Genomic DNA, 47,308 nt, shown 5'->3' with positions numbered 1-47,308 from the left:
CATTTCAGTAAAAGTGCAAGGTTTTGTTTAACATCCTATAAAAAACCCTTGCATCTATTATATCAATCATTAGTTGTAAAAGGCAGCAGAATAAGCATAGTTTATTATTCAGTAGACATTATTTATTTTTTAGTTTAGCTGAGATATTTCCCTTAAAAATAAACAGACCTACAAATTCTTTCTTTAGACAATTTGTAAATGTACCCGTATGACTTGAATTGAACAATTGTATCTTTGAAAATAATCAGAATCCTAAATCAACATAGTGATTATGCTATACTAAACAAACAACAACCACCAAAGGAGTTCTAACATGAAAAGTTTAGTTTTAGCAGAGAAGCCGTCTGTGGGGCGCGATATTGCTCGTGTGCTTGGCAGTACCAAGAAAGGGAAAGGCTACTTTGAAGGAGATCAATACATTGTTACTTGGGCACTGGGACATCTAGTGACATTAGCTGACCCCGAGACCTATGACCAAAAATACAAAACCTGGAATTTGAATGATTTGCCTATGTTGCCTGATGATATGAAATTGACCGTCATTCGCAATTCCGGCAGCCAGTTCAATGCCGTCAAATCACAACTGAAGCGTAAAGACGTATCTGAAGTTATCATTGCGACGGATGCTGGTCGTGAAGGAGAATTGGTTGCTCGTTGGATTATTGAAAAAGCCAATGTCCACAAACCGATGAAGCGCCTGTGGATATCTTCCATTACTGATAAAGCCATCAAAGAAGGCTTTAAAAACCTGAAGCCCGCTAAAAATTACGAGACGCTTTTTCAAGCTGCCGTGGCTCGTTCCCAAGCAGACTGGTATATCGGATTGAACGCCAGCCGTGCATTGACGACCAAATACAATGCCCAATTGAATTGCGGTAGAGTTCAGACACCAGTGGTTCAAATCATTGCGCAACGCGAAGAAGAGATTAACCAGTTCAAACCAAAAACGTTTTACGGAGCAGATGCTACTACAGACTTATCCTTAAAACTGGGCTGGCAAGATCAAAAAACAAAAGACACAAAAACATTTGATCAACAGAAAATCAGCCAATTGGTCCACACGCTTGATGGCAAAAACGCTGTCGTGACCAACGTGGTAAAGAAACCTAAAAAGACGTTCTCTCCTGCTTTGTACGATTTAACGGAACTGCAGAGAGATGCTTATCAAGCATACGGTTATTCAGCTAAAGAGACACTGAACCTGATGCAAACACTTTATGAGCAGCACAAAGTGTTGACTTATCCACGGACAGATTCTCGTTATTTGACGACAGATATCGTACCGACTCTGAAAGACCGTATCAAAGTGAGTGCTCACGGAGAATACAAAGCGATTGCTAAAAAATTATTGAACCAACCGACTAAAGCACAAGCTTCCTACGTCAACGATCAAAAAGTTTCTGACCACCATGCCATTATTCCGACAGAACAAGTCGTGCCTATGCAACAGTTATCAGCTAAAGAACGCCATATCTATAATCTGGTTGTGAAGCGATTCTTCGCTGTCCTATTACCTGCACACGAATACGAACAGTTTACGTTGACCGCTACTATTGGTTCAGAATCTTTTACTGCCAAAGGCAAAACCGTCACCAAATTAGGTTGGAAAGAAGTCAACACTGGTGCAAATGCCAAAGAAGATATTTCAGGTAAGTCTCTTTCTTCTATTAAAGTTGGCGATACGTTAAATGTTTCGTATATTAACGAGACTTCGGGACAAACAAAAGCTCCAGCATACTTCAATGAAGCTACTTTGCTGACAGCGATGGAGAACCCTGGTCAATACATGGCTCAAAAAGATCAAGCCTTATCTAAAACGCTGAAAGCTACCGGTGGGCTTGGAACAGTAGCCACTCGAGCAGATATCATCGACAAATTGTTCAAGTCTTTCTTACTCGAGAAAAAAGGCAACAATATTCATGTAACATCAAAAGGGAAACAGCTCTTAGAATTGGTTCCTGCCGACTTGAAGTCCCCTGAACTAACGGCTGAATGGGAACAACAACTGGAGTCAATCGCTAAGGGAAAACTGACAAAAGAACGATTCGTAGGAGATATCAAGAAATTCACCAAAGAATTAGTGACTGAAATCAAACAAACAGACGGAAAATTCCGCCACGAAAACTTGTCGACCAAAACTTGTCCAGACTGTGGCAAACCGATGTTGGAAGTGAACGGTAAAAAAGGCAAAATGCTGGTCTGCCAAGACCGCGAATGCGGCTACCGCAAAAACGTTTCTCGTCAATCGAATGCACGCTGCCCGAATTGCAAGAAAAAGATGTCTCTTAGCGGTGAAGGAGACGGTCAAATCTTTACGTGTACGTGCGGTTACCGAGAAAAATTGTCCGCGTTCAAAAAACGTCGTGAACAATCCGGATCTGGTAAAGCAGATAAACGAACCGTTCAGAAGTTTATTAAGCAGCAAAAACAAGAAGAACCGGAAGACAATGGATTGTTTGATGCGTTGAAAGGTTTAACATTTGATGAATAAGCAACTATAGCTAATAGTAAAAATCCCTCTTTGAGACAGCCTTGTTGTTCTCAAAGAGGGATTTTTTCGATTGCAAAAGACTATAACATGGGTAAGTGTAAAGAATAAAAACGGTTCTACAATATTTGATGGTGGTAAGTAAAAACTACATTTCTATTTCATTCAAAACCTTTTAAAAACTCAGTCCTAGACATTTATGGAGGAATATGGGGGTTGCTTATAGCCGAGCCATGAGATGTGATTTTCGACTCAAGGCTGGGCCTATAAGCAACCCAAAAAATCAGAGTAAAATCTAGTTTTTTGGGTCGTTTTTTATAGCAACGTCTAGGGAATAACTTAAGCTACAAGTGGTTCAAGAATAACTAATAGGTCTTTTGGGCGATCACTTATTCACGAAAAAACAGGGTATTTCTCCTCACTCTATCTTTAAACACTGCCGAAATAGTAAAAAAATGAGCCTGATATAGCCAGCGGGACTGTTGTTTTAGTTTATTGATCAAGTGAGCCTTAATTTAATGTTCACTTGATCAATAACTCTACTTTATTAGTCAAGTGAGAACTTAATTTAATGTCACTTGAAGAATAAACTCACTTTATTCTTCAAGTGAGAGCTGTTTCAATACTCACTTGATCAATAACCGTTGTTCACTCACCAAACGAACGTCTCTTTCGCATTGAATAGAGCATTCCATCGGAAGAAACATATCGACATGATTAAGAAACACGCCATGATTCGTTTCACCATTTATTCTGCTACAAACACAAACCCAAACCCCAAGTCCGGTTGAATACCGAACTTAGGCTTAAGCATAATAAAAACTCGAATAAAAGAGTTTCCTCTCCCATTCGAGTCTCGAGTATCCTAAAAGCTCTTCATTTTGCGTTTAACCTAACTATCGCCCTACTAGATGATTTCAATGATCTCTTTCTTGCTGGCTGCATTAGCCGGTGCATAACTGAAAATCAGACCAACCAAGGAAGAAACGCCTAATGAAATCAGAACAGTAACCAGGTCCACTCCGACAGAAAACGGCAATAGCGCTGCTGCGATAGAAGAAAATAACAGACCCAACAAGTAACCGATCACTCCACCGATACTTGTCATCAATACCCCTTCTAGTACAAACTGTGCGCGGATGCTGCTTTGAGACGCCCCTAAGGCACGGCGAATACCGATTTCTTTTGTTCGTTCCGAAACGGAGATGTACATCATATTCATCACACCAATTCCTGCAATAAACAGAGATATTCCGGCTACACTGGCAATAAATAGGGTAATTCCTCCTAACACTTCTGAAATGCCGTCGTCTAAAGCAGACATATCAAAGTGCTCATAGGTTCCCATTGTCCGCATCGATCCGTCTTCTTCAAGTACAGCGATGGCTTCTGCTGCTACATCTGAAGGCAGTGAGCCTCTTGCGACAGTCACTGTTACAGTATCTTCAATTGTGTCTGCATCATGGTATCGCAGGTAACTGCTTTTAGGAAGTTCAATCTCTTCCGGCATAAAACCGGCTAATAAGCCAGATGAATCCAAATCACTTTCGTAGACTCCGACAATCGTATAAAGTTGATCACCTAATGTAATCCCTCTTCCAACGGCATCATCTTCGGTCTCAAATCGATCTTCTACAACAGAAAATGGAACGACAGCTACACGACTTTCATTCCCGTTATCCAACATATCGATCGGTCTGCCCGCAATAACGGGTCTGCCTTTATCCTCAGTCATGACCACATCCAAGTAAGTTTCTTCACCCTCTACCAGGGTAGTTACGGAAGCATAGTCAGAACTCGCTTGATAGATTTCTGCCCCTTGAACACCGGGAATATTTCGAATCATCTGCAAGTCCATTTCAGAAAAGAACGGATCATTTGTCTCATACATCCATTCCATATCCTCTGCCATGAACTGAACATCAACTGTTAATAGTTCTCCTTCGTCTGGATTCAACGATTCCATGACGTAATTTTCAAATCCGCGTCCAATAGACATAATCGTACTGACAGCCGCGATTCCGATAACGATACCAACCATCGTCAAAAAGCTTCGTTTTTTATTTTTCCATAAGGCGTTCCAAGCACCTTTAAAAAAAACTGATGGATTCATACGCTCACCTCACTTCTTCGGTCAATACGCCGTCATGCATATGGACTACTCGATTGCAAAAGCTTACGGTTCCTGGATCATGTGTAACCAGAATGATCGTAACACCTTCTTCTTCATTTAACTGCTTAAAGACATTCATGATATCATCAGACGTTTTCGTATCTAACGCACCTGTCGGCTCATCTGCGATAATGAAATCAGGATTGTTGATGATGGCTCTGGCGATAGCCGCTCTTTGCTGCTGCCCGCCGGATAATTGCTTTGGAAGTTTATTTCCTTTATCTCCAATACCCAATTTCTCCAATAATTCTGCTACTCTTGCTTTTGTTTGACGGTAATTCCAGCCGTCATAAAGCAGCGGCAGTTCAATATTTTCTCGAATCGTCAAGGTTTCGATCAAATTAAAATGCTGAAATACGAATCCTACTCGCTGATTTCTCAATTTAGATAAATCATTATCTGCTTTAGAAGTCACTATCTCATCTTCTAAATAATAATTGCCCAAGTAATTCCGATCAATGAATCCGATCAAATTCAACAAGGTGGATTTCCCTGATCCAGACGGTCCCATAATGGCCAAAAAATCCCCTTTATGGACTTCAAGATCGACGTTTTTCAACACAGGAAACCACTCATCATCTGCTTTATAGGCTTTTCTGATTTTCTCCAGCTTAATCATACATCACCATAACTTCATCACCATCTGCAAGAGCCGTATCTGGATCTAATAACACTTCTTCCTCTACTGCCAATCCCGATTCAATGACATAAAAGTTGCTTTCTTTTGAGACTGTTACTTCTCGTTTTTCTACGATACCCTCTTTATTGACGTAAACAACTTTTGTGCCATCTTCCTCTTCGATTACTGCATTTTGTGGAAGATACATCACGCCTTCACTGTATCCGATTTGGACAGAAAAGCCGTATTGAATCGCTTCTTCCGGAAGAACGGTAAATGGATAGCGAGAAGAAGTAGCTCCTTCTGCTGCCGCTTGCATTGGCAATGAATCGATTTTCGCAATCGTTCCTTTTAATTGGCGGTCAGAGTTCATTAAATAAATATCGACAGGACTATCTACTGAAAGCTTATTGTAGTCATACTCTGATACGGACGATTCAATTTTTAAATCATGCGACATCAGGCGTACAATAGGCTGTTCGCTTAATTGCAAGCTGGCAGGATCAGCTTCATTCAGTTCCACCACCCCTTTAAAATCGGATTGAATCGTTGTGGTAACCCCTTGTCTTAGTTTTTCGATTTCATATGTGATGTCTTCCATCTGATCCGCTAATTCATTCAGCGACATCTCTGCACTTTCAATCGTTGCTTCCGCCTCTGCTTTGCTTGCTTCAGCTTCCATCAGCTTATTTTGAGCGGCTTCAGCTTCAGGGTCAATCATCATCTCTGCTTCACTGTTTTCACCAGCAGCCTGAATTTGACGGTTGCTTTCTTCCATATTCGCATTTGCTGTATTCAATGCTTTTCTTGCATTCGCAAGATCCGTCTGCGCTTCAGCATACCGTTCTTCTAAGCGGCTATACTGGCGATTTTGTTCATCCAGCAACTGCTGATTTTCTTCATTTGTATAGGTAAATAAATCTGTTCCTTCTTCTACTTCCTGTCCATTCTCTACCAATACTTCAGCGATCACACCTTTTGAAGCATCGTAATACTCTTCTTGGACTTCCGCAGCTTGGACTTTCCCGTCAAATAAAATCGGATCTTCTTCTCTCACAATGTGGACTGAATACGCTTGCTCTGCTTCACTCTCAGCACCAGAATTTTGAAAGAACTGGGCAAACACTATAATGATGACCAGTAATCCGATGATGCCTAGCGCTAGAAGTCCTTTTCTATCTCCGACACGCTGTAAAAACGAACGATTGCTTTTTTCTTTAGTTGTTTTTTTCACTGTAGTTTATCCTGCTCTCTATTAAATTTCTAGACTGCTCACAAACATCCAGCCCGCTATAACGATAATAAGACCCAATACTAACCACACTACTTGCACAATAATCATGGCTTTTTTTACATGTCTTTCCTTTTCTTCACCTGAGAAATAAAAGAATAAAAATAGTCCCGTTGTTGCCACACTAAACAATATGCTCACAATTAAATTTTCTTGAAAGCTGAATTGTTGAATCAATACATTCAGTACTGTCGTAATCGCACTAGAATAAAAAATAGCCGACCAGATATCATACTTATAAACGTTTTTTTCTTTAGAAATCCATTGTGTTGGAAACATTGTAAATGCGTATTGCACTCCTGCAACAATAAAACCTGTTATCAGACTGCCAATTCCTCCGAAAATACTGACTCCAACTATCATATCTGACCCCAACTCTGCTTCCACTGTAAAAGCCGCATAAACTCCGAGCACGAAAGACACTACCGCAAAAATCACCACAGCTCCCCTAGGAAACTTCTTACTTTGATTCAGTTCAATTTCTTGATTCATCTTATACTCCTCCATTTATGTATTCTAAATTTAGATTAATTTCTTTTTAAATGATATGTAATGAGTTTTTCTAATTTCCTTCCTTTAAAATCAACCAAAATCTTCGCTACACTAGTTAAAATTGTAACAAACTACTTATAAAATAACAATGTAATTCCTGAAGATAATGAGTTATTTGATGCCTTGAAGTTTGAGAGAATAACATAGACTTCCATCTCTTTCTATCGAACACTAGAACGCGACTTAAACTGTTCCATTTGCTACAATTACTGTGACAGATTTAGCAAACTGGAGATAAGACAGATAAATTGGAGGCATTGTGAAAATGGCTAAATTAATCTACCCTATTAACGTATCATTGGACGGCTATATGGAAGATGAGAACGGCACTATCGAATGGTCGATTTCAGATGACGAGCTTTCTGCATTCTGGACTGACTTCCAACGACCAATCGGCACCTACCTATATGGGCGTGGAATGTACGAATCAATGGTGTATTGGGAGACAGATAAACCTCAGACATCAAGTAACTTTACCGGTGATCAATCAGACACTATGTCGGAGTTTGCACAGCTTTGGCAAAATGCTGAGAAAATTGTGTATTCCCGGACGCTTCAAGAAGTTTCAAGCGCTAGGACTAGGATTGCTCGCGAATTCAATCCTGATGCGATTCGGAAGTTGAAAGAGTCTTCAAGAGCCGATATTACGATTGGTGGACCCGATCTTGCCAAACAGGCTATGAGCATGGGTCTAGTTGACGAGTGTCATTTGCTTGTTCATCCAATCATCTTAGGTGGCGGTATGCGAGCCTTGCCGGATAACCTCCGCATGCAGTTGCAACTGCTCAGTGAGCGTAGCTTCGGAAATGGAGTTGTTCACCTTCACTACCGCATAGTGGTTTAAGTTTAGAAATGATTGATTGACGAATAGGTAATTGTTAAAGTCATTCTGAAAACAAGACAACTCTGTATAGAAAGGGCTATTTTTAACAAGATTTAATTGAAAATGTTATGTAACGTTATTTCTCAAAACAAGGTTGACCTATATACAATTATAAGTATCCTGTTTTATGCAGCTCAATAGTGAAGTCAGGTTTTTCGAGTAGATCGTGAAAAAATAGAAACTATTTTACGATGGCATGACACTGGCTTGTTTACTAACTTTCTCCCTCCTTACAAATCAAACATCTGCTTCCAGAACGCAGCCCAACATGCAGTCTAGTTTCCAAAAAAACACAAAATACCGAACAAGAAGATAACTTCTCATTCGGTATTTTTGCATATTGGAGTAGCGTTATAAATTTTTTGCTCTAGTATTTTCTTCCGCACCCAACTCAACAATCTTCAAGATAGTACTTGTAGCCTTCTCCATGGCTTCCAATGTGACAAATTCAAACTTGCCATGAAAGTTTTCTCCACCAACAAATATATTAGGCGTCGGTAAGCCTTTATACGTAATTTTCGAACCATCTGTCCCGCCACGGAAAGGTTCTACAATAGGCTCGATTCCTAATGCCTTCATTGCGTCCTCCGCTAAATGCACCGGCGTCATATCTTTTTTAATGATGTCGCCCATATTATAGTATTGGTCGTACATTTTATATGAAATCCGCGGATAATCGAATTGAGCATTCATCTGGTTTATCAAATCTTGGAAATGCTGCTTCCGCGATTGGAACTTCTCTGTATCGTGGTCCCGGATGATATAGGTCATCTCCACCTTATCGATGTTTCCTTTTTGTTGACCGAGCATATAAAAGCCCTCATAATCTTTGGTCTTTTCGGGTACTTCCTCTTCTGGCAGCAAGTTATGGAACTGAGCTGCAACAGACAAGGCATTCACCATCCGGTTATAAGCCGTACCGGGATGGACACTCGAACCTTGAATCGTCAACTCTGCTTGTGCCGCGTTAAACGTTTCGTATTCCATCCGGCCTACAGTTCCGCTGTCCAGCGTATACGCAAAATCAGCTGCAAAATGTTCTACATCAAACAAGTCAGCTCCCGTTCCGATTTCCTCATCCGGTCCAAATGCAACCCGGACAGTGCCATGCTTCATTTCGGGATGAGCCAATAAGTATTCCATTGCCGAAATAATCTCAGCCATTCCACTCTTATCGTCAGACCCCAGCAAGGTAGTACCGTCTGTCGTGATCAATGTTTCGCCAACATAATTTTTCAAATTGGGAAACTCGCTGACCGCCATCGTAATATCCAGCTCCTCATTCAATACCACATCTTGTCCATCATAGTTTTCATGAACTAAAGGCTGGATATTTTCGGCATTGAAATCAGCTGTATCGATGTGAGCGATAAACCCAATCGTTGGGATTTCCTTATCTGTATTCGCCGGTAAGGTCGCCGTGACAAAACCATTTGCATCAGTATAAGTCACGTCCGAAAGACCGATTTGTTTCAACTCTTCAACCAGCTTCAATGCAAAATCAACTTGTGATTGGGTAGTAGGTACTGTCTTGCTTGTTGCGTCCGAACGCGTATTCACTTTCGCATAACGGATAAAACGTTCTAATAAATTTTGGTACATGGGCATATTTACTCTTCCTTTTCTCTTTTATTCTGCTGTTACATAAGCATCTTTGAAATCATAACGGGCGCCTACAGAGTGCCGCACGATTCCTTGAATAGCGGGGTCCCATAAAAAGGCTTCCGAACTATGATAAAGTGGTGCGACAGCTACATCATTGACAAAAATCGTCTCCGCTGCCCGTAAATCTTCAAAACGCAGCACTTCGTCATTCGCATGCTCGCCTTCCGCTGCATCCAACAACGCATCAAACTCTGGATTAGCGTAGTGACCATGATTAAAAGTCGTCTCACTATGCCCTAGATCCAACATATTTACTGGATCGGGAATAATGGCATTCCAGCCGCCTAATATCACATCAAAATCTCCACTTCCACCTTTAGTGATGCGGTTGTTTTTTGGAATATTGACGATAGTAACTTCAACACCTTCCAAGTTATTCTGGATTACCCCTTGAATATATTGACTGACTTTTTTGCTCGTTTCGTCGTCATCACCAGTCAATTCAAACTCAATCGTATCGGTTCCTAATTCTTGTTTGGCAGCATCGAGGTATTCTTGAGCAGCGTCCAAATCAAACCCTTCATAATCGGGCTGACATGCAGTAAAATCTTCCCCGATTTCAGGGTCTACTGCAAAATTATCCGGCACAAAAGCTGTAGTAGGACGAGATCCGTTACCAAGAATAACGTTCACCAAGTCATCTCGATTGATAACAGCGTTGATTGCTTTGCGCAAATTCAAATTGGCAAGCGATTCATTTTCCATATTGAATTGTAAGAAACTGGTATTAGCAATATTTTCTGTTAAATAGTCTTCTCTTCCTTGCATTTGGAGAGCATATTCTCCTGAAAGCAAGACATTGTCCAATTGTCCAGATTCATATAAGTTTAAAGCCGTTCCTGTTTCTTTGGTAACTTGCATATTGATGGTCTCCAACGTTACATTCTCTGCATCCCAATAGTCTTCATTCTTCACATAAGACCACGATTGCGCGCCACTTTCCAAATTGATCAACTCAAATGCCCATTGGAAAGAGTCGTCTCAGCGGAAGTTCCATAGGCATCTCCTTGTTCTTCAACAAACGCTTCATTTAACGGGAAGAAGTACGGGTTCGTTAACATCTCCGGCAAGTAAGAAACCGGTACGTTCAACTGCACGACCAATTCGGTATCACTAGTGGCTTCTATCCCCAATTCAGCCGATTCCATTTCACCGCGGTTAATTTCAGCAGCATTTACAACGGGTTCAAACATATAGGCATAAGGAGCGGCTGTATCGGGATCGACTGCCTTCTGCCACCCATAAACAAAGTCATGCGCAGTTACGGGATCTCCATTGGACCATTTTGCATCCTCTTGTAATTGGAATGTATAGGTCAGACCATCTTGGGAAACTTGATAGTCCACAGCAAGTGCTGGCTGAGCCACATTTTTTTCATCCAGCCGGAACAATCCTTCGTAAAACTGATTACCGCCAGTTGTCGTTTGGATATCTTGCATAAACAACGGGTTAGCTGTAGCCAATTCATTGGTCACCGATAAATTAATCGTTTGATCCGCTGCAAGCGCTACAGAGCCCCGCCTGATTCGTCCGGAACAGCGGTTGTACTCTCTGAACCACCGTCATTACTGCAAGCTCCAAGCAACACCAAACTTGCGCTCAATAAAAACCAACTCTTTTTCTTCATTTATACGTTCCTCATTCCTGAAATTAGATTATGATTAAATTAACATGACAGATTTATAATGTCAATGGAGAAGAGAGTTTAATTGATGTCAAATTTTTCTCGGTCACCCTACTTTACGGCTTGATTAGGTCCTCTTTTTTTGTACACCTATTGCTACCTACCGTGCAGTTTCGGTACTTACTGGCCTGTCTGCTTAAAGAACATTCCCTGAACCAGGTACCTGCTCTAAACAGACTAGAAAAATGAGTTAAACTTAAAAATACTTGATGCATTCACGATTGATAACGGTTACAATATAATCATAATTAAGTTTATCACAAAATGAAAATGAAATGGAGTTGGAAGAATGGAAGAGGGTTTTGATCACAATCAGCATCGAGGGTATTACAATAACTGGAGAAAGGCTTATTATTTATCGCAAGCATACTTTTTACCAAAACAATCTATTCAGCATACGAATGAAATAAATGAATCAGATTATTATTACGAAACCACCTTTACTCGAAAAAGGCTTCAGCCTATGTTGATTACTGATACTAATCTTCCGACTCTATTAGCTGCTAGTTTGGAACAAGCGCATATCTTAGTCAACGCCGACACTTTCTATGTCAAAGACATTCGAGATAGGAAAGATACTCCTTATAACACAATTGTCTTCCAGATAAATGAACCACCATTAGTGTCCACAGAGGATTCGAAAACAATCATGGAACGCTATTTCAATCAAAAGCCGTTGGATTATAAATTTGTTCAATACATTGGCAAGACTGTAGGCATTCATCAAAAATGTCCTTTTATATCCGGTCTTGAAATATTTGTTCCCGAGAAAGGAACTGCTAAAGAACCTGCTAGCTGGTATGGATTGCACCACATTTGCGGAGAAGAAGAACATAAAAAAGGGAACTATATGCAAGTGCAATTCCAAAACCATCATGAACTGCAATTGATGATTTCTCCTCACAGCTACCGAGAACAAATCGAACGGGCTGGAGTTCTGAAATTGTTGCAAGACAAAATGGTCGCTCAACTAATGAGGCTGTCTCCTTACACTAGTGAACTGCAATATACTACAGTATTGAACCCTGTAGAAAAATACTTAAGTACTCATTCGATACAGTATAACTACTATCCATTGAAAAAAATTCTGATTTATATGGCGATGCATCAGGTAAATGAAATCATTGAAGAAATTTTCGGAGAAGATAACCCTTATATCGTCGAAGTTAAAAAAGCCTTTCTAAAAGACCTCAAAAATGAACCACCCACTGAATCCTAAAAACAAGAAGCAGCCCATGCCACTAGTCACTTGGCATAAGCTGCTTCTCCTTTTTAATTTTACGCTTTCAAGTTCTCTAAAAAGCAAGCCAATTTGACCGCTACTTTTTTCTTCCATTCATAAACCGTCTTTCGACTAACCCCTTGCTTTTGAGCAATTTCCGTCACTGACATCCGATTGACGACTGCATCCACTAAATAAGCTTGTTCCGTCGCTGTTAACAACGGCAACATGTTTTTCAGCAAATCCATTTCCTGATACCCTTGCTCAATCGATACATGCGTGTCTGGTTGCTGCCCTTCTAAGTCTTCAGGCCAAGCCATCTCACTTTCCCATTGGCGCTTGTGCTTCCGCATCAGGTCAATCATGTGCCAATACACTTTTTGGTACGCATAGCCGCCAAATTGCTTCAAACACTCCGCTTGCTCCAAATCATTTGGATAATTTTCGTAAGCGTCTACCAATTTCAACAGACCTTGCTGCACAAAGTCATCGTAATCTGGGTGCGTATGCCAAACACCCAATCGTTTTAATGCTCCATGAACCATCCCCGAATACTGATCAAAAAAATCCCGTTCATTCTCTTCCGCTAATTTTCTCAACATCTCTGTCATATCCTTCAAGTGGTGTTACAAGGCCTTGTACACTTGTAGAATACCGCTCTCGTACTAATCCGACAAAGAAGCAAACACACTAAAAAAGCCGCCAAAGATCCCTGTTACAGAAAGTTTAGCGGCAAAACAGCTTAAATGATTAATTTACACGAACCTATTCAAACCAGCACTTCTTCTCTTCAAATAGACAAATGAAATCCAAGATTCCTTATCTAGAAATCAGGAACAGCACAATAGTGCCATTTTGTCCGTCAATGGATTAAACTCCATCGTTTTCAGACCAAACTTGAAATAAGCTATAACTTCAGCTGTTTTCGATACATCTTTGGATAACCAAAAAACTACCGATTTATTCATGCAGCTAGTAAATCCTTCCTGATACAGAAAGAATCCATTTAACTTTACAACCATAAAATGGTACAGTTAACTCAACTATCAAAAAAGAAAGAGGTGCTTTTTTTGTTGGATAAATCAATCCCTTATGCAGAAATTTGGATGTCTCGAGAGCGCGAGCTTCCAGTGAAGGAACAAGCTTTACCTGAAGGATTTCAATTTACATTTTACCAGGAAGGCGATGAACGTGAATGGGCCGCTATTGAAACGGCTGTCGCAGAATTTGAGGATGAAACACAAGCATTGGATTATTTTGAAAGGTCGTTTGCTCCTTACACAGAAGAGTTGAAACAGCGCATGCTATTTATCACAGATCCGTCAGGAGAAAAAGTTGGAACGGCTTCAGCTTGGTGGAAAAAAGCTCCTAATGGTGATCGCTACCCGCTTGTCCATTGGGTTGCAGTAAAACCAGGCTATCAAGGAAAAGGACTAGCTAAGGCTATGATGACTCGCACACTTAAGACACTGCAAACTCTGGAGGACACCTCTCCTATTTATCTCCATACTCAAACTTGGAGCCACGCAGCCATTCGCTTGTACCAAAAGTTAGGGTTTGAGATCACAGATAAGAAATTAGATGGAAGTCCTAATTTAGAATATAAAAAAGCTATGGATATCCTAGCTGGTTTGGAGAATTCAAAAAAGGATTAAATCGTTCAATCGATTTAATCCTTTTATTCAATTTGTCCGCGGAGCTGAAACAATACGATAAAAGTAAAACAGGAGACTGTTTTGTGAGACGAAAAGTTATTTTCTTCAAACTTATTGCTGGATTGTTTCAACTTAGATAGAACATATTCATATGACGTATAAATTCTCCCCATTCGAGATTTGTTTCTTTTTCATGTTTTGTTAAGTAATATTGATATTTATACAAAAAACGAAGCGCTTTATTCTCTCCTAGACCTTTTGCATAAAGATAGTGTATAAGTTCATACATTTGAATAGCTTGTACATTATCCAGTCCAGTTGACCATTCTTCAGCCTTTTCTACAAGTTGGATAGCATTATAATCATGAGCTGCAAAATAAAGTAATCCTTTAGCTGCTATATAGGCAAGCGACTTTACTTCTCCACGATCATCTTTATTATCAATTACCGGGTCATAATTAGTAAGTTTATAAACTCTGGATTCAATTAACTTTCTTACGCCTTCTTCTACTGAAGTAAGGTCAGAGTCTTTATGAAGAATAATCTTGGCTGGTTTTTCTCCTAGTAAGTCTTTTACGTAGTTTTGAACAGAAGATTGGAGTAATTCTTCATAAACAGCTTCATGAATAGCTAAGTTTGGAAAAGCTGAGAAAATAGGATCTAGCCATACTTCTTTAAATTGAGAAAAACTAAATCCACGGTTAGCATGTTTGCGGTAGGGCGGAATTAAAAAATTAGCATCTAAAGTAATCATCTGATTAGGATCTTCAAAAATGCTAATAAGTGCGGGATTAGGCTTTTGGATATTAATCTTCATCATTATCCTCCACAGCAAAAAAAGCATTAAGCTCGTCTATATCTTCATCGGATATAGTGGTGCCGTAGCCAAATTCCTCTGGTTTTTTATTGAAAAGGCTTAGTGTATCAGCAAACTTTTCTTCATCAATAAGATTGTCTTCAAAGTTACGTAAAATAATTTCAATATTCTGAGCTGAGGTACCCGTATTTTTTGTGATGGTATTTAATTTGTTAAAAATTTCCTTATTGATAGCTAACCCGGTTTTAAAATACTCACTGTTTGCGGCTCTTTCATCAATAGCATAGAGTTGTTTACTTTGTCTTTGCGTGATAGCTTTTATTTCACTTAATCTTTTGATAAGAGAGTGGTAAGGAAGCCAATAGGTACAGTGCAAACGCGCAATAAAACGAAGAAGAGTTTTATCAGAAATATTTTTTAAAGAAGATACCTTAAATTCTTCAAGTACAATCCCTTTTAAATTTTCTTCTGACAATAAAAATTCTGCGGCAAAACGATTCGCTTTTGCTTCGTTTGCGTTACTTTCTTCGTCATCTAATCGACTAAGATGAGACCCCGTCTTTGTATAATAATGATACAACTCATGAGCAATGGCAAAGATTTGTTTGTCGTAATAATCAGCAGTATTTACCCCTATAAAAACAAGCTCTTTTCCACCTTCTTCTGAATACATAATGGCTGCTGAAAAAGCGGGCTTCCCTTTTTCAGATTCGATAGGGTATTCGAGCAACATAATGTCTAGCTGATCCAATATTGTAAAAATGTCATTTGCAATGGGAGCTTCCCCAACAAATCCAAGAGACTGACGACGCTCTCTAGCAAGTTTACGAATTTCCTCTAACTGTAGTTCATTAAGCTTAGTAGGTTCATTCATTCTCAATCTTTCTCCTTAGCAGCGTTTGTTGTCTCAGAGAGATCATCATTTTAAAGAGTTGTTCTACTCCTTCTTTTTCGTTATCGCTTAGCGCTTCGCTTCTTAGTGCGACAAAAGAGTTTTCCTTTTCTTTTTCAATAAATACATCTGCAATATCAAATTCAAGTATGTCCGCTAATTTTTCTAATTGCGTAACAGATGGAATAAAGTCTTCTCTTTCAATACGACTTATCATAATCCTATTGATACCAGTTAACTCCCCTAGATTTTCCTGAGTAAAATTTTTCTCTTTTCTTCTATTTGTTACTATAGTTGCTAATTTATCTATAGACAGCTTTTTCATCATAAAACCTCCTAGACAGAATAGTAAATCTATCTTCACCTATATGATACTACTAATGTCAAAAATAATCAATATTCGCAGAAATGTTATTTTTAATTTCATAAATTCATAAACTATGATGCTTAAAATTACATATTCATTAATTATTCTGTATCTTGGCTAAAAATTTCTTAAAGAATATGAAGTAACTGCAGGGATTTAGTTTATTGTTGTTTAATTAACACTCCTTATTCCATCCATTTTTAATGTAATTACGATATTTCTAAGATACTTGTTACTTTGATTTCAAGAATCTTCAGTTCTTACACTATAAAGTGTCGTTTCTATCTAAGGCATATCACAGATGCTTCAGGAGAAAAAATCGCGACTTCTTCAGCATGGTGGAAAGAAACACCCAACGGTAATCGTTACCCGCTTGTTCATTGGGTAGCAGTAAAACCGGGTTACCAAGGAAAAGGTCTCGCAAAAGCGATAATGACTCGCACACTTAAGACACTGCAAACTCTGGAAGACACGTCTCCTGTTTACTTGCATACTCAAACTTGGAGCCATGCAGCTATTGGATTGTATCAAAAGTTGGAATTTGAGATTACAGATAAAAATTTAGATGGAAGACCTAATCCAGAATACAAAAAAGTGATGGATATTCTAGCTGGTTTGGAGATTTAAAAACGTTTATATGTGATTGAGCATTAAATAAAAGCTCTTCATTCTCCTAACAGTTTAGCAAAGGAAAAAATATCGGGAACGATTTATGCAACAATCCCTAATTCAGCAGCCGCAGCTTTTTCGATAAAAGTTACGGCTCTTTCTTTTTCCATAAAATCAAATCCTTTTATTTACTCACCTTATTTTACCAAACCCCAATAGTAATTTATAACTTTCCCCTTCTGCTTTCAGTTGCATCTTAAACATCGTATAATAATCTTAAAAGAAACTTTATTCCGGTTGGCTGCTTTTTCAATGAGATGATTCAAAAGGAAGGACTACATAAACATATGGCACAAGCGATTTTTTTAGAAAAAGGCTTTTATATTGAAAACCCAACAACAGAATTTGAACGTGCATTACAAAAAGCTCCATTCCGCACTCTTTATGAACAAGTTTTTTCTTCAGAGACAGTAGAAACGGATGTCTCGATTGCCTATCTATTCAATGTAGCGCAAGAGTTTGTCTCCGCATTAAAAAATGACGGAGAAATTGAAGTCACTCGCACCTTTCAATTCCCTTCAGAAACGGTTTATCAAAGTCTTATGAATAAGGCACCTTTTGCCATCGGCCATGAATTTATTACTGTTCAATGGCTGAAAAACGTTCACCAAGAATTGGCAATGATTTTTAATGAGGAAATGAGCCGTTTTCAAGGCAGTGTCTCTGAATACATTCAATCAAAAAACAAGGAGATCATCATTGCGGGCAGGGTTTACTTTCATTTAGTTGAAAACAAACAAGACGGCTTTCCTTTCGCTTTTTTAGCTACCTATGCGACTAAGAATCAAGACAGAGTCAGTCATATGCCTCTAAAAAATGCACTTACAGAATTCAATGAGTCTTCTGAGATGCTCTCTTTACTGTCCGCTGTTGGACGAGTTGCTGATAAATCTGCTTTCATCTCTCAATTGGTTGAATCAGGGGAATTATTTTCACCTTTACGATTCAATGAAGACGAGGCCTATCAATTTTTAAAAGAAACAGCTCTTTATGAAGAGCAAGGAGTCATTTGCCGTATTCCTGATTTTTGGAAAAAAGAACGCAAGACGACCATCAAAGTAACCATTGGCGATACAAAACCAAGCAGAGTTGGAATGGATGCTCTTTTAGCTGGCAGACCAGAAATCTATTTAGGCGAAGACCGCTATTCAAAAGCAGAAATTGAAGCTTTATTGCAACAAAATGAAGGATTGGCTTTCTTGAAAGGCAAATGGGTGGAAATCAATCACCAAAAACTGCAGCAGTTATTAACGACTTACGATACGAAAGAAAACAGCGAATGGACTCTTTTTGATGCTTTGCGGCAGCAGCAAATTTCTGAGGAAGAAGAACAGTCTTTGATTGAAACAACGAATGGTCAATGGCTGCAAACTGTTTTTCAACAGATGACCACACCCACTCAAATCCAACAAGAGCAACCTGCAAAATCTTTTCAAGCTGACCTGCGCCCTTATCAGTTAGTAGGCTATAACTGGTTAAACTTTATGCAAGAACAGACCTTTGGTGCTTTATTAGCGGATGATATGGGTTTAGGAAAAACCGTGCAAATCTTGGCTTTACTCGATTCTCTGCGCCAAGAAAACAAACGTACTCTTTTAGTTATTCCAGCTTCTTTACTCGAAAACTGGAAGAAAGAAGCTGCCCGGTTTGCACCACATTTGCGGATCCAAGTCTTACATGGAAAGAATAACTTCATTCAAGACGCAGAAGCTGATTTGCTTATCACGACGTATGGTATGGTTGCCAGAATAGAGGCTCTTAAAGAAGAGCGGTTTGACCTTTTGATCTTAGACGAAGCGCAAGCCATTAAAAATCCAGGAACCAAACAGACTAAAAGTATCAAAGCCCTGAAAGCCCGCGCAAAAATTGCGATGACCGGGACCCCAATTGAAAACAGGCTATCTGATTTATGGAGTGTTTTTGATTTTTTAAATAGCGGACTGTTGGGTTCAAAAACGGAATTTGGAAAACAAATCAAAAAAGGCACTGACTATGGAGCTTTACGTCAAATGATCTCGCCTTTTATACTCAGACGGTTGAAAACCGATCACCGCATTATTTCTGATCTGCCGGAAAAAAACGAACAGAAAGAATACGTTTCCCTTTCCAAAAAACAGATTGCGTTGTATAAAGGTCTTCAACGAGATATTGAAAAATCGCTGGAAGCCACTGACGGCATTCAACGAAAAGGTTTAGTGTTAGCGGCGATTTCTAAATTCAAGCAAATTTGCAACCATCCTGACCAGTATTTAGGCAATCAAGAATTCAAACCTAAACTCAGCGGAAAATTTGAAGCGTTGCGAGACATTTGCGAAACGATTCGTGACAAGCACGAGCAAGTATTGATTTTTACGCAATTTAAAGAAATGTGCGAGCCTCTCAATGTCTTTTTAGCAGAAGTTTTTGGTCAATCGGGGTTGGTCTTACATGGCGGCGTTCCCGTAAAAAAACGCGGAGAGCTGGTTGAACAATTTAACGCTCCTGATACGTACACACCGTATATGGTCCTTTCCATAAAAGCCGGTGGTGTGGGCCTAAATTTAACGGCTGCAAATCACGTGATCCACTTTGACCGATGGTGGAATCCAGCCATTGAAAACCAAGCTACTGACCGAGCATTTCGAATTGGACAAGAAAAAAATGTCTTTGTGTATAAATTTGTGACCAGCGGAACGATCGAAGAAAAAATCGATGAACTGTTGGCTGAAAAAACACAACTTTCCAACGATTTGATCACTGAAACAAGCGGTGAGAATTGGTTGACCGAAATGAGCAACGATGACTTAAGGAATCTCTTTACATTGGAGGTGAATAACGGATGACGAGTTATGATTTTTACAGCTATGAAAGTATGGCTGAAAAAAAGCAAAAAGCTGCACGAAAACTGACAACCTATCAAAAAAAACATCCTGGTGCTCAACCTATCCTGATCAAAGGCACCAAAATCGCTGCTTCCTTTTGGGGAAAAGTGTGGTGCGATCATTTAAAACACTATGCCGATTATGATAACCGCATCGACCGCGGGCGTTCTTACATCAAAAACGGTTTTGTCTTTGACTTAACGATTGAAAAAGGAGTCATTCAAGGCGTTGTCTGCGGCAGCGGTTCAAAATTGTATCAAGTAGACATTGCAATCGATCCTATTACTGATCAACGGTTGGTCCAACAAATCGGCGGCCATATTGAGAGTTTAGAGGCTCTAGCGAATGGCCAATTCCCTAAAACACTCGCTGAAACTTTTTTGACCAGCGAGAACGGTTTGTTTCCTAATCTAAATGAAATCAACCTCTCTTGTAATTGTCCGGATTGGGCACATATGTGCAAGCATGTTTCTGCAGTTCTTTACGCTGTAGGCGCTAAATTGGATTTGGACCCGCTGCTTCTATTCGAATTGCGGGGAATCGATACGACCGCTTTAATCAAAAAATCCGTTGAAGAAAAAATGACGACATTATTAGAAAATGCGCATACTGCAACATCCAGTCGAATTATTGAAGACGATTCAATTATTGATCTTTTTGATTTGTAGAGATTGTCTCAGTGAGATGCACCCTATCAAATGCTGCTTTTGATAGGGTGGTGTCAAGCAAGTTTAAACACGTCCTACGAAAAAAGAGCGATGACGAATATTCTCCACTAGTTCACCACTATCGGGTCTTCCAATTAGGGTGTGTCTTAAAACTACTTTGACAAGAAATAAAAAATTTTGGTTCCTCATCGTAACGTTGGCTGAAAGTCAAAGTTGTCTAGTTATTTATTCTAGAGCAACAACGGCTTATTAATACAACGGCTTCAAAAAAAACTCCCTTTCTTCATCACCAGCAGGTTCACCTTGATGTTCAATCGCTATTCTTCATCACCAGCAGGTTCACCTTGATGTTCAATCGCTATTCTTCATCACCAGCAGGTTCACCTTGATGCTCAAACGCTATTCTTCATCACCGCGAGTTTCCCCTTGATGTTCAAACGGCTTTCTTCATCACCAGCTGATTCACCTTGATGTTCAAACGCTATTCTTCATCACTAGCTGATTCACCTTGATGTTCAATCGGCTTTCTTCATCACCAGATGGTTCACCTTGATGTTCAATCGGCTTTCTTCATCACCAGATGGTTCACCTTGATGTTCAAACGGCTTTCTTCATCACCAGATGGTTCACCTTGATGTTCAATCGCTATTCTTCATCACCAGCAGGTTCACCTTGATGTTCAATCGCTATTTTTCATCACCAGCAGGTTCACCTTGATGTTCAAACGCTATTCTTCATCACCGCGAGTTTCACCTTGATGTTCAATCGGCTTTCTTCATCACCAGATGGTTCACCTTGATGTTCAAACGGCTTTCTTCATCACCAGATGGTTCACCTTGATGCTCAAACGGCTTTCTTCATCACCAGCTGATTCACCTTGATGTTCAATCGGCTTTCTTCATCACCAGTTGATTCACCTTGATGTTCAAACGCTATTCTTCATCACCAGCAGGTTCACCTTGATGTTCAATCGCTATTCTTCATCACCAGCTGATTCACCTTGATGCTCAAACGGCTTTCTTCATCACCAGATGGTTCACCTTGATGTTCAATCGGCTTTCTTCATCACCGCGAGTTTCCCCTTGATGTTCAATCGGCTTTCTTCATCACCCATGTCAAATAATTCCTAACCATAGTTTTAAGACACACCCTAATCTGACAGCAGCCAGTCTGCAATGTAGATAATCGGAATGCCGTCTATTTGTTCTACATCATGATATCTACCTGTGACGACTATTTTTTTATAATTATCTTTTATGTTCAATAAGTTATCCGTTTCATGTGTGTTATTAGGTAGTTCATATGCTACTTGAACGTAAAGAGTTTCGTCTAACTTTCGTGCCACAAAATCTATTTCTTTACTATCCAGTCTGCCAACATCAACTGTATAACCTCTTCGCAGTAATTCTATATAGACTATATTTTCTAATCGATTACTATAATTGCCATCTTTTCTACCAATTGCATTTCTTCGTAACCCAGCATCTACAATAAAATACTTGCCATTGGTTCTAAGATATTCTCGTCCCCGTATGTCATATTGCTTTGCACGATAAAATAGATAGCCGTTCTCAAGTAAGTCTAAATAACGATTTACAGTATGTGTCGTTGTTTCAACACCCTCACTTTTTAAAGTGTTAACAATTTTTGAGGCATTGACTAATTGACCAACGTTATCTGCCAAAAAGCTGATAATGGATTTCAAGGCGGTAGGATCTTTTACACCCGATCTCAGCGCCACATCATTTAAAACAATGGTATCAAAAATTCCTGACAAAATGGTATCTTTAAGAGATTCTTCTGCAGTAACAACACTTGGAAATCCCCCGTATTTTTCGTATTCATTATAAGCGCTATCTACCTTCCGTGAATCCCTTTCAATTCCTTTTACGCTTAAAAATTCACGAAATGAAAGTGGGTAGATTGGAATTTCGATATAACGCCCACTTAAAAGCGTAGCTAACTCACCAGATAACATGTTTGCAATTGAACCTGTAATGATAATATCACTATCAAAACTTACTCGAACTCCGTTTACGACACGTTGCCATCCTTTTACGACTTGAATCTCATCAAATAATAAATAGATTTTTTTATTATCTTTGGGAAGCAGCTTATTTAACTGGTCACGAAACTTTTCTTCCGTTGTAATTGTCTGATATTCAAAGCTTTCAAAATTCATATAGATAATATGATCTTCGGATACTCCCTTCTGCTTTAGCTGCTCTTTAAAAAGCATTAAGAGAACTGTTTTTCCAGAGCGACGTACTCCTGTAATAACTTTTATAAAATCAGAGTCTTTAAATTTAATCAATTGATTAAGATAAGCTGGTCTTTGAAACATTACAGTCCCTCCGAAAACAATCTTCTATTTTTATTAAAAATTAACATTATTTGAAGTTAACTTCAAATTTTATGTAATTATTGCTAAATGTGAAGTGCGACTCCAGTGTAAAGGGATATAAGTGTCTATCAGAAATAGAAACTCCAGTTTTTGCAAAAATAAAAAAACTTCTATTTATTCTCACTAGTGTTGCATGAAACATAATATGCTTCACGAAGTTCTTCTCCTCATATTGAACAAGTGTTCGCATTTATGTATAATAGAAACGTCACAATGGTTAATAGAAGGAGGAAAAAATATGTTAAGTCAAACATTTTATGCAGTCACTCAGCATGAGGGCGTTGTTTCTATAACTTCATGGGGAAACGACGATAAACCCAACGTGCGGTGCACTTGGAATTCCTATTTACGCATTACAGAGGATGAACGCATTTTAGCTCCTATTGCAGGATTTACAAGTGTCCAAGGTGATGTTGCTAAGAATGACCGCATTATTTTAACATTAGGCAGCCGTGAAGTAGAAGGATTCAACAACTACCAAGGTACCGGCTTCTTAGTAGAAGGTCGAGCACATTTTACAGATTCTGGCGCTGAATTTGAACAAATGAAAGCAGAATTTCCTTTTATGAATAAATTACTTGAAGTAACTGTGGAGTCAGCTAAACAGCTCCTTTAACCTAAATGATTAAGTTATTTAGGCTATACATTTCACAAACTAAGAGATTGGACTATTCCAGCCTATAAAAAGACTCATTCCCGACGTTGATGATCCTATTCATCAATGTCAGGAATGAGTCTTATATTTTGTCCTTATTTCAATACACTTTATGCCGCTTTTACTGTTTCTGTTCGTGCCACAGTTTCTACTTGCTTCCTTCTGCCTTTCAATTTGAACTTCATCAATCTCATCGCGTTGAAGATAACTAATAAAATACTGCCTTCATGAACTAGCATTCCAATCGACATGTTCATCCATTCACTGAAGAAAACGCTCATCAGCAAGACCAACACAACTCCTATGGCAATCACAATATTCTGTTTCATGTTGTTTGCGGTGGCTTTTACTAATCCTAATGCATGAGGCAAGTGGTTGAAATCTGAGTTCATTAAGACGACGTCGGATGTCTCAATGGCTACATCTGTTCCACTTCCCATTGCGATACCGATATCGGCTAATGCTAAAGACGGACTATCGTTGACGCCATCACCAACAAAGGCCACAATTTGTCCTTGTTGTTGCAGTTTTCCGATGTAAGCTGATTTATCTTCCGGCAACATGTGCCCGTATGCTTCGCTCAATCCGAGTTCGCTGGCTACAACATCCACAGTTCCTTGGTTGTCTCCCGAAAGGACGACTAGATTTTTCACGCCTAAGTTTTTCAACTCTTGCAGATTGGCCTGGACGCCCGGACGGACTTGATCGCGAATGCCCATCAGTACTTTTAATTCACCATCGACCGCTGTCAATACTAGAGAATTTCCTTGTTGTTCAAACCGCTGGACATCTTTTTGGGCTTTTTTGTTGAGGGTGACGTTTTCTTTTTCCATCAGTGCCACATTCCCAACAGCCACTCTATGTCCATCTACACTTGCAACGATTCCGCCGCCTTTCACTACTTCTGTTTTTTCAACAGCAGAGATGTTCGTTTCCCCAATTTGTTCTAAGACCGCTTTTGCCAAAGGATGATCCGATTCCCGTTCCACACTGGCTAGGTAGCCTAGCATTTCAGCAGAATCTGTTTCATACAGTTCCGTCTCAGCAACAGTTGGGTTTCCAACAGTCAAGGTACCCGTCTTATCAAATACAATCGTGTCCACTTTGCTGAAGTCTTGGATGACTTCACTGCCTTTTAAAAGTACGCCGTTGCGAGCGCCATTTCCGATACCAGCAACATTTGAAACCGGAACCCCGATAACTAATGCACCTGGGCAGCCTAATACCAATATAGTAATTGCTAACTCAATGTCTTGACTAACCAGCCAAACAACAAATGCCAGCACCAAGACAGCGGGTGTATAGTATTTAGAAAAGCGGTCAATGAAGCGTTCGGCTTCCGATTTAGAATCTTGAGCTTCTTCTATCAACTCAATAATTTTTCCAAATGTGGTGTCTTCACCGACACGGTCTGCTTGAATTTGGATCGTGCCGTTTTCTAAAATGGTACCCGCAAAAACTTCGGAACCAGCAGCTTTATTGACGGGTACTGATTCGCCGGTAATGCTGGCTTCATTGATATGCCCTGCGCCTGAAATTACGGTACCGTCTACAGGTACTTTTGCGCCGGTTTTAACTAGCAAGGTGTCTCCTTCGTCGACATCCTCCACTTCCACTTCTTCAAAATCCCCATTGTCCATTTGTTTCAAGGCGCTTTCGGGTGCTATTTCCATCAACTCTTTGATAGCGGAGCGCGTTTGCTTCAATGTCCGTTGTTCCAAATAGTGTCCGAATAAGAATAAGAACGTGACAATAGCTGATTCTTCATAGTTTTGAATGAAGAGTGCGCCAATTGCTGCAATACTGACCAGAATATCAATGCTGACGACTTTGACTTTCATAGCTTGTAACGCTTGAATGGCTATCGGTGCGACCCCAAAGATAGATGCGATGATCAAAGACCATTCAAAAAGTGCGGTATTTTCTAATACAAAGTGACTGAAGAATCCTAATGCGATCAACAATCCACTGATAACGGTAATGACATTTTTCTTGCTTAATATATAATGTTGCATGTTTTTTCCCTCCAAATTCAGTAATGATGCTCTTGATACATGTAGTATAAGATAACCGCTTCAGTAACAACTTGACTGCCGTCAAGTTGTGAAAAAAGAATTCATTTTTTATTTTGAATGCAGCTCCCTCTTTACATTGATTACTATAAAGTCTTTCGATTGGATAAAAATTGACTACTGTCAAGTTTGGAAGTTTAACTTTATTTGATCCATCTTTGTTGAGATAAACCGCTTCTAAATGAAGGCAACAAAAAAGCAACCCTTAAAAAGATTTCTCTTCTTACAGGATTGCTTGTTTATGAAAGACATTTATTGATGGGTTAAGCTGTTTTTACTTTTGTATTCAACACCGGGTAGCCTACCTCTTCGATCGCTTTTTGAATATCTTCAACCGAAGTGACGGCTGAATCAAAATTGGTTTTGACTTTACTGGAGTTGAACAATACTTTGATACTATCTTTATCCACTCCATTAACCAATTTTAGTGCCCCCTCAATTTTTTGCATACAACTTGGACAAGACAACGTTTCTAATTGCAATGTAGCTTTTTCCATGACTCATTTCTCCTTCGTCTGTTCTTTATTTTATCGGCAACAATAGGCCTTTTTCTCTTTACATCTATAGTATAGCCCACTTTCGGCAAATGAAACTTGTCGCAGATCAAGTTTTGCGCTTCTTTTTCTGCTCAATTCATCATCTTAACAGCCTTTTTCCGCTCCTTATTGCCATCAGAATAATAAGGAATCGGCGGATAGTCTTGTCTGCGCAGAACCCATACTACAATCGCACTAATAAACAAGACCAGAGACAACGCTTGCGAAACCCGTATCCAATCGCCAATCCATAAACTGTCCGTTCTCATGCCTTCAATGAAGAACCGGCCCGCTGAGTACCACAAAACGTAACTCAAGGCAGCTTCCCCTCGGCGTAACAACTGTTTGCGGTTTCGCAGAGTCACGATTAAAACAAATCCCAACAAACTCCATAAGGACTCATACAAAAAGGTCGGGTGGTAGTAAGTACCGTTGATGTTCATTTGTTCAATGATAAATTCAGGTAAATAAAGTTTTTCCAAGAATTGACGGGTAACTGGTCCACCATGCGCCTCTTGATTCATAAAGTTCCCCCAGCGGCCAATAGATTGTGCTAACAACACATTAGGCGCTAAAATATCTAACATAAGTGCCAAAGAAAGGTCTCTTTTCTTTGCATACCTATATAGCGTAATCCCTCCTGCAATCAATCCCCCATAAATTGCAATGCCGCCATTCCAAATCGCAAAGATTTCACTCGGATTTTGCAGGTAATAATCAAGTTCAAATAACACATAGTAAAACCGAGCACCGATGAGACCAATCGGAATCGCCCATAAGGCCATATCGATGACGGTATCCTCTTCCAGTCCTCTTTTCGTTGCTTCCTTAGTGCTCAACTGGAGAGCCACATATATGGCTGCCGCAATAATCACTCCATACCAGTGGATCACAAATGAACCAATCTCCACTGCGTGGGGGTTCAAAATACCTAATACGTATTCCATTTTATTTGCTCCGTTTCCTCCTTTTTTCGCGTAATCCTGACCATGATAGTGATAAACAAAATACCTGCTGAATTCCAGGACAGCCAGCTTAAGAATGAATTTTCCTCCACCTTTTCATTCAGTTGGTAATACGTCACTTTTTCGTTTCCGATGACACCATCTCCTGTCAAAAGCTCCTCTGATTTATCCAATTGAGTGTTGTTTATGTAATACATGACTTGCTCTCTTTCCACAGCTGTACCTGTCTCAACAACGTTAAATCTCCTTATTTCGCCAGTTGTGTTCCCGGCTAAAGGACTGAACAAGAGAATCCCTGCTGTTAATAACGTAGTAGCAACCGTGATCCAAAAATGATGCACTCTAATTCACTCCTTATTTTCCCGATTTGCTTGATAACCTCGCTAGAAAGAAAAGCCACGGCACTGAGTTTTATCTCGTGGTTAATGAAGAGGGACGACAGAACTCAGACATGTAGAAGAACGTGTACCCGTTTATTCACTAAATCGGACATACTTTTTCTCAAAAGCCTTCCTTTTAGAGATCATTTCTTGGCTACTCACTGTAAAGCAATAAATCATCTACATCATGAATCTTAATTTTTTTCTCAGGTAGCTGTTGGATCAGTCCCTCTTCCTCCAATTCCGCAAATTTACGACTGATAGTCTCAGGAGTTGTGCCTAAATAGGAAGCGATGTCCTTTTTCGCCATCGGCAGAGTGATGATAGGAGAATTGTTCATTTCAGACTCTATATTTTCGACCAAAAATAAAATCAACCGGGTGACCACATGTTCTACTGCCACTTGAGCTGTCTGCCGTTCTGAATGTTCTAATCGTTGCGACATTTCTGCGAGCAGTTTTAACGAAATTGCCGGGTACTCTTCTAAAAACCCCTGTATATCTTTTTGTTGGATCATGCAAACAGAGGTATCTCGAGTAGCCTCTGCGTATTCCTCATGCAAAGCATAAGGATTGAATAAAGTCCATTCTCCAGTAAAGTCACCCGGATTCAGAATGCGAATCAGCTGTTCTTTGCCAGAGTCGGACAAGCGATAGATACGAACTTTCCCCCGATTCACAATATACAAGGCACCCTCTCTTTCTTGTGAGCGAAATAGAAATTCGCCTTTTCTATAATGATTCGTGCGGGCTTTTTCAGCAATACGATCCATCGAGCTGTCTTCCAAATGGTTGAATATCGAAACCAAGCGGATGCAAGCTGAGTGGTCTCCTAGTGCATGTGGTTGGTTGTGTTGAGTCAACTCATTCTTCCCCTTTATCTGTTTTATTTTCATTCCTGTATGTAGTATATAAGGTCTGCACCACAAAAAAATGACGCCCATCAAGAAAACTATTTTAACGGCAAAAAATAGGAGCTGGAAAGAATCCCAACTCCAAATTTTCCGTTTTTTAATGTGTGTTTATAAAAGACCTACTCTTCGTCTTCATCAAAAGCATCATCGTCTTCCAAAGCTTCTTTGCCAATAAACGCTTGCAGCATCCAAATATTTTTATCTACATCATTTTTAAAAGCAATCAAGGTGTCTTCTAAAGCATCATCGCCCTCATCTTGTGCTAAACGGATAGCGCGAACGGTTAGTTCACGGGTGCTTCTGAAATCGTCGACAATGTTCTCAACCATTTCTTCTGCTTCAGCGTATTTATTGACCGCATTTTCTGAAAGCATGGAGTATTTTTCAAATTCAGCCGTTGTGGAAGCAGGTTTGTGACCCGAAGTGATCAAGCGCTCCGCCAGTTTATCGAACCATTCTTCGTTTTGGTTATACAGTTCTTCAAATTTTTCATGTAACGTAAAGAAGTTTGGACCTTTTACGTACCAGTGGTATTGATGCAATTTCACATGTAACGAATGCATATTTCCTAAAAGGTGATCCGCGATAGCCGCTGCGTTGATTTTTGTATGATGGACATGTTCTTTGTGTTCTTGTTCGGCTTGCAACCTTTCTTGGGCTGTTTTTTCTTGAGTTGGTTTATTTTCAGTCATGATTCATTCCTCCTATAGTTTGTTTAAAATGATTTTTTGTTCCCTACAGCTTCGATCGATGCCTCCTTTTTCTTTGTTGAACTTAATATAGGACAAAATGTCTGCAAAAAAATTGATGCCCATCAAGAAAAAATTTTTTTCTCTTGATGTAGGATTTGAGATCACAGATAAGAATTTAGATGGAAGTCCAAATCTAGAATACCAAAAGCCATGGATATTTTAGCTGAGTTAGAGAATTCAAAAAAGCTTAAACTAAACAGTATCAAGAAGCTATTTGAATGCAAATTAACTAAACACAAAATAAAACTCAGAACCGAGATGTTTCATCTCTCAGTCCTGAGCTTTGTTCTGTATATACTATTTATTATTCTTCTGCCGCAAATTGAGCCTTGTAAAGCTTCTTGTAATAGCCATCTTGCGCCAGTAATTCATCATGGCTGCCGATCTCTAAAATATTCCCTTGATCCAACACGAGAATTTTATCCGCATTTCGAATCGTCGACAAACGATGCGCAATCACAAAGCTGGTGCGTCCTTCCATCATGTGTAAGAAAGCCGCTTGGATTTTTTGTTCTGTCAGCGTATCTACCGAACTGGTCGCTTCATCTAAAATCAGCATATCCGGTTCAGAAATCATCGTCCGCGCAATCGTCAGCAATTGACGCTGCCCATCCGAGATTTTGATTCCATTGTCGCCAATACGCGTATCCAAGCCTTCCGGAAGACGCGCTACGTAATCATACATATAGGTCATTTTCAACGCTTCGAAGATTTCCTCATCCGTCGCGCTTTTGCGACCATAACGCAAGTTCGCTCGCAAAGAACCTTCAAACAACCAAGTCTCTTGCAGCACCATTCCGAAACTTTTCCGCAAACTATCCCGAGTGATGTGTCGAATATCGGTTCCATCAATTAATATGCTCCCCTTATCGACATCATAAAACCGCATCAATAAGTTGATCAATGTTGATTTCCCAGCTCCTGTTTTCCCGACAATAGCAATCGTTTCTCCAGGCTCCACTTCCAAATTAAAATCCGTGATCAACGTTTGCCCTTCTTCATACGCAAATTCTACATCCCGAAAAGAGACCGCTCCTTTGGCTTGTGTCAGTACACGAGCCGCTTCTTCATCTGGTTCTTCGATCGGCTGTTGAATGATGTCATAAGCACGGTCCAAGCCAGCCAAAGCCAATTGAATCTGCGTAGTGATTCCTGAGATCTCAATAAAAGGTTTCGTAAATTGACTGGAGTAAATCGTGAAACTGGAAATGACTCCAATCGTTACCCCGTAATTCCCGCTCAATGCCAATAATCCACCGACTAATCCCACCGAAATGTAGGCTAAGTGATCCACCACACGTGACAGAGGGTTCGTCAATGAAGAAGAAAATTGAGCTTTTTGTCCATCTACATACAAGCGCTGATTGATTTCTTCAAACAGTTCTTGAGAATCCTGTTCTTGTTGGAAGGCTTTGACAATTTTCTGATTCCGAATGCGCTCATTGATAAAACCGGACAGTTCTCCCGTAATTTTCTGCTGGCTCCTGAAATTGTGTTGGGAAGCCCGGGCTACTAACCACATCACAGTAAAAATAATCGGCGTAGCAATCAGTACCACCACCGTCAACAACGGGCTCAAATACAGCATAAACGCTAAGGCTAGCACCAAGGTAGAAACTCCTGAAAACAATTGGATAAAGACAGCAGAAATCGCAACGGAGACATTGTCCATGTCATTGGTAAAACGACTGACAATATTTCCATGTGCCGTTTGGTCATAATACCTTAGTGGAAGGCGATTTAATTGTTCAAAGGTCTCTTTCCTGAGTTCGGCAACGGATCGATAAGCAATGCGGTTCCCTAAAATCTGGATCGCCCATTGACTGATCACCGTCAACAGTAAGATTCCGCCGAACAGCACTAAAATACGGAACAATCCTGCAAAATCTACTTGCCCCGCACCAATCAATAGATCAACGGAGACCCCTATATAATACGTCATCAATACGACTGTCACACCGTTGACGATGCCAAACACACTAGCCCCGATCAACTCTTTCGGATAAGCCAGCAAATAAGGCCAAAAATAACGAATCCCTGGGGAAGATAATTTTTTCATCTTAATTCTCCTCCTGTGACGCAACTAATGCTTGATAGTCCGGTGAGGTTTCTAGTAATTCTTCATGGGTTCCTTTAGTCAGTAATCGACCGCTATCCATCAATAAAATTTCCTCAGCTTTTTGTAAAGAACGGATCCGTTGCGAAATAATCATGACAGTACAATCCAAGTCCCGCTTCAATGCTTCCCGCAAATTCAAATCGGTTTGGTAATCTAAAGCAGACAACGAATCATCCAGTATCAGCAACATTGGTTTAGCGATTAAGGCTCTGGTGATGGTCAAACGTTGGCGTTGACCACCTGAAAAGTTTTTCCCGTTTTCCATTACAAGCGAATCGAGCTGATCTGGAAGATGCTTCACGAACTCGCTAGCTTGAGCCGTCTCTAAAGCTTGCCAGCATTCTTCATCACTGGCGTCATTTTTCCCCCATTGCAAGTTCTCTCGTATCGTTCCGCTAAACAGAACGGCCGTTTGAGGAACCATCGCGATTTTTTCACGCAATTCCGCCATATCCCATTTCCGGACATCCAGCCCTAGAAAACTGACACTCCCAGCACTGGCATCGTAAAAGCGTGGGATCAATTGAGTCAAAGTAGACTTTCCACTCCCGGTCGGACCGGTTATCCCGATCATCGCCTTATCAGAAACGGAAAAGGTGATGTTCTTTAAAGACAAGCCGGCTTCCTTGCTGTACCGGAAATCGACATCCTTAAATGCCACTAATGGCGCAGAAGTATCCTCACTCGTCTTTCCTTCTTTAGGAGAAACTAAACTGGGTGTCGTGTCCAACACTTCATTCACCCGTTGTGCAGAAGCAGCAGCGCGGGTAAAAACGATCACTAAATTGGAAACCACAATCAAGGCTAACAACATCTGGTTCATGTAATTGATTAGGGCTAGAACTTGTCCTGGTTGTAAAGACCCGTTGTTTACAGAGAAACCGCCTAAGTACAATAGAATAATGACTCCTATGTTCATGATCAGGGTCGTACTGGGCGAGAGGAACGCAGAGACATTCGCCACTTTTTCATTGACTCGTGCCAATTCATCCGTGCTGCTGGCAAACTGTTTCGTGTCACTCTTTTTTCTGGCAAATGCACGAATCACCCGAACGCCGCTTAAGTTTTGAGTCACCAGCTCATTTAACGTGTCCAGACGTTGTTGCACCTTTTTGTATAAAGGCACTGTATAGCGAATGATCAACACCAAAACAACGCAAAAGATAGGCAATAACAACAGATAAAGAAACCCCATCCTGATATCAATGATAAAGGCCATCAAGACGGCACCAACACTTAAAAACGGTGCTCGAACCACCAAACGGATCAACATGGCTAAAGCCAGCTGCAATTGATTGATGTCATTTGTCATCCGTGTAATCAATGTATCTGTCCCAAATTTGTTCAAATCATCGTGCGATAACGTATTGATTTTTTTCATCAACTGATTCCGCAATTCCGTACCAAATCCTTGGGAAGCAATCGAAGAAAAATACTGACAAATCAGCGCACATACTCCGCCGACTGCCGACATCAAGACCATTAATCCTGCCATTTGCCAAATCTTCAGACTATTGCCTTGCGCCACTCCTTCATCAATCAGCTTTGCCATCAATAAAGGCAATATCAATTCAAACACAGCTTCCAAAAACTTAAAAAACGGCCCTAAAATGACTTGGCGCTTGTAGTCCTTCACATAATGCAATAACCGTACCATTGATTCACTCCTCTTGTTACAATTCCTGTTTATTATAACCTAAAACAGGTTGGAACAAACTTATAAAAATTGAGTCAACAGTGGATTCCGTAAATAAATCACAAAAAAAAACGAAGCTTTTATAAAGACTCCGTTTTTTTCATGTCCCAACAGCACTAGTTTATCCGATTACAAAAAATAAAAGAGGTACTCTTAACTTTCCAATTTCAACTTTAACTTTGCTTTAAATGTCGTTTCAATATCCTCAAACTCTAGTTTCTTCTCCAAGTATTCCATCAAATCCATACAAACCTCATAAACGTCTAGTGTTTCTTTTTCCGTGGCATATTTATACGAGATTCCATTTAAAGGTTCACTCTTATAACGAATAACCACTTCCCTAGGGTACATAATAAACTTTGCTGCCTCGTAAGGCGCACTATAAATCATTTTCGATTGCATACTCATTTCTCCATATCATTATGATTTTTGAATACGCTTTATTTTACCATTTAAGCTTTACTTTGTATCTATTTATTTGGTGGATTTTATAATTGATAAGGTTTCTATAGCCATAGCCTACACGGTTAAGTACTTTAATTTTATTATTGATACCTTCAATTTTTCCGTTTGTGTACTTGTAGGTAAAGGTATCCTGAATGTATTTTATATTTTTTTAGACTTACCTTCATGGGTTCTGAAATATGTGAATCGTTCGTTTCTAAAATTTGTACGAGCATTTCATAGTCATTACTCTCAATAGCTCTTAGAATAGACTGTTACACCTCATTGGTGTTCTTTAGAAGAGTATCATAGCCTAGCATTTCATCGACAATAGCTGATTCTAAACGCATACCGAACATAGAATAGCTCTTATATTTGGTGTACGATAGTTGAGATGCTTTCTTCAGTATCTTCTTCCAATAGCGCTTTAATCTCCGGTATTTTTTCATATCCTCACCGTTCGATGTATGGAATTGGTTCATTATGGACACTCTGGTGCGATTCATTGAACGGTTAACCAGCTGAACAAGATGAAATCGATCAATGATAATTTTAGCGTTTGGAAATAGTTCAGGAATAAAACTGATGTATCCTGCATTCATGTCGACAGTAATAGTTTGGACTTTTTTTCTTGCCATTAGGCCAAAGCGATTAAGGAAATGGTCTTTAATCGTGCGACTATCCCTCGAAGGTAAAATATCAATAATCGTTCCTTTGTCTGCATCAATGTATTCAAATGCCAATGTACTATTTGCATATTTGAATTCATCAAAAGAAAGATGCTTAGGGAGCTGAAGGTAATGAGGTTTATACTTTTTAGCTTCTTCATTAATAAATCGCTGCGTCGTTGCAGAAGAGACATTAGCCTGAAAGGAAATATCTTTTACAGATTGAGCCGTAGAAGCGAGGTTTAGAATATTTGCTTTTACATAATGTGAGATAAAGCAATTTTCTTTAACCACAGGCGTTTTAGCAGTAAAGGTAGCCCCACATTCCTTACACTGAAATCGTTGTTTTTTAAGCAACAAGTAAGTGGGTTTGACTCCGCTCATAGGTATAGTAATCCGCGATTTCTGCGTTCCATTACGATAGACGGAATAATTCACATTTGGAGCATGGCATTTCATGCATTCCTTAGGAATGTAAGTTAGAGTTCCTTTAATGTATTTACATTCTTTCCCTTTAAAGTGACCCTGTACTACACAATTATCTTCAAATACAATATTTTTATCTTGAATGTCTAATACTTTTCGCATATCATTTGATGTAGGCAAGTGAGTTCTCTCCTTTGAATGGGTTGTGGTGACTTTAATTCTACAGGAGAACTCACTTGTTTTCTATTTTTTCTATAAAAAAGACGTTAACAAGTTTTCGCTCACCAACGTCATATATTGTACAACCACAATTGAACTGAAATGATATCTGGTTTCTTTGTCATAAATAAAACCTCTTGATAAACTTGAACTACATCAAGTTTATCAAGAGGTTCATTTTTTCGATAGGCACCGTTCTATTGGGCGCTTACAATTAATTTACACTTTGTGCAGCCGCAAATTCTCTACCTGCAATAATTCTCTTAGAATATTCTTCTTTCAAATTCTCATTTTCATTTCTTACTATCCCTGGAATCAAGAACGCATCAATAAGCACCCATACTCCGACTATGATAAAAAATATTGCTCCTACAAAAAAGGCGATAGTTAACCAACCAATTAAATTTAAGAGAAGTATCGTAATTCCACTTCCTTTTCGTCCTAAGTACATTCTATGCACACCTATAGAACCTAAAAAAAACCACAATAAGTACGCAACACCGACACCTTTTTGATTATTTGAAACTTCTGAATTTACTAATATTTTTTCTTGATTAGACAGTTGGTTGTACATTTGTATTGCTCCTTCTATGTTTTATTGCGCTTCAACGGATTTTAGCAAAGCATCATATTCATCTTCGTATGTCTCTGACTCTACCAATACTACATTAGCTTTGAAGGGGATAGTTTCTAAAAAATCTTCTTTATCAGAATCATAACTGTATTGAGTATCAACTCTTAAATCATACGTAACTTCATACTCATACGCATCAATTTGTTTCAAACCTTTTACTTCAGCACTATAGTTTACTGAGGAAATCGTCTCGTCATCATATGTTTTTTGTGCATTATTGAAGAGTGTTTGATACATTGTGTTTTCTTCCCCATCAACCATAGACTCTGCTAATTGTTTTCTAAATGTGTCATCAAAATCATTACCATAGTAAGTCAAATTATCAGTCATCTGATAAATCATATCGATTAATTCTTGAGCTCCATATTCGTCAAGTATGTCAAAAGTAAAAGAGTAATACTCATCATAATTTTCAAGCTCCAATTGATAAGATTCCAACACTTCAGTAGCAAATTCTTTCTCCACACTTAAATAACTATCTTCTTGCCAGGATATAGGACCAAACGATCCTTCTCCATCTTTTAGTTGACCAATCTCTTTATCATTTAAATAAACTTGGGCGTCTGGAATATTTGAAGTAACTTCGATATTAACACCAGACAGAGATAAATCGACATAATTCGTATCATTTCCTCCACTAAAGAAAACTTCTTGTTCATTCATCAAAGGAATGCCATATTGTTCAACATTAGATGCAAAAGCATACCTTCCTGGAGACAACGGACCAATCTTTTGGGTATAATCTGAACGATCGGCTATTCCAACTTCTTTGCCATTTAATGTGATTACAGCATTTTCCATATTTGTTGATAATTCCGCATAAACAGGATTAACCATCATTTCATAGTGGTCAAAAAAGAACAAATCTTTTCCTTCTTGCTTCAAATAAATTTCATTAGAAGAATCTGCTGCTGCGAACTCATCCTCCATCCGAGTAGTTAATAAACGAATGTATTCCTTATCTTCATTTATATAATCAGCATAAGGTTGCATATTTTCTTCTGTCAATTCGAAATTTAAGTCCTCAGTAGAAATGGCTTTTGCAATTTTTGCTGCATCTCCGGTATTAATCATTTCAATATAACGACTGACTTGGTTTTCTCTTGTATAATAGTTATTTGCAAAAGCAAAACCTCCTGCAAATAAGAGTACAACTACAGTAATAAGAATAATTCCAATTTTTTGTATTTTTGTAAGTGATTTTAATTTCATTTTAGCTTTAGCTAAATCCACTTTTTGAACATTTTTTTTCAGTGCATCAACATCTACAAGTTTCTGTTCCTTTGTAGGTTCAGTTCCTAATAAATGTCCACAATTCTCACAAAACTTTGCACCATCTTCATTTGTGAAGCTACATTTTTTACACATCAATATTTTTTACCTCCTTTGATTTAGCTTAGAATAGAGAATCCATAATAATATCTTCCAATACTGATACAACTGTTTCTGATCCAATTCGGGCAACGACGAACCATACCAAGAACAACACTAAAGTTGCAATAATTCCAACATAGAATCTATCCATTTTTGATTTCCCATCACTTTTATATAAATAATTAGCAAATGCAAAAAATGAGACCATAAAAGATAGTATGTATAAAATACTCATGAAATCAGCAAATCCTACACCTGTAATCAATGCCAACACCATAATAATTGCATGAAGCAAAACGGAACTAGAAAAATAACCTCCATATTGTGTTGCTGTTGTAAGAAATGAATGTTCTGATTGATAAAACAGTTTCTTTACACCATGTACGACAAAAACGGAAAGAAAATTAAACAACGTCAAAAGTAGAAAAACTCCTAAAAGCATCCTAAAGCCAATCGAAACATAACTATAGCTATAACTATCCATTGAAAGAAACCATACACTCAACACTTGAATCAAACTCAATAGTATAAATTGAATCACACCATTGATTGATGACCCTTCGTTCAAACTTTTTGATGGTTTTACTAAAGTAGTTTTAAAATAAGCAAAATACCCATGAGACATGGTTGAGATTTTTTCTTTGTCAATATTAATAGCACTTAAGTTGATAACTTGTTCACCTTTAGTTGAACTAGGCTGGTGGTTAGGCATTTCTTCACTTATCGTATTTGCACCACACCCATTACAAAATTTCGCGCCTTCTTTTATTTCATTTCCACAATTTGAACAATACTTCATTCTTCCACTCCTCCAACTTTTTACCCTTCAATCTAAAAATTTCATTATAAACAAAAACTCTTTCATCTATAATTATGTAATTAATCATGAAATGATCTTTACTCACATGGCAATTTTAACTTACAACTAACTTCCTTTCTTTTACCACTTTTTTTCTTAGAACATCACTTATATGTATTAATTATTCATCTATTTCTAAAAGAGAATCAACTTATTGTAATGAATTTATAGTATCCCTATTTTTATCGGTCAACAACGTTATTTAATTAAGGGCTTCTTCTACTAATTAACAACTTTGTCACAATACTGATAGAGTAGAAAATATCTCTCTATAAATTTAAATCACTAGAAATTAATACCATTGTCATCAGTTTTTGTTAAATCAATGCCTCCCGATGCATATTCCCACTCTCCATTATCTACATAATATATAAACAGTCTCTCATGTCTGCTCGGATCAAAACCATAACTAAATTGGTAAAAAGGACGACCGCTTGGACGAAAATAAACAGTAGCTATGTAATCTCTCACTTCTCCATCTTCACTGTTTTTGAAATATTGAGCAACTTCGCGTTCAAATACCTCAACTGCTTCTTCGTGACTCTGGTAATTTTTCAACTTACTTTTTTCTTCTTTATAACGATTATAATAAGGCTTAAATTTCTCTTTTATTTCTATGGTAGATTGATTTAAAACCGAATACAGTTCATGACTTTGATTTATCGGATAAAGCGTCTCTGAGTCTTCCGTTTCTAATACTAAGTCATCGCCATTTTTTGTGAAAGTTAAATCTGTCTCTACAATTTGCTCAGGAATATCCCATAACGGACTATAATACTCTGAACTACTTTCTAACTGTGCATCTTGGTCTACATAAAAAGCTGGTACATAAGAAGTAAGATGCATTGTATTGTCTTCAATTTCTTGGTTCAAAACATATCCCTCAAAAAAAAAATCAGAGTTCATCGTTCCACTATGAAAAATCCCATCTTTTATGACAACAAACATAGCACCAACATAATTTTCTTCTTCCATTTCTTGAACCCAAACCCCTTCAACATCTTCAAGTTTGTTTTTTTGGTATTCTTCTTTAACAGGAGATGTATTCTTGTCAGGAGATTCCTTTCTTACTCCAGAAGAAGCATCTTCCGATGACTTCTCATTAGCTACTGCATTTTTTTCATTAGTTGTATCACATGCTGCCAATATAAATAGCGCAACTGCTCCTAACAAGATCAATCCTAATCTCTTCATTCCATTTTCCTCCTCATAGTACTTAATTCATGCCATAAAGCAACACTACTAAACTCATTATGTTATTTCTTACATTTACCTCAACCATCACACTAAGCATCATCAGCATGCCTACTATTTGAACGCATAAAAATCCCTCCTAAAGTAGTTTTACTTTTTACAGTATCTACTTTAGGGAGAGCATATCACGCTTTCACAGCATAAGCTTATTTCTATTCCTCTTTTAATACAGCCAAAAAGTCTATCAGTTTTTCGGCTAACTCCTTGCTCGATAGAAGCATGCAGATCCGGCTGCTGTCCTTCCAACTCTTCCGGCCAAGCCATCTCGCTTTCCCATTTCCGTCTCTGCTTCCGCAACAAATCAATCATATGCCAATAGACTTTTTGATAGGCATATCCGCCGAATTGTTTTAAATACTCCTCTTGTTCCAAGTCTCTTGGGTATGTTTCGTAAGCCTCCACTAATTTTATGAGACCTTGCTGTACAAAATCCTCGTAATCCGGATGCATACGCCACATTCCTAATCGTTTCAACGCTCCATGAACCATTCCTGAATACTGATCAAAAAAATCCTGTTCCTTTTCTTCCGTCAATTTTCTTATCATTCATTGTCATATCCTTCAAGTGGTGTTACAAGGCCTTGTACACTTGTAGAATACCGCTTGCGCTACAATTCAACAAAGAAGCAAACAGAACAAAAAAGATTCCAAACATTTCTGTGATAGGAAGTTTGGAGTAAAAATATATCTATTTACAAATTTAGATAAATCTTTATATAACAGTCTTTTTATTTGCAAATGAACAACATAACATTCTGTAGTCTTCTCAGAAAATTCAGTAACCCCATTACAGATCACTTTCGCAGTCTACTCCATAAACTTACCCATTTTCAGGTCAAACTTGAATGCAATGACAACTTCATCAACTTTTGTATCATTAAAATTCTGTTTCTTCATTCCCACTTTCAGTTAAAGCCTAAAAATTATATACTAGCTTAGAAGTGGAAGATGGAATTGTACACTACTATTTCCATTGTTATGCTGGAACTTGAAGAAAAGTTACTCCCTTCCTGTTTAGAGATGAGAAACCATCGACATAAGATATTTTGAAATTAGCACTAACTATTATAGATAATGCTTTAGAGAAATAAAATTTTGGCCATTGATACGCAATATATTAGTAGCCTTTTCTTCCGCATTAATTAGTTCTATGTCTCGCACTTACTGGCTCTAAACTCTGCACAGGCGGCTCAATCTGTCCGCAATACTCAGCTGGTACTAATAGTGCGCTGAGAGACATCGTTGAAGTGCAACTCCAGAATCTTACGGTATTGAATCATGAAAAAACCTCCTGTATAAAGTGTCATGCCCGATGGCATGCAATATCATTATACAGAAGGTTTCTTTTATTAAGCTATATATTTAAGTGGCTCTCTTGCACGCAATTGTTGGCTCTATTTCCCGCAATTACTGGCTCCTTATTCCGCACAGTTGGCTCTATTCATATGCAATATTCAGATACTATGATAGCTGAATCAAATCCAAATTCCTCCATCACACCTAATGTATTGACGGCATTTTCGTAAGTACTAGTCGCTTTGGTTTCAGGAATAACTTGTTCTTCTCGGATTCCAAATCTTTGATAACCTTGTACATTGCTTTCTGTTACTGGAGAAACAATCATCTTTCCTGACTCACTCAATCCTTCCTGTAACAACTCTGCCGCTCGGTAAGCTCTCACGTAGTCTTGTCCTTCTGCTACAATGATCACATCAGACTGCGTAGGCTCTTCATCCACAATTAGATTGTTTATAATGATTGAATAACTAACAATAAAAACTAGTCCAATAAGTAAAATAACGCTTATTGTAATTTTTCTTTTGACCATCTGGAACTCCTTATGGGTTATTAAACAAAAGGATTAAACCAGTCAAATGATTTAATCCTTTCAGTCATTCTATTCTGTTTTATCAGTAAATATCTGTTGAACTCTCTCGTAACTTTCTACTGTTCCAATATCATACCGTTTGCCCTCAAATAAATAGGCATGAACTTTAGAATGTTGAACAAAGTAAGGAATCAATTGTCCAGGTGCATCTGGATTATTTCCTTCATCAAGATATTGAGTGATCAAAGGCAATGTGCTTTCTTGTAAAATATACAAAGTGGGCACACAATACTTAGATTTTGGTTCAGCCGGTTTCTCTTCAAAACCGATTACTTTTTGATTCTCATCAATTTCCGCAATTCCATTGCGCTTTAACTGCTCAATATTGTCTTCTGCATAAGTTGCAATGCAGCTTGTTTTCACTTGGTCATAGAAGCTGACAAAATCAGTCAGTTCAAACTCAAATAGATTATCCCCTGCTAATACCATTAAGTCATCCTGAATGTCTAACTGTTCAATCACGTATTGAATATCGCCAATAGCTCCTAAACGCGTTTCGTTAGTCATTGTCCCATCGTTTACTATAGTCAATTTCTTACTGTAGTCTGCTTCGTTTGACCATTCTTCGAAATGACCAGCGAATTTATCATTCGTTACAATAATGATTTCATCGATTTCTTTCACGCTGTCCATCTTTCCAGTAATGTAATCCAAAATCGTTTTGCCGGCTACTTCAAGCAATGGTTTTGGACGATCTTTCGTTAATGGATACAAACGTGTGGCATATCCTGCTGCCAGTACAATAGCTTTCATCTATTTCACTGCCTCCAAATCTAATTCTACTAAACCTGCACCATCTGCTGTTTGACAAAAGTTCACTTCATACAAGTCTTTGTATTTCGGATGTTGCTTAGTATATTCAGCATCAATTTTAGCTTTAATCTGCTCTTTATAAGCTGGATTGACTAAACCAATGACAGCGCCACGATATCCCGCTCCACTTGGACGAGCTCCATAGACTCCTTCACACTCTCGCAACAAATCGTAAATATCTTTCATTTCTGGAATCCCTGATTCATATTGGTAGAAAGAGCTTTCCCCAGATTCAAACATCAGCTGGCCAAATCGATTCAAGTCTCCTGCTGCCCAAGCTTTTGCGCCTTCTTGGACACGCCCTTGTTCTGTATAGAAGTGAGCCACACGTTTACGAAAACGCTCAGGAAGCTGGTCTTTATAGGTTTCATAAATTTCGACCGGAATATTCCGCAACCATACTTTGTCTAAAGAAGGAGTAAATTCGATACCGCTCAATTCTTGTAGCAACCAGCCTGAAACGCGAATTTCATCCACGCGGTTATTGAAGTCCGTTCCCATCAATTGCTTGGAAATCCCAGAGTACACCACAATGACTTCAAACTCCGGCATACTGACTCCTTTTTCTATCAATTCGTATTCATTCGTTTTACAATCCATGACCATTAAGTGGTTATCCATACTTAAAATATTCGCTGACTGATCTAAGATACCGTTTTTCAATCCGATGAATTCTGTTTCTACCCAATGACTGTATTTAATCAAATCCATTTTAGAAACTTCAATATCATTCACATCACATAAAGCCATCAAATAAGCTGTCGTCACAGCCGCAGAAGAACTCAGTCCACCGATTGGTAACTTACCACTAACAACGCCAGATAAACCTTTTTTTCAACACATAATCTTGCTGTAATGCTAACACCGCTCCGCGCAAATAATTTCCCCAAAAACCTGGCACATAATCGGATTCATGACTCAAATGAAAATATTCCTTATCTGGAAAATCCAAACTATGAACTTCTATGTAGCCATCTTCTCTAGGTACATAAACCATATCTACGCTAGCATTTAATGTCATGCCCGTCACTCGTCCGCCTTGAAAATCTGAATGAGCTCCGATTGGACAAATCCGTAATGGGGAACACACAGCACGAATATCTATTTCATCAAACCGTTTTTTAACTTCCCGAACTAATTGCTTCATCATCTTCCTCCTCGCATCCATCTTTTTCATTTTATGTTCTTATAGATCCATAATCTCTATATTATCATAGCCTTTTTATTTTCATATAAAAATGAATAAATATTCTCAAAATATCCACTTTCCTATTTTACGTTTTGATAAACTTTCAAAAATATTTTTAGTAAAAAGGGCACTTACGTTTAGGAAATAAAAACACTTCACATTAGCGATGTCTCCATAAAATAGACACTTAAAATAGTGAAACTATTTTAGGCGGATTTTTATTTTTGTATGTTCGTATAGTAAACACGCGATTGAATAACTTAAACGATACCTTAAAATGTATTAGAATAAATATATTTTAAAGAGCTAAGCGAAACATTCGATTTATTATTAAGTAGTCCATGTTCAAAAAAATGTGAAAAATCTAGAATATGACCTACAGAATATTTAAGCTACATTGTAAAAAAATGATTATAGTACGGGAAGTCAAAAAATTCCACAAGAATAGAAAACTGGCATCGTCAAAAACCACTTATATCAGCGTTTGTTATATAAAAAGAGCTGAAAAGCACCAGCTTTCTTATACTAATGTCCATTCATAAGTTTAAAGATATTAAAAATCTGGTTCTGTCTAATTGACAAGCGACAATGATTGTGAAAAGTTAGATTCTATCCAACCGATGATAAAAAGTTACGAACGAAAGTAGGGTCATTAAAAACTCGAATAAGAACTCTGAAGAGCACGATGTTCTAAAAAACAGGTTAAGTACAAAGCTCTCAAGGAACGTACTTTGACGAAAGGTTTGTTAACTAATATCATCGAACTTAAATATCATAATCTTTTCAGAGATCACATAAGTTTTATATTAAAGGAAAACTTAAAGGTAGAATAGTAAGATTATGGAACTCACTACTAATTATAGTAATAATTAATTTTCTAAAAAATCGCAACGAGTAGTCGTAAAAGTAAATAATGGTCTTTTTAATTGTCGATTTATCAAACTCAATTATTTAATTAGAAATAAATTATACTTTATTACAACTAAAAAAAACTTTTGCCATATTTTCATTCTGAGTATTATCTGCTATTAAAAGTTGCTACTTTACTTTTTGTATAGTAATTACTTTATTAATCATATTAAAAATATTAAAGAGCAGTAATGGTTCACCTGTTACCTATTTTTACTGCAGGCGACGCCCAAATTTCATTTACTCCTGTCGATTTTGTTAAAACAGCATTTGCTCCAATAACCGTTCGTTCTCCCACTGTAAGTACACCTGATTTACATAATATTTTAGCGCCCGCGCACACTACTGTTCCATCTTCTATTATGATTTTTTCCATTTTCGATTTTTCTCTAACTATATAGGAATCTGCTCTTCCTATGGTAACCCCATGGTAGATAGAAACATGATTTTTAATGATAGTTTCTGGATGAATTACTATGTTTCCCCCCAAATGTGGAAACATTATATTATCTCCAACAATTACTTGTTGTGGTATTTCAACACCTATAATTTTTAGTAAAGCTGTACATATTTTACCGATATTTTTATTTTTTCTATTTCTGATTAAAAAATAAAACAGTTTACTCATTTAATGCACCTCATATTGTTTTTTATAAATAATTATAAGTAAATAATGTATCTTGGACATAACAATTAAAAGTAACCAAAAAAAACATAACTTCATTATATTTTTTTGTTCTTCATCCATCATTAGTTTTAAATTTAGTTCTATATTGATATCTCTAAGTTTAGATATTGCAAATATTGTTCTTAAGCACACCTAATTCTTAGTTACTAGTGCCATTTTTTCCACTATTATTTCTTTTTTGTTTACCCTGTAATTTAATTTAGTTCTGTTATCTAACTTTATTATTCACGCATTCCATATTAGTTTTTAAAAAGTTACCTTTAATGGATTCTGCAACTTTAGTATAAAACTACTAAAAATCGAAGAAAAACAATTTCCATGGCATGGCGGTTTAGTGTTCTATAGAGGTACCAGCTATTCATGGCGTATCTTATAACTATAAATTAGATTCTTAATTTATTGCTATTCCTTCGATGTAGACTTATAAGTTAAAAAAGCGTATTTAAGCATTTTATATAATTTCTAGTAATTATATCATTTGTACTTTGCTACTTTACTAAAAGTATAAAACAAACTTCCATAGAATACTTACTCTCTATAATACTAATGTATTCATAATGTATTCATAATCTATTCTGATCTACTTTATATGATTGCTAGAAGAGACACTAATAGATAAAAAAAGTCTATATTCTCACATTTTTTTCATAGGTGATTGTTATTGAGGTTTTAAAAAAAGCTATATTGAATAACAGTTAATTTTTTTGCAGCATTTCTATCATTCAGCAGCCCTTACCCTTACTACTTCACCGATTTCTATTCTCCTTAAAGTAATAAGCTATTATTCTTAACGTATTTGATAATTAATGTTCATAAGAAAACTGAACCTTAATTGTAAAGAAAGTATTATATACAGAACAAAGTGATGTATGATTAAAATATAATATTCGTAACTATAATCAAACGTCAATTTTCGTACAGGTAATTTTCTACCCATAACACTTAGCTTCATCAAAAGTAAAAATTATTTTAGTTACTTATTTCTTTTCTTAAGAGACTTTATTATTTCTACAATTGGAGTCATTAGATTTCTGTTCGTAACTAATAAGATTATGAACAGTATAGCTTCAATAATTGTCTCACTAACTCTTTCCAATTGCATCATCAATATTCCTATTTGTATAAAAATAATAATTACATTACTTGTAAATAGTCTCCAGTTAATTTCTATATCTATAAACTGCTTTGTGTCAAAAAATCGTATTACAAACATAACGAAAAAACTTGCCATTGACGAAATTCCTGCTCCTTCAATACCTAATGTAGGTATTAATAGCAGGTTGAAAATCATACTGGTAATCCCTCCATATACAGAAGTTTTAAAGACACCCTTAGTTTTCTTTGCTGCAATGTAATTTGTACCAAAAAAACCAGAAAAGGAAGAAAAAACAGCTCCCAAAAGTAAAAACGGAACTACTCGCCAAGCCTCATAATATTCACTAGCAAATAGAAAATCAAACAAAACTTTAACAATAGCTATTATTGCTGATGTTCCAAGAAACATTATAGACGATAAGTAACTAAATACATTAGTATAAAATTTCGACTTATTTTCATTCTCGTACTCTTCAATTGCTGATAACTGCCAAGCTTGAGTAAAAACTTGATTTACTATATTAATTAGCGCAGGTATTCTACTTGCAATAGCAAATAACCCATTAGCACTTGAATTAATAAAGAAGAAAATGAAGTATCTACTGGAAGCACTTATCACCCACCACATTAGTGAGTTAGGAACCATGGGTATTGAATAGTTTAATAATCTTTTAGTTAGTTTTAAATTTAGACTACTAAAACGTATTTCTTTATACACTTTAGTCGTTAAAATTAAAAAAACTATAGAAATTACATACGCAAAAATAATAGATAAAAAATATCCAAAAACACCTAATTCAAAATAAACTAGGAACAAAATATTCAGAATCCCAGTATTCAATGTTAATAACATACCATTCATTGAGAATATTTTAATGTTATTAGTAGCTCGTGCATACTGAGAGAAAACTCGCTCAAAAATTATAAGGAGTAAAATAAAATAAAGAAATAATAAATTATTTCCTAAAATACCTAAATACTTCAATATTGGATAAAATAAAAAAGCGATTAAACAGCCTATTACACTTACAAAAAAAGAATTTGATATAATTACGTCAGTAGACTGATTTTTATCCATAATAAACCTTAAAACTGCTTCATAAATGCCTGCAGAAACTATGGGAACGAACATAGAGGCTGTAGTCATTACCAGATCAACTCCTCCATACTCCCCTGTGGATAGATAATGCGTATATAAAGGAACAAGAATAAGTGAAATAAGCTTACTTCCTAAATTTCCAATAGCAAAAATAAATGAGTTGCCTACTAATTTTTTATACGAATTCACGTTTCACACCTATTTTCTAATTACATTTTAATTAATTCATTTTTTTTATTTTATTTGTCAAGCTATGTTAAACAGTCTTTATTCATTTAACATAACTCAACGATAACTTTAATACTATACAAATTATAACGATTTTCTTAGGGCTTAATTCCTTTTAGAATTCACCGAAAAATCAGAAGAACCGTTTGAATGACATTTCTAGCTTAGCAAGGTAGATAATGTTAATACTTTAATTAGTGACTACCGAATTGATGAAAAAGTTGCTATCATCATACTCTCTTTCATTTTCTGACGATTGGATTAATTGTAAATCTTTTACCCTTGGAGTCAGAAAAAAGCCGTGTACGATGATAGGGAAGTATCTATGTATAGTCCAAAAAAACAGTCACACGAAACTAGCCTTTGAAAGTTTAATCAACTATTGGGATTTAAATGATTAATTAATGCCTACTGAACAATTGGGCTAATTTGAAATGGAGAAAAGTTCAATAGAACTAAACAGCTTTTTTTCCGATTTTTCAGTTGTCCAAAAAAAGAGCGCAAGCGATTGCGATTAATGTTA

General features: G+C 37.7%; 42 protein-coding genes and 1 pseudogene. 8 read left to right on the top strand and 35 right to left on the bottom strand.

From position 1 onward, the window contains the following. Window positions 1-313: 313 nt before the first annotated feature. Window positions 314-2,491, top strand: coding sequence for a DNA topoisomerase III (locus ACEN4I_RS11570; RefSeq protein WP_407127814.1), 2,178 nt, complete (start codon window positions 314-316; stop codon window positions 2,489-2,491). A gap of 904 nt (window positions 2,492-3,395) precedes the next feature. Here the strand turns inward: ACEN4I_RS11570 and ACEN4I_RS11565 are convergent. The 4 genes from ACEN4I_RS11565 to ACEN4I_RS11550 are packed head-to-tail and all read right to left on the bottom strand — an operon-like array spanning window position 3,396 to window position 7,063. Beyond that, on the bottom strand, window positions 3,396-4,601 hold the full coding sequence (locus tag ACEN4I_RS11565; protein WP_407127812.1) for an ABC transporter permease: 1,206 nt from the start codon (window positions 4,599-4,601) through the stop codon (window positions 3,396-3,398). A gap of 4 nt (window positions 4,602-4,605) precedes the next feature. After that, window positions 4,606-5,280, bottom strand: a complete 675-nt coding sequence (locus tag ACEN4I_RS11560) for an ABC transporter ATP-binding protein (protein ID WP_407103112.1) — start codon at window positions 5,278-5,280, stop codon at window positions 4,606-4,608. Beyond that, a complete protein-coding gene (locus tag ACEN4I_RS11555) occupies window positions 5,273-6,514 on the bottom strand; it encodes an efflux RND transporter periplasmic adaptor subunit (protein WP_407127810.1) in 1,242 nt (413 codons plus the stop codon). Before ACEN4I_RS11555 ends, ACEN4I_RS11560 begins: the two co-directional genes overlap by 8 nt. A 21-nt stretch (window positions 6,515-6,535) precedes the next feature. Continuing rightward, entirely contained in the window at window positions 6,536-7,063 is a 528-nt protein-coding gene (locus ACEN4I_RS11550) for a hypothetical protein (protein WP_407127808.1), read from the bottom strand. Window positions 7,064-7,388: 325 nt separating this feature from the next. Here ACEN4I_RS11550 and ACEN4I_RS11545 point away from each other — a divergent pair, with 325 nt between their 5' ends. Continuing rightward, on the top strand, window positions 7,389-7,967 hold the full coding sequence (locus ACEN4I_RS11545; RefSeq protein WP_407127807.1) for a dihydrofolate reductase family protein: 579 nt from the start codon (window positions 7,389-7,391) through the stop codon (window positions 7,965-7,967). 390 nt (window positions 7,968-8,357) lie between these two features. Here ACEN4I_RS11545 and pepT read toward each other — a convergent pair whose 3' ends face one another. Genes pepT through ACEN4I_RS11530 form a run of 3 tightly spaced genes read right to left on the bottom strand, consistent with a single transcriptional unit; the run spans window position 8,358 to window position 11,134 of the window. Then, the gene (gene pepT, locus ACEN4I_RS11540) at window positions 8,358-9,608 is read right to left on the bottom strand and encodes a peptidase T (RefSeq protein WP_407127821.1); all 1,251 of its coding nucleotides are present in this window, start codon (window positions 9,606-9,608) and stop codon (window positions 8,358-8,360) included. Between the two features lie 27 nt (window positions 9,609-9,635). After that, complete coding sequence (locus tag ACEN4I_RS11535) at window positions 9,636-10,625, bottom strand: peptide ABC transporter substrate-binding protein (RefSeq protein WP_407127805.1); 990 nt, start codon at window positions 10,623-10,625, stop codon at window positions 9,636-9,638. After that, the gene (locus ACEN4I_RS11530; protein WP_407096291.1) at window positions 10,622-11,134 is read right to left on the bottom strand and encodes an ABC transporter substrate-binding protein; all 513 of its coding nucleotides are present in this window, start codon (window positions 11,132-11,134) and stop codon (window positions 10,622-10,624) included. The genes ACEN4I_RS11535 and ACEN4I_RS11530 overlap by 4 nt, the downstream gene beginning before the upstream one ends. Window positions 11,135-11,644: 510 nt before the next feature. Here ACEN4I_RS11530 and ACEN4I_RS11525 point away from each other — a divergent pair. Further along, on the top strand, window positions 11,645-12,574 hold the full coding sequence (locus ACEN4I_RS11525) for a competence protein ComK (protein WP_407127803.1): 930 nt from the start codon (window positions 11,645-11,647) through the stop codon (window positions 12,572-12,574). A 59-nt stretch (window positions 12,575-12,633) separates the two neighbouring features. Here the strand turns inward: ACEN4I_RS11525 and ACEN4I_RS11520 are convergent, their stop codons facing one another. After that, on the bottom strand, window positions 12,634-13,179 hold the full coding sequence (locus ACEN4I_RS11520) for an RNA polymerase sigma factor (protein WP_407127801.1): 546 nt from the start codon (window positions 13,177-13,179) through the stop codon (window positions 12,634-12,636). A 468-nt stretch (window positions 13,180-13,647) separates the two neighbouring features. Between ACEN4I_RS11520 and ACEN4I_RS11515 the strand changes: the two genes are divergently transcribed. Then, a complete protein-coding gene (locus ACEN4I_RS11515; protein WP_407127799.1) occupies window positions 13,648-14,232 on the top strand; it encodes a GNAT family N-acetyltransferase in 585 nt (194 codons plus the stop codon). A 127-nt stretch (window positions 14,233-14,359) separates the two neighbouring features. Here ACEN4I_RS11515 and ACEN4I_RS11510 read toward each other — a convergent pair whose 3' ends face one another. The 3 genes from ACEN4I_RS11510 to ACEN4I_RS11500 are packed head-to-tail and all read right to left on the bottom strand — an operon-like array spanning window position 14,360 to window position 16,269. Next, a complete protein-coding gene (locus ACEN4I_RS11510) occupies window positions 14,360-15,049 on the bottom strand; it encodes a hypothetical protein (RefSeq protein WP_407127797.1) in 690 nt (229 codons plus the stop codon). After that, window positions 15,039-15,923: an ImmA/IrrE family metallo-endopeptidase gene (locus ACEN4I_RS11505; RefSeq protein ID WP_407127796.1), complete on the bottom strand. Its 885-nt coding sequence runs from the start codon at window positions 15,921-15,923 to the stop codon at window positions 15,039-15,041. Before ACEN4I_RS11505 ends, ACEN4I_RS11510 begins: the two co-directional genes overlap by 11 nt. Then, complete coding sequence (locus ACEN4I_RS11500) at window positions 15,916-16,269, bottom strand: helix-turn-helix domain-containing protein (RefSeq protein ID WP_407127794.1); 354 nt, start codon at window positions 16,267-16,269, stop codon at window positions 15,916-15,918. Before ACEN4I_RS11500 ends, ACEN4I_RS11505 begins: the two co-directional genes overlap by 8 nt. Before the next feature lie 276 nt (window positions 16,270-16,545). On the opposite strand from ACEN4I_RS11500, the gene ACEN4I_RS11495 reads away from it, so the two are divergent. The 3 genes from ACEN4I_RS11495 to ACEN4I_RS11485 all read left to right on the top strand — a co-directional run bounded on the left by ACEN4I_RS11495 (window position 16,546) and on the right by ACEN4I_RS11485 (window position 20,506). Then, window positions 16,546-16,935, top strand: a complete 390-nt coding sequence (locus tag ACEN4I_RS11495; RefSeq protein WP_407127792.1) for a GNAT family N-acetyltransferase — start codon at window positions 16,546-16,548, stop codon at window positions 16,933-16,935. A gap of 329 nt (window positions 16,936-17,264) precedes the next feature. After that, window positions 17,265-19,799, top strand: a complete 2,535-nt coding sequence (locus tag ACEN4I_RS11490; RefSeq protein WP_407127790.1) for a DEAD/DEAH box helicase — start codon at window positions 17,265-17,267, stop codon at window positions 19,797-19,799. Continuing rightward, window positions 19,796-20,506, top strand: a complete 711-nt coding sequence (locus tag ACEN4I_RS11485; RefSeq protein ID WP_407127788.1) for an SWIM zinc finger family protein — start codon at window positions 19,796-19,798, stop codon at window positions 20,504-20,506. The genes ACEN4I_RS11490 and ACEN4I_RS11485 overlap by 4 nt, the downstream gene beginning before the upstream one ends. A 1,150-nt stretch (window positions 20,507-21,656) precedes the next feature. Here ACEN4I_RS11485 and ACEN4I_RS11480 read toward each other — a convergent pair. Beyond that, on the bottom strand, window positions 21,657-22,850 hold the full coding sequence (locus tag ACEN4I_RS11480) for an ATP-binding protein (protein ID WP_407127786.1): 1,194 nt from the start codon (window positions 22,848-22,850) through the stop codon (window positions 21,657-21,659). Window positions 22,851-23,148: 298 nt separating this feature from the next. Between ACEN4I_RS11480 and ACEN4I_RS11475 the strand changes: the two genes are divergently transcribed. Continuing rightward, window positions 23,149-23,526, top strand: a complete 378-nt coding sequence (locus tag ACEN4I_RS11475; RefSeq protein WP_407127784.1) for a pyridoxamine 5'-phosphate oxidase family protein — start codon at window positions 23,149-23,151, stop codon at window positions 23,524-23,526. A gap of 149 nt (window positions 23,527-23,675) precedes the next feature. On the opposite strand, the gene ACEN4I_RS11470 is transcribed toward ACEN4I_RS11475, so the two are convergent. The 23 genes and pseudogenes from ACEN4I_RS11470 to ACEN4I_RS11360 form a co-directional block, all read right to left on the bottom strand. Further along, window positions 23,676-25,580 (bottom strand): heavy metal translocating P-type ATPase, encoded by a 1,905-nt coding sequence (locus tag ACEN4I_RS11470; RefSeq protein ID WP_407127782.1) that lies wholly within the window; start codon window positions 25,578-25,580, stop codon window positions 23,676-23,678. Between the two features lie 320 nt (window positions 25,581-25,900). Next, entirely contained in the window at window positions 25,901-26,134 is a 234-nt protein-coding gene (locus ACEN4I_RS11465; RefSeq protein WP_407127780.1) for a heavy-metal-associated domain-containing protein, read from the bottom strand. Between the two features lie 131 nt (window positions 26,135-26,265). Next, complete coding sequence (lgt, locus tag ACEN4I_RS11460) at window positions 26,266-27,120, bottom strand: prolipoprotein diacylglyceryl transferase (protein ID WP_407127778.1); 855 nt, start codon at window positions 27,118-27,120, stop codon at window positions 26,266-26,268. After that, the gene (locus ACEN4I_RS11455; protein WP_407127776.1) at window positions 27,105-27,479 is read right to left on the bottom strand and encodes a hypothetical protein; all 375 of its coding nucleotides are present in this window, start codon (window positions 27,477-27,479) and stop codon (window positions 27,105-27,107) included. Before ACEN4I_RS11455 ends, lgt begins: the two co-directional genes overlap by 16 nt. Window positions 27,480-27,672: 193 nt before the next feature. Then, entirely contained in the window at window positions 27,673-28,413 is a 741-nt protein-coding gene (locus tag ACEN4I_RS11450) for a Crp/Fnr family transcriptional regulator (RefSeq protein WP_407127775.1), read from the bottom strand. A 137-nt stretch (window positions 28,414-28,550) separates the two neighbouring features. Beyond that, complete coding sequence (locus tag ACEN4I_RS11445; protein ID WP_407127773.1) at window positions 28,551-29,123, bottom strand: Dps family protein; 573 nt, start codon at window positions 29,121-29,123, stop codon at window positions 28,551-28,553. 364 nt (window positions 29,124-29,487) lie between these two features. Beyond that, the gene (locus ACEN4I_RS11440; protein WP_407127771.1) at window positions 29,488-31,242 is read right to left on the bottom strand and encodes an ABC transporter ATP-binding protein; all 1,755 of its coding nucleotides are present in this window, start codon (window positions 31,240-31,242) and stop codon (window positions 29,488-29,490) included. A gap of 1 nt (window position 31,243) precedes the next feature. After that, window positions 31,244-32,959, bottom strand: a complete 1,716-nt coding sequence (locus ACEN4I_RS11435; RefSeq protein ID WP_407127769.1) for an ABC transporter ATP-binding protein — start codon at window positions 32,957-32,959, stop codon at window positions 31,244-31,246. 192 nt (window positions 32,960-33,151) lie between these two features. Further along, window positions 33,152-33,400 (bottom strand): hypothetical protein, encoded by a 249-nt coding sequence (locus ACEN4I_RS11430; RefSeq protein WP_407127767.1) that lies wholly within the window; start codon window positions 33,398-33,400, stop codon window positions 33,152-33,154. Between the two features lie 43 nt (window positions 33,401-33,443). Beyond that, a complete protein-coding gene (locus ACEN4I_RS11425) occupies window positions 33,444-33,551 on the bottom strand; it encodes a hypothetical protein (RefSeq protein WP_407127819.1) in 108 nt (35 codons plus the stop codon). 166 nt (window positions 33,552-33,717) lie between these two features. Then, a complete protein-coding gene (locus ACEN4I_RS11420) occupies window positions 33,718-34,716 on the bottom strand; it encodes an ISL3 family transposase (RefSeq protein WP_407127765.1) in 999 nt (332 codons plus the stop codon). 253 nt (window positions 34,717-34,969) lie between these two features. Further along, on the bottom strand, window positions 34,970-35,329 hold the full coding sequence (locus ACEN4I_RS11415; protein WP_407127763.1) for a TM2 domain-containing protein: 360 nt from the start codon (window positions 35,327-35,329) through the stop codon (window positions 34,970-34,972). Window positions 35,330-35,350: 21 nt separating this feature from the next. Continuing rightward, the gene (locus ACEN4I_RS11410; RefSeq protein ID WP_407127817.1) at window positions 35,351-36,757 is read right to left on the bottom strand and encodes a zinc ribbon domain-containing protein; all 1,407 of its coding nucleotides are present in this window, start codon (window positions 36,755-36,757) and stop codon (window positions 35,351-35,353) included. 28 nt (window positions 36,758-36,785) lie between these two features. Then, window positions 36,786-37,562: a zinc-ribbon domain-containing protein gene (locus ACEN4I_RS11405; RefSeq protein ID WP_407127762.1), complete on the bottom strand. Its 777-nt coding sequence runs from the start codon at window positions 37,560-37,562 to the stop codon at window positions 36,786-36,788. Between the two features lie 345 nt (window positions 37,563-37,907). Next, entirely contained in the window at window positions 37,908-38,816 is a 909-nt protein-coding gene (locus ACEN4I_RS11400) for a hypothetical protein (RefSeq protein ID WP_407127761.1), read from the bottom strand. A 171-nt stretch (window positions 38,817-38,987) separates the two neighbouring features. Further along, a complete protein-coding gene (locus ACEN4I_RS11395) occupies window positions 38,988-39,422 on the bottom strand; it encodes an RNA polymerase sigma factor (protein ID WP_407127760.1) in 435 nt (144 codons plus the stop codon). 895 nt (window positions 39,423-40,317) lie between these two features. Beyond that, window positions 40,318-40,704: a YdcF family protein gene (locus tag ACEN4I_RS11390; protein ID WP_407127758.1), complete on the bottom strand. Its 387-nt coding sequence runs from the start codon at window positions 40,702-40,704 to the stop codon at window positions 40,318-40,320. Between the two features lie 69 nt (window positions 40,705-40,773). Then, window positions 40,774-41,517 carry a nucleotidyltransferase family protein gene (locus ACEN4I_RS11385; RefSeq protein ID WP_407127756.1) on the bottom strand — a complete coding sequence of 248 codons (744 nt, stop codon included), beginning with the start codon at window positions 41,515-41,517 and terminating at the stop codon, window positions 40,774-40,776. Next, on the bottom strand, window positions 41,518-42,129 hold the full coding sequence (locus tag ACEN4I_RS11380; protein ID WP_407127815.1) for a hypothetical protein: 612 nt from the start codon (window positions 42,127-42,129) through the stop codon (window positions 41,518-41,520). It lies immediately after the preceding gene. Between the two features lie 93 nt (window positions 42,130-42,222). Further along, a pseudogene (locus tag ACEN4I_RS11375) lies at window positions 42,223-42,375 on the bottom strand (galactokinase); the annotation flags it as partial. A 10-nt stretch (window positions 42,376-42,385) separates the two neighbouring features. After that, window positions 42,386-42,727, bottom strand: a complete 342-nt coding sequence (locus ACEN4I_RS11370) for a galactokinase family protein (protein ID WP_407127754.1) — start codon at window positions 42,725-42,727, stop codon at window positions 42,386-42,388. A 1,144-nt stretch (window positions 42,728-43,871) separates the two neighbouring features. Then, window positions 43,872-44,303 (bottom strand): hypothetical protein, encoded by a 432-nt coding sequence (locus ACEN4I_RS11365; protein WP_407127752.1) that lies wholly within the window; start codon window positions 44,301-44,303, stop codon window positions 43,872-43,874. A gap of 1,033 nt (window positions 44,304-45,336) precedes the next feature. Then, a complete protein-coding gene (locus tag ACEN4I_RS11360; protein ID WP_407127750.1) occupies window positions 45,337-46,746 on the bottom strand; it encodes a lipopolysaccharide biosynthesis protein in 1,410 nt (469 codons plus the stop codon). Window positions 46,747-47,308: the final 562 nt, after the last annotated feature.

Origin of the sequence: Desemzia sp. FAM 23990 (assembly GCF_045528485.1) — a bacterium.
Lineage (GTDB): Bacteria > Bacillota > Bacilli > Lactobacillales > Carnobacteriaceae > Desemzia.
Note: the sequence above shows the minus strand (reverse complement) of the source record. Positions and strands in the feature narration are given on the sequence as shown.

What these genes read in the sequence shown, in the direction of transcription:
- ACEN4I_RS11550 (WP_407127808.1), bottom strand. Translation starts at nt 7,063, where the DNA reads ATGAATCAAGAAATTGAACTGAATCAAAGTAAGAAGTTTCCTAGGGGA.
- ACEN4I_RS11465 (WP_407127780.1), bottom strand. Translation starts at nt 26,134, where the DNA reads ATGGAAAAAGCTACATTGCAATTAGAAACGTTGTCTTGTCCAAGTTGT.
- ACEN4I_RS11365 (WP_407127752.1), bottom strand. Translation starts at nt 44,303, where the DNA reads ATGAGTAAACTGTTTTATTTTTTAATCAGAAATAGAAAAAATAAAAAT.
- ACEN4I_RS11390 (WP_407127758.1), bottom strand. Translation starts at nt 40,704, where the DNA reads ATGGTCAAAAGAAAAATTACAATAAGCGTTATTTTACTTATTGGACTA.
- ACEN4I_RS11380 (WP_407127815.1), bottom strand. Translation starts at nt 42,129, where the DNA reads ATGCCGGAGTTTGAAGTCATTGTGGTGTACTCTGGGATTTCCAAGCAA.
- pepT (WP_407127821.1), bottom strand. Translation starts at nt 9,608, where the DNA reads ATGTACCAAAATTTATTAGAACGTTTTATCCGTTATGCGAAAGTGAAT.
- ACEN4I_RS11485 (WP_407127788.1), top strand. Translation starts at nt 19,796, where the DNA reads ATGACGAGTTATGATTTTTACAGCTATGAAAGTATGGCTGAAAAAAAG.
- ACEN4I_RS11450 (WP_407127775.1), bottom strand. Translation starts at nt 28,413, where the DNA reads ATGAAAATAAAACAGATAAAGGGGAAGAATGAGTTGACTCAACACAAC.
- ACEN4I_RS11505 (WP_407127796.1), bottom strand. Translation starts at nt 15,923, where the DNA reads ATGAATGAACCTACTAAGCTTAATGAACTACAGTTAGAGGAAATTCGT.
- ACEN4I_RS11525 (WP_407127803.1), top strand. Translation starts at nt 11,645, where the DNA reads ATGGAAGAGGGTTTTGATCACAATCAGCATCGAGGGTATTACAATAAC.
- ACEN4I_RS11395 (WP_407127760.1), bottom strand. Translation starts at nt 39,422, where the DNA reads ATGATAAGAAAATTGACGGAAGAAAAGGAACAGGATTTTTTTGATCAG.
- ACEN4I_RS11385 (WP_407127756.1), bottom strand. Translation starts at nt 41,517, where the DNA reads ATGAAAGCTATTGTACTGGCAGCAGGATATGCCACACGTTTGTATCCA.
- ACEN4I_RS11500 (WP_407127794.1), bottom strand. Translation starts at nt 16,269, where the DNA reads ATGATGAAAAAGCTGTCTATAGATAAATTAGCAACTATAGTAACAAAT.
- ACEN4I_RS11570 (WP_407127814.1), top strand. Translation starts at nt 314, where the DNA reads ATGAAAAGTTTAGTTTTAGCAGAGAAGCCGTCTGTGGGGCGCGATATT.
- ACEN4I_RS11470 (WP_407127782.1), bottom strand. Translation starts at nt 25,580, where the DNA reads ATGCAACATTATATATTAAGCAAGAAAAATGTCATTACCGTTATCAGT.
- ACEN4I_RS11440 (WP_407127771.1), bottom strand. Translation starts at nt 31,242, where the DNA reads ATGAAAAAATTATCTTCCCCAGGGATTCGTTATTTTTGGCCTTATTTG.
- ACEN4I_RS11545 (WP_407127807.1), top strand. Translation starts at nt 7,389, where the DNA reads ATGGCTAAATTAATCTACCCTATTAACGTATCATTGGACGGCTATATG.
- ACEN4I_RS11475 (WP_407127784.1), top strand. Translation starts at nt 23,149, where the DNA reads ATGTTAAGTCAAACATTTTATGCAGTCACTCAGCATGAGGGCGTTGTT.
- ACEN4I_RS11565 (WP_407127812.1), bottom strand. Translation starts at nt 4,601, where the DNA reads ATGAATCCATCAGTTTTTTTTAAAGGTGCTTGGAACGCCTTATGGAAA.
- ACEN4I_RS11415 (WP_407127763.1), bottom strand. Translation starts at nt 35,329, where the DNA reads ATGTACAACCAACTGTCTAATCAAGAAAAAATATTAGTAAATTCAGAA.
- ACEN4I_RS11510 (WP_407127797.1), bottom strand. Translation starts at nt 15,049, where the DNA reads ATGAAGATTAATATCCAAAAGCCTAATCCCGCACTTATTAGCATTTTT.
- ACEN4I_RS11480 (WP_407127786.1), bottom strand. Translation starts at nt 22,850, where the DNA reads ATGTTTCAAAGACCAGCTTATCTTAATCAATTGATTAAATTTAAAGAC.
- ACEN4I_RS11400 (WP_407127761.1), bottom strand. Translation starts at nt 38,816, where the DNA reads ATGAAGAGATTAGGATTGATCTTGTTAGGAGCAGTTGCGCTATTTATA.
- ACEN4I_RS11560 (WP_407103112.1), bottom strand. Translation starts at nt 5,280, where the DNA reads ATGATTAAGCTGGAGAAAATCAGAAAAGCCTATAAAGCAGATGATGAG.
- ACEN4I_RS11490 (WP_407127790.1), top strand. Translation starts at nt 17,265, where the DNA reads ATGGCACAAGCGATTTTTTTAGAAAAAGGCTTTTATATTGAAAACCCA.
- ACEN4I_RS11370 (WP_407127754.1), bottom strand. Translation starts at nt 42,727, where the DNA reads ATGATGAAGCAATTAGTTCGGGAAGTTAAAAAACGGTTTGATGAAATA.
- ACEN4I_RS11520 (WP_407127801.1), bottom strand. Translation starts at nt 13,179, where the DNA reads ATGTTGAGAAAATTAGCGGAAGAGAATGAACGGGATTTTTTTGATCAG.
- ACEN4I_RS11445 (WP_407127773.1), bottom strand. Translation starts at nt 29,123, where the DNA reads ATGACTGAAAATAAACCAACTCAAGAAAAAACAGCCCAAGAAAGGTTG.
- lgt (WP_407127778.1), bottom strand. Translation starts at nt 27,120, where the DNA reads ATGGAATACGTATTAGGTATTTTGAACCCCCACGCAGTGGAGATTGGT.
- ACEN4I_RS11405 (WP_407127762.1), bottom strand. Translation starts at nt 37,562, where the DNA reads ATGAAGTATTGTTCAAATTGTGGAAATGAAATAAAAGAAGGCGCGAAA.
- ACEN4I_RS11410 (WP_407127817.1), bottom strand. Translation starts at nt 36,757, where the DNA reads ATGTGTAAAAAATGTAGCTTCACAAATGAAGATGGTGCAAAGTTTTGT.
- ACEN4I_RS11435 (WP_407127769.1), bottom strand. Translation starts at nt 32,959, where the DNA reads ATGGTACGGTTATTGCATTATGTGAAGGACTACAAGCGCCAAGTCATT.
- ACEN4I_RS11430 (WP_407127767.1), bottom strand. Translation starts at nt 33,400, where the DNA reads ATGCAATCGAAAATGATTTATAGTGCGCCTTACGAGGCAGCAAAGTTT.